We start from the raw sequence: 57301 nt of genomic DNA, 5'->3' as shown, positions 1-57301 counted from the left end.
GGCGCGACGCCGAAGAAGCCGTATTCCGGGTTGACGGCGTACAGACGGCCGTCCTCACCGAAGCGCATCCACGCGATGTCGTCACCGAGGGTCTCGGCGCGCCATCCGGGGATGGTGGGCTGGATCATCGCAAGGTTCGTCTTGCCGCAGGCGCTCGGGAACGCGGCCGCGATGTAGTACGGCTTGTCCTCCGGGGAGATCAGCTTGAGGATCAGCATGTGCTCGGCGAGCCAGCCCTCGTCGTGGGCCATCGCCGACGCGATGCGCAGCGAGTAGCACTTCTTGCCGAGGAGGGCGTTTCCGCCGTAGCCCGAACCGTAGCTCCAGATCTCGCGGTCCTCGGGGAAGTGAGTGATGTACTTGGTGTCGTTGCACGGCCACGGGACGTCGGCCTGCCCCTCCGCGAGCGGTGCGCCGACCGAGTGCAGCGCCTTCACGAACGGCTTGTCCTTGCCCAGCTTCTCCATCGCGGCCGTGCCCATGCGCGTCATGATGCGCATGGAGACGACGACGTACTCGGAGTCGGTGATCTCGACACCCAGCTTCGGGTCGTCGGCCCCGAGCGGACCCATGCAGAACGGCACCACGTACATGGTGCGTCCGCGCATACTGCCGCGGTAGAGGTCGGTCATGAGCGACCGCATCTCCGTCGGATCCATCCAGTTGTTGGTGGGCCCGGCGTCGATCTCCTCACGCGAGCAGATGTAGGTGCGGGACTCGACGCGTGCGACGTCCGACGGGTCCGAGTTGCCGACGAACGAGTTCGGCTTCTTCTCGTCGTTGAGTCGCGTGAACGTGCCGGCCGCGACGAGCTGCTCGGTCAGTCGATCCCATTCTGCGTCCGAGCCGTCGGCGAAGACGACGCGGTCGGGCTGAGTGAGTTCGGCAACCTCTCGAACCCAGGCGAGCAGCTCACTGTGCTCCGTGGGGGGCGTGCCGTCAGTTCCGTTCAGACCGGGAATGGTCGCTGAGGTCATCAAACTCTCCTGGGGTGAGCCGGAACCGGACCATCTGCCGTCCGCTGAGAGAACCTCGCAGCGTGTGCCAGACGGTCCGATTTCCCCTCTCGGCGGGGTCCAGCCAGGCCGTCCATGCCACATGGAAGACGCGGGCGCCGGGTGTCCTATCCCTAGAGGTTAACGCCGCGGGTCCCATCTAGGGGAATCGGGTGCGGTTGGAATGGTCACAGAAACGATTCAGTAGCCCTGCCAGGCACCTTTCCCGCGTCTGGAGTGCGGATTTCGGGGGTGGTCAGCCGTTACCGAGAGTCCCACCATCGGTCTGCTCCCAGTGCACGACACCGTCGCCGTCGCGGCGAAACTCCCACGACGCGTAGTCGCCGTCCTCGTGGATCAACGTCAGATGGTCTGCGTCGCCGTCCGAGTCGAGGTCGGAGGCGATGACGACGGCATCGCCCGCGTCGAACGTCTGGGTGTCGAGGACGCCGTCGCCGTCGATGTCGTGGGTGGGATCGGTGAGCGCGACCGCCCCGGAATCGTGGCCGAACGTGTTCGGATCGAGGTCCGGCACGTCCGGGACCAGAAAACTCTCAATCGTCGCCACCGCGGTCTCCCTTCGTATTTCGGACCAGTTTCCCGCCCAAAACAAGACATATCAAGATAATTCAACACAATCCCACATGAAAGCGGGCGAACACCGGTCGGGCACCTATGTATTCAGACGTTCACCGCGGCGATTCGGTTCCCCGGCAGGCCTGCGGACCTCCTGCAGTCCCCGGTCGACCGCCGCGAGGTCGCGTTCACAGGACGACAACTGCCCGGTCCGTCGCGCGGCCAGCCGGCGGAGTTCCCCGTCTATCTGCGCGACCCGCTCGTCCGCCTCCCGGGCGGCGACCCTGCTCTCGGCGATGATCGCCTCACTCACCCGGGTCTCCGCCGCCAGCAACCGGGCGAGGACGAACTGCTCCCACTGCGACCGCACGTGCACCAGCGCCTCGGTCGCCCACTGCCGCACGTGGGCACGCTCGGCGACGTGCGCGCGCGACCGCGTCAGCCACCACGCCGCGACCGCGCCCAGCGCGAGGGTCAGCGGAATGCTCGCGATGTCGAGGGCGGGCACCATCGACAGCGGCGACACCACCAGCCTGCCCAGACCGAGCCCGGCGGACGCACCGATCAGAATCGTCATCCGGTCTTCCAGCCCGCGGTGCCGCGGTTCGGGCCCCTCCGGCACCACCGGTTCCGGCGGCGGACCGGCGGCCTCGGGATCGGAGGCGGCGACGCCCGCTCGCGACCGCAGGTCGTCGAGGCGCGCGGTCACCGCGGCGTCGACCGCACTGCTTCTCTCGCCCACGATCTCGGCCAGCCGGTCGGGATAGCCCGCAAGGGTCCCGCGGCCCGCGCGGTCGATCTCGGACCGCGCCGACGCTCCGGCCGCCCGAACCTGGGACGCCACCTCGTGCAGCAACTCGACCTTCGCGAGCTGGACCTGACCGCGGAGCTGGGCGACCCGTTCCGTGCGCCCGCCGTCCCGCAGGGTCAGCGCACGCACCCGCTCGGCGCGCAGTTCCGCGCCGGGCTCGGTCTCCCGCACGGACCGGGCAGTGGCCACGATCATGCGACGCGTCTTCTCGAGCACTGACTCGGTGGCGGGGCTGTTGTCGCGGGCCTCGTCCCGTGCGGCACGCAGGAGTGCCGCCAGCAGCGCCTCCACCCCGGACCCGCCGGCCGCAACCGGGTGGATCTCCGCGTCGGTGAAGCGCGCCGCGTGCCGGGCGAGCAGGGTCCGGTTACGTTCGCGCACGCCCGCCCAGTCCCGGTGGACATCGGTCTTGGTGAGCGCGAAGACCACGGGGCACGCCGGTCGTGCGACGACGTCGAGCACGGACAGCTCCTCCCGCCCGAGCGGCGCTGCCGCGTCGAGCACCATCAGGACGACCCCGGCGTCGAGCGAATCATCCACGAATGCGAGCGCGGACGCGTCGAGCGCACGGAGCCTGCGCACGAGAGTGGCCTTGCCCGCGCGCCGCGGCCCCGCCACGAAGACACCTCGCTGCGCGGATCCCCCGGACTTCAGGCGGGCGACGGCGTCCGGGTTCCATCGCGTCACGACATCGACGGTCTCGGCGGGCAGATCGGACAACTGCGGTCTCGTCACGTTCCGGGGCTGCCGCTCAGCTGCCGTCCGACGCGAACGTAGTGGCGCCGGATGTCGACGACCGCCCGGCGCCTGCGGGCCGTCGGTTGCCGGGCGAGTTGCGCCCGCCACCAGTCCGCGCACCGGCCGGCGTCCGCGGCGGTGCGCGGCTGTTCCGGTTCGTCCGCGATGCAGTCGGCGAGGTGGAGCCGGGCTGCGGCGGCGCCGAGAGCGACCGCGTCGTCGCAGGCGAGGTACCGCTCCAGCACGTCGCGGGACGCAACACTGCGCGCGGCCTGCGACCGCAGCGTGTTCATCAGGATCTCGCCGCGGTGCGCCCGGGATCGTGCGACCCGGTCGGCGACCGCGGCCGACACTGCGCCGATCCCGGACTGCGAGGACGTCCCCGCGGTCGCGAGCGTGCCGATCAACGGCAAAGCAGGGAGGCCGCCCTCGTCCGAGCATTCGGCGGCCCGCGCGGTCGCCGTCGCCCAGGCGTCGGCGGGCACTCGCGACGCGCCCAACGTGTCCGCCTTGTTGAGGACGAACAGGGCCCGCGCCGGGTCCAGATTCCGCACCGCGTCCCGGTCGGCGTCGCGCACCGCTTCGACGAGGACATAGACCACGACGTCGCCGTCCAGCACCGGGTCGGGCGCACCCGGCACGTCGACGGCGTCCGCTTCCTCCACGACCGTGCCGTCGATGCCACCGGCGGTCAGCGCGGCGGCCACAGTCGACCTGCCCACACCCGCCCGACCGGCCGTCTGAATCCGGATCGGCGCCCCGAACGCCGCGACGGCGGCACGCACCCGGTCGCCGGCGGCCTCGTCCAGTGCCGCCACTTCTGCGGCGAGATCCGTCAGTTTTCCGCCCCCGGCATCTGCAGTGCCCATGACGCAGTCACCCCCCTTCGTCCCGCGCCGATTCTGTCAGACTCACCCCGAATCGGCGTGGGCAACCGTGCAGGCTGGGCACCGGATTACCGAAAAAGTCTCAAGGTGAACTTCAGACCCGTATGCCAGAAACGCCCCTCATGCGTGACAATGGTCCGGTGAACCACGCTGATCAGGATGCACCCGCCGTCCCCGAGGAGGGGCAGACGAAGGACTCGAAGGGGTCCCGTCTCCACCCGAGGGTGACAAGTTTCCGCTCGCGCAGGGGCGCTCTGACCGCTCCCCAGCAGGAGACGTGGGACCGGCAATGGCCCGTGATCGGCGCGGACGTCTCGGACACCCGACTGGACGCGCCGTCGTGGTTCGGCCGCGACGCGCCCCTGATCCTCGAGATCGGCTCGGGCACGGGTACCGCCACCGCGGCGATGGCGAAGGCCGAACCGCACGTGAACCTCATGGCCGTCGAGGTCTACCGGCCCGGGCTCGCACAGTTGCTCCAACAGATCGAACGGGACGAGATCCCGAACATCCGGGTCCTGCGCGGCGACGCCATGGATGTCCTGGAGAACATGATCGAACCGGAATCGCTCACCGGAGTCCGTGTCTTCTTCCCGGACCCGTGGCCGAAGGCCCGCCATCACAAGCGCCGCCTGCTGCAGGCCCCCACTTTCGCCCTCATCGCGAGCAGGCTGAAGGCCGGCGGTGTGTTGCATGTCGCAACAGATCACGCCGAGTACGCCGAGGCCATCGCCGAGGCAGGCAACGCGGAACCCCTCCTGACCTCCCTCGACTGGGAGTCACCCATGACGCACGAGCGTCCGGTGACGAAGTTCGAGGACAAGGCCCACCAGGTCGGCAGTGCGATCACCGAGTTGATTTGGGGGAAGATCAGGTCATGAGCGTCAGCGAGCAATACACCGACACAGCCGGTACCGCCCCGGCAGGCACCGCGGTGTCGTCAGCATCTCCCGCGGTGGGTGCACGTGACGGGCGCCACCAGAAGCGGGTCCTTCTCGTCTGGGACGCACCCAACCTCGACATGGGTCTCGGCGCCATCCTCGGCGGCAGGCCCACGGCCGCCTACCGGCCACGATTCGACGCACTCGGCCGCTGGCTGCTCTCCCGTACCGCGGAACTGTCCGCGTCCGGCACCGACACACTCGAACCCGAGGCGACGGTCTTCACCAACATCGCGGCTGGCAGCGCCGATGTCGTGAGACCGTGGGTCGAAGCCTTGCGTAATGTGGGTTTCGCGGTGTTCGCCAAGCCGAAGATCGATGAGGACAGCGACGTCGACTCCGACATGCTGGACCACATCGCGCTTCGTCACGGCGAGGGGCTGGCCGGTGTCATGGTCGCCTCCGCCGACGGTCAAGCATTTCGCGAACCGTTGGAGGACATCGCCGCGACCGGCATTCCGGTCCAGATACTCGGGTTCCGCGAGCACGCCAGCTGGGCGGTCGCGTCCGACCTTCTGGACTTCGTCGATCTCGAGGACATCCCCGGCGTGTTCCGGGAGCCACTGCCTCGGGTCAGCCTCGACACACTGCCCGACGAGGGTGCCTGGTTGCAGCCGTTCCGACCGCTTTCCGCCCTGCTCGTCGGGCGGAAGAGTGCTGCCGAGTAGGAGTTGATCTGTGTTCGCGAGCTGGGGAAGCGTCGTCTACCGGGCCCGATTCACCGTCATCGGCATCATGGTTGCCTTGTTGCTCGGTTCGGCCGCGTACGGCCTGGGCCTCGAGAAGCATCTCAGCCAGAGCGGCTGGGACGATCCGGGCTCGGAGTCGGTCGCCGCAGCCAAGCTGGCTGACGGCACCTTCGGTCGCGACACCAACAGCGACGTCGTCGCGCTCTATACGGCCCCCGAGGGCAAGACGATCGAGGACCCCGAGTTCCAGGCGAAGGTCGTCGCGAACCTCGAGCGGCTGGCGGCGGAACACCCGGACAAGATCCTCAAGATCAACGGCGGCTACTTCAAGGTCGGAACCGCACCGCAGCTGGCGTCCGCCGCGGACGCCGACAAGCAGCATGCGATCGAGAGCGTCGCGATCGTCGGCGACAACGACACCGAGGTCACGGCCAATTTCCGCGACGTCAAGGACGAGTTCTACATCGACGGCGTCGACGTGCAACTCGCCGGTCTCCAGCCCGTGTCGGGTGCGCTCAACGACACGATGGCCACGGACATCCGGCGAATGGAACTCCTCGCGATCCCGGCCGTGGGTGTGCTGCTGTTCTTCGTGTTCGGTGGCGTCATCGCGGCGGCACTGCCACTGATCATCGGCGGCCTGACCGTGGTCGGCGCCAACGGCATCGTCCGGCTGATCACCAACTTCACCGAGGTCAACTCGTTCGTCGCGCCCGTGGTCTCCCTCGTGGGTCTGGGCCTGGCCATCGACTACGGGTTGTTCATCGTCAGCCGGTTCCGAGAAGAGATGGCGGAGGGGTACGACACCCGCGCCGCCGTCCGCAGAACGGTGATGACCTCGGGCCGCACCGTGGTCTTCTCGGCGACGATGATCGTCGCCAGCCTCGGCGGACTACTGCTGTTCCCGCAGGGCTTCCTGAAATCCGTCGCCTACGGCGCCATCGCGACCGTCGGACTCGCGGCGCTGACGTCGATCACGATCCTGCCCGCGATCCTCGGCATCCTCGGCAAGCGCGTCGACGCCCTCAGCCTCGACCGTTTCCGTCAGACCAAGAACACCGAGGAGATCGAGGCGAGTATCTGGGGCCGGCTCACCCGCTGGGTGATGCGCAACCCGCTCAAGGTCACCATTCCCATCGTCGTCGGCCTGCTCCTTCTGATCGTGCCGCTGACGGGCATCAAGTTCGGTGGCATCAACGAGACCTACCTGCCCCCGGACAGCACGACCCGCGCCGCGCAGGAACAGTTCGACGAGATCTTCCCGAATCTGCGCACCGAACCGGTCAAGCTCGTGGTGTCCGACGCCGACAACAAGGCGCTCGGCCAGATCATCAAGGAAGCGAGTGGCGCGCCGGGTCTGATCGAGCGGTTCACCCCGGAGGGCGCGGCCAAGGACGGTGTGGTCGTCCTCAAGGCGGGTCTCGTCGACCGCAACGAGTCCAAACCGACCATCGACTATCTGCGTGCCATGGACAGCCCGGACGGCGTCCAAGTGCTGGTGGGCGGCACCCCGGCGATCGAGCAGGACAGTATCTCGGCGCTGCTCGACCACCTGCCCACGATGGTGATCTCCGTCCTCTTCCTGACGACGCTGCTGATGTTCCTGACGTTCGGCTCGCTGGTGCTGCCGATCAAGGCGGCGTTGATGAGCGCGCTGGGCCTCGGGTCCACGCTCGGCATCCTGACGTGGATCTTCATCGACGGTCACGGTTCGGAGTGGCTGAACTTCACCCCCGGCCCGATCATGTCGCCGGTGCTGGTGCTGATCATCGCGATCGTCTACGGCCTGTCCACCGACTACGAGGTGTTCCTGCTCTCCCGGATGGTCGAGGCGCGAGCGCAGGGGGCCAGTACGACGGAGTCGATCCGCATCGGCACCGCGCACACGGGCCGCATCATCACCGCGGCCGCGCTCATCCTCATCGTCGTCACCGGCGCGTTCGGGTTCTCCGAACTCGTGATGATGAAGTACATCTCCTACGGCATGATCGCCGCGCTCATCATCGACGCGACCCTCATCCGCATGTTCCTCGTCCCCGCCACGATGAAGCTGCTCGGCGACGACTGCTGGTGGGCGCCGGCGTGGATGAAGCGGATCCAGGAGAAGACCGGTCTCGGCGAGCCCATCCTCGACAACGAGTTGATGCCCACCGACGTCCCGGAGCTCACCCCGATCGGTGCCGTCCCGCCGCAGCGCAAGCTCGCGGCCCCGCCCGCACCCCGGAAACCGGAACCGCTCACCGAGCCGATCCCGCTGGTCACCGCGCGGGCGCTGGCCGCGAAGATGTCCGAGGACGACGAGAAGGCACGCCGGGCGCAGGACGAGGCCCGGCGGTCGGCGACAGGCCGCCCCGCCCGGCCGCCGGTGGAGATCGAGGAGCCGGCCGCGGAACCGCAGACCACCGCGCTGCCGCAGCCCGCTCCCCCGCGTCCGGCACCGACGCAGTCCCGTCCCACGCCGGCGCCGCGCCCTGCACCGCAGTCGCGTCCCGCTCCCCGGCCCCGCCAGGCGGCGGCCCCGGCCCCGGGTCCGGCCACCGAGTCGCGTCCCATCGAGAGCTGGCTCGCGGACCTGCGGTCCACGTCGGCCGCCGAACCGCGGCCGATCTCCTCGCCCGCCGAACCGCGACCGAGCGCGTCGGCACCGTCATTGCCGACCCGCTCGCCGCGCTCGGTGCCGGCACCGTACGAGCAGGAGACCCCCCAGTCGTCTCCTGCCCGCCCGGTGCCGCCGATCCCGTCGCGGCGTCGCGCCGCCGAGCCTGCGGAACCCGTCAACGGCGGCAGGCGCACCAACGGCACGCCTGCCAACGGGAGCCCGGCCAACGGTGCTCCGGCAAACGGTGCCCCCACCAACGGCTCGCGCCGCCGCGCCGAGGAGCCGCCCGTCGATCCGGACGACGCCTCGAGCGGCAGGCACCGCGCGGACGACACCAACGCCGTCAGCGTCAGCGAACTCATCGCTCGGCAGAACCGGCGTTGACGGAGCCGTTCAGCGTTTCCCGTCCGGCCTCCCGCTCCGCGAATTCACGCGCGTAGCGGGTGCCGGCGAGGAGCAGCAGCAGGCCCACCACCAGGAACGCGAGGACGCGGAACAGTCCGTCGAGGGTGGCCAGGTCGAACAGGAACAGTTTGGCCAGCGCCGCGGCGGTCAGTCCCAGTCCGACGCCGAGCGCGGTGTGGGCGTAGTCGCGTCGCGCCAGTCCGAATACCAGGGCCGCCGTCGCCGCCGCCATCCACGCGATGGTCGCGGCGCAGTGTCCGGCGATGAAGCCTGCGGACGTCCCGGTGAGCGCCGTCCCCGCGGATACCGTCGCGGTGGTGACGGCGTACAGGATCACCAGTCCGGCGAGCACCCACCACGGCTGGGCGTCGGCGGTGCTCAGCAGTTTCAGTGTGTGCGCGTACCAGACGAACAGGAAGACGGTTCCCGCCAGCACGAGTGACGACAGCACCGAGGTCACACCGAGCGCGTCGAGCGCGCTGTACTCGTCGACGAGGACGAACGGCGGCGCGGTGATCACGAAGGCAATTCCGCCGACGACGGTGAAGACGGCACCGACGGCGTACGCGATCCGCGACTCCGCCTGCCCGCCGACGGTGAGGAACAGTGCCGCGACCCCGAGCAGGACGAGCGGTGCGAGGTCTTCGCTCGACCCGATGAGGCAGGCTTCGAGCAGTGCGAGGGTACCCACGCCGGCCAGCGCAATCCGGGCGTGGTTCGGCAACGACCGGGCCACCGCGAACGCGGCGAACATCGCGGCGGCCAGTGCCAGTGCGATCAGCGTGGACCCGAGCCGGTCGAAGAGGTGGCCGATCACCAGCGTCGGGACGGCCGTCGTGACGATCAGCGCGCTCGCGGTGACGTCGCGGGAGTTGCTGCGCAGCAGGATGATCGACGACACGAGACCGACCAAGGCAACCAGTGCGGCGGAGGCCGGCAGCCAGAACCGCTCCGGCCGGTCGTCGAGTCCGGTGTTCGCGATCGCGATCAGCAGTGCGATCACCACCGGGCACGTCCTCGCGATCGCCAGGTACAGCCAGTCGCGACCGAGTTGCGCCGGGAAGCTCGCGACCTGGATCACGAACAGGAACCCGATGAGAGTGAGCGTGATGCCGTCGGTGAGCACGGGAGCGAGCACGGCGGCGCCGGTCACCACGAGCAGCGCGAGAGGTTGCGAACCCCATCTGACCGCCAGTGCGACACCGGCTCCCGCGATCCCGAGTGCCACGACCATCGCGAGCACCGGCAGCAGCCAGTGATAGACGACCGCCACGGCCACGACGTCCAGGTAGGCGCCGGCGATACCCGTTGCCGCGAGCGCGATCCCGCCGACCCGGCCGCCGGGACGTCCGAAGACGCGGGCACCGGCGACGACGAGACCGGCCGAGAACAGCGCACCCGCCACCACCCGCAGTTCCGGGCCGAAGAACCCGGCCTGCGCGGCCAGCACGAGCAGCATCACCACACCGATCAGGGTGACGGCGACGCCCGCGACGGCGAGCACGCGGCTGATCATCCCGTCGCGCTGCCACCAGGGTTCGCGAACCACCCGGGGCTGCGGCGCAGGAGCGGGCCGGTACGGGACGGCCGGTGCGGGCGGCGGCGCCGGGGCAGTCTGCGCCACCGGCGGCCGGTACATCGGCTGCGGCACCGGCTGGGGCTGGGGTGCAGGCTGCGGTTGGGGCTGGGGCCGCGGGACGCTCGCGAGTTGCGCCTGCAGGACGGCGAGGTTCTCACCCACGTGACGCATCTGCTGACCGAGCGCCGAGAAGTCGCCGGACAGCTGCGCGACGAGCCGGGGGTCGACTGAAGGAATACCAGGTGTGGACATGGATCAATCGTCCTGCGGCGACGGCGCCCACACATGAGTAGGCCTACTCGAGAGACCTGCGTCGTGCTACCCGAACATGCGGCGAATCGACGTGCCGAAAGGGTGCTTGGCGGTCACGCTCCCGAACCGGACCTTGCCGCGGACGACGACGTGCAGCGGGCCGATGGGAGGTCCGGTCCGCACCTTGTTGGTCGCGGAACCGCCGACCGTTTCGACGCCGTTGAGGTCGACGGTCGCCTCCTCCGGCACGACCAGCGAGATCGTGCTCGCGTAGTCGTCGATCGTCACGTGCACCACCTGCGTGGACATGACGGCGCGTGTGAAGTCGAGCGTCACCGTCGACAGCCGGGTGTTCACCTCGAGGGCGGGGGGAACGTTCCACGAGCCGGTGCGGCTGACCGACGACATCCGGCCCCGGACGACATCACCGGGCGGCGGTGCCGGTGACCGGTGCACGGTCGGCGGAACCGGACGGGACACGTACGGCTGCGGCGTGAACTCGGAGATCAGCTGGATCCCCGGCAGATCCACCAGGACGACGTTCAGCTCGGCGCGCGTCTTCGCGGCGAGTGCCGTGTCCATCCGTTCGGTGAACTCGCCGAGCGAGAGCATCCCCTGACCCACCGCCCGCTGCAGCAGTTCGCCGACGTGTTCCCGTTCCGCATCCGATACGCGTAGGTCCCGTGCCTCCATACCGACCAGGCTAGCGCCCGTGAGTACTTATTAACGTCCGGCGGTTAACAAGTACTCACGGCTACTCGAGGCCCTGCTCGATGGCGTACCTGGTCAGCTCGACGCGGTTGGCCAACTGCAGCTTGCGGAGGGTGGCCTGGACGTGGTTCTCGACGGTGCGGTGACTCAGCGACAGCTTGGTCGCGATCTGCTTGGCGCTGAGCCCTTTCGCGACGAAACGCAGCACCTCCGTCTCCCGTTCCGTCAGCTTGGGGAAGGCGGGGCCCTGCTCGTCTGCGGGCGCGCTCGACATTCGGCGGTACTCCCCCAGCACGAGTCCGGCAAGCCCCGGCGTGAACACCGCTTGCCCGGCCGCGGTGGCCCGCACCGCGTCCAGCAGTTCCTCGACGGACGCGCTCTTCACGAGGTACCCGGACGCGCCGGCCTTGACGGCGTCGAGGACGTCGTCGCGCTCGGACGAGGCCGACAGCACCAGCACCCGGCTGTCCGGCGACACGTCCAGGACGGCGGCGGTTGCCGCGGCCCCGTTGCCGTCCGGCAGTTGCATGTCCATGAGCACGACAGCGGGACGCGTCGCCGCCGCCCGCCGTCCCGCGGCCGCGACGCCGTCCGCCGTGGCGACCACACTGAACCCGGCGCCGTCGAGGTCGCGGGCCACGGCGTCCCGCCACATCGGGTGGTCGTCGACGACCATCACGGTGATCTGCTCGCCGGTCTCCGGGTCACCCATGCGTTTCGTCTCCCTTCGGCACGCGGATCTCCCATTCGGTGCCCTGGCCGGGTTCGGTGTCGAGTTCGGCGGTGCCGCCGAGCGCGCCGACGCGGCCCAGAATGGATTTCGATACTCCCATGCGCCCCTCGGCCTCCGCTTCGGCCAGCCGTCCCGGGGCGATGCCGCTGCCGTCGTCGCGGACGCTGACGATCACCTCGGCGCCCAGATCCTCCAGCAACACGTACGCCCTGGCGCCGGTCCCCGCGTGCAACGCGACGTTGGACAGTGCCGTGTCGACGATCGCGACGAGTTCGGTCGCCCGGCCGCGCTCGATCGTCACCGGATCCGCCGGGGTCGACACGGACACCGTGGTGCTCGCCCGCGTGCCCAGCAGCAGTCGCACGTCGATCGCGCTCCCACCCAGATCCGACGCGACACCCGCGCCCTGCTCGGAGATGAGCATGCGCAGCGCCACCTCCTGTTCTCCGGCGAGCTCCGCGAGTTCGGCTGCGGGCCCGCCGATCTCGTTGCCCCTGCGACGCACGAGCGCGAGCACCTGCAGGACGCCGTCGTGCACCTCGCGGGCGAGTCGTTCCCGTTCCTCGGTGGCGGCAGCCAACCGCACGGCCTGCTCCAGCTGGGCCTGCGCGCGCCTCGCGGTGGTGGTGGCGAGCCCGAGCGCCAACCCCACCGACACCAGGACGGGGGCCGTCGCGTCCTTCCACAGGTCGAGGTTGATCTGATCGCGCACCACTGCGCTCACGGTCGCCATGAGCACCCCGGACGCCATGCCGAGCCACGGCCCGCCGAAGACGGCGGCGGAGATCACCGCGTTGGTGACCCACAGCGTCGTCGGCAGCGTCTGATGGTGGTTGTACCACTCCGGATCGGAGACGAGCCGCGTCGACGCCATCAACGCGATGACGATCAGCTGGTCGGCGATCACGACCTGGTAGCGCGGGACCTTTCCGTGGGACAGCAGGACCGCCGACAGCCCTGACCACACCGCCATCAGGGCGACGAGGAACCAGCTCAGCCGCTGATGGGTGTAGTACTGCACGGACACGATCTGGTAGCTGATCGCGTACACCAGTGTGACGAGGCGGAACGCCTGCGCCGCACGCCACAGCGGGGCGTCCGGGTGGGTGTCGAGTTCGGTCGCGGCTCGCGGCCGGTAGTGCAGGCGGCTGCGGTGTTCACTCTCGTCGGTCATGGGTCTGCGCCGGGTTCTCCGAGTGCGGGTCGTCGTGGTGAGGCGGTGTGTCGGCTTGGGCCGGATAGAGCGGGACCGACGGATCGTCGACCTCGAGCGCGTCGTAGGTGGCCTCCGGGTCCTCGGACAGCAGTGACCGCACCGCCGTGTTCAGCAGCGCCACGATCGGCACCGCCAGCAGGCCGCCGACGATCCCGGCGAGGACGATGCCGGTGGTGATTGCCAGCACCACCGCGAGCGGGTGCAACCGGACCGCGCGGCCGAGCAGCAGCGGCTGCAGCACGTGGGCCTCCAGTTGCATCACCCCGATGATGATGCCGAGGACGATCAGCGCGGTGAGGAATCCCTTGGTGACCAGTGCCACAAGCACCGCGAGGAACCCCGTGAGGAACGCACCGACGATCGGGATGAACGCGCCGATGAATACGAGCGACGCCAGCGGCAGCGCGAGCGGAACCCCGAGGATCGCGAGTCCCGCGCCGATCCCGATGGCGTCCGCGGCGGCCACTGCGACCGTGGCCCGGACGTACCCGATCAGCGAGCCGAACCCCTCACTTCCCGCGAGCCGGACCCGCCGCCGTGACGCGGACGGGACGAGGCGGGTGACGAACTCCCAGATCTGGGAGCCGCCGTAGAGGAAGAAGATGAGGGTGAACAGCGTCAGCAGGGCGCCGGTGAAGATCTCGCCGACGACCGTGGCGGTGGTCAGTGCACCACTCGTCAGCTGTTGCCGGTTCTCCTGGATCGACTTGACCACCGAATCGCCGGCCTGCCGGATCTGGTCCTCGCTGAAGTGGAACGGGCCGTCCGTCAGGTACCCCTGGATCTGTGTGATGCTCGCCTCGAATTGTTCGGTGAGGCCCGGGAGACCCTCGATGAACTGCTCGACGACGAACGTCATGATCCCGGCGACGATGCCGATCGAACCGATGAGAACGACGAGGACGGCGGCCGACCGCGGCACCCCCTTGCCCTGCAGCCAGTCGACGAGGGGCACCAGCAGCGCCGACGCCAGGAGCGCCAGGCCCACCGGGATGAGGACGGTGTCGAGCCTGGTCACGATGTATCCGAGGGTCAGCAGACCGGCGAAGATGACCAGTAGCCGCCACGTCCACTCGGCCGCCACCCGCACCACCGGGTGCACCGACGCCGAGGGGTGACCCCCGCCCTGTGTTACCGCGGCAGTGTCCGAGCGTTGCTCGTTCGCGTTCACCTGCGGAGCGTATCGGGGTTCGGGCGGCGCCGGGTGCTTCGCGCGGGAAACACGTGCGCAGGGCACGCATATGCGCCGTTTAGGGGACGTGTCCTACGCCACCCGGTACACCCCCCGCTAAATTGAACGGCGTGCGGAAATCCTATAGAGCGATCGCGGCGACGGTCCGCAGCAGATGGCCGCTCTATATGATCTCGATGCTCCTCGCCAATTTCATCGGCGCCATCCTCGTGTTCGCCTTCGTGCGGTACGGGGTGCCGATCCCCGAATCGGCAGCCATCATGGCCGACCGGGTCCGCAACGTCGCGATCTTCGGCGGCTATCTCGCGTTCGCCGCCGTGGTGAGTCTGACGGCCGCCGCGATGATGCTGCGATCGGTGGTCCGCTGGCAGTTGCGGGGTGGTCCGCCGACGCGCAGCGAGCAGATGTCGGCGCTGCACGCGCCGCTGCGGCAGGCGATCGTGCACCTGGTGCTGTGGATCCTCGGCGGCATCATCTTCGTCCTGCTCACCATCACCGAGATGCCGGAACTGGCGGTCGCGGTGATCGTCACCGTCTGCATGGCCGCGACCACCACGTTCGGTTTCACGTACATGCTCGGCGAACGCATCTTGCGCCCGGTGGCCGCCCGCGCACTCAGCGAGGGCGAGTTCGACCGGACCATGGCCCCCGGCGTCGGCACCCGGATGGCGATGACGTGGGGCCTCGGAACGCTGATGCCCGTCATCGGCATCATCCTGCTGTGCGTGACGCAGATAACCACCGACCTCGTGTTCTCCCCCGACGCGCTCGCGTGGGCGATCATGCTGCTGTCGATCATCGCGATCGCGCAGGCGTTCGCGCTGTCGATGCTGACGGCCAGCCAGATCTCCGACCCGATCAAGCAGCTGCGGCGGGCCATCGAACGCGTCCAGCGCGGCGCCACCGACGTCCGCGTCGAGGTGTTCGACGGCAGCGAGGTCGGGCGACTGCAGGTCGGGTTCAACCGCATGATGCGCGAGTCGGACGAGCGGCGGCTGCTGCGTGAACTGTTCGGCCAGCACGTCGGTGAGGACGTGGCGCGGCGGGCACTGCAGTTCGGCACCGAACTCGGCGGCGAGACGAGGTTCGTCGCCGTACTGTTCGTCGATATGGTCGGCTCCACCGGCGCCGCCGCGGAGCGTCCCCCCGGCGAGGTCGTGAACCTGCTCAACGAGTTCTTCCGCGTCGTCGTCGACGTGATCGACCGGCACCACGGCTTCGTCAACAAGTTCATGGGCGACGCGGCGCTCGCGATCTTCGGCGCCCCACTCGACCGCCCCGACGCACCGACGGCAGCACTGGCCGCCGCCCGCGAGCTGCGGTTCGCGCTGAACGAGATCACCGGCCTCGACGTCGGCATCGGCGTCTCCGCGGGCCTCGCCGTCGCCGGCAACATCGGCGCCGCCGAACGCTTCGAGTACACGGTGATCGGAGACCCCGTCAACGAGGCGTCGCGGCTCACCGAACTCGCCAAGCTGCACCCCAGCCGCGTGCTGGCGTCGACGAGTGCCCTGTATTTCGCGGACGACGACGAACAGGCGCACTGGGAACTCGGCGAACAGGTCCAGCTGCGGGGCCGTCGCCGCAACACCCATCTGGCTTGGCCGGAGGACTATCCGGAGTAATCCGCTACCCGTTGGTTACGCTGGCCAGGTGGCACAGCCTCGATCCGACCCGCCCACTGCCGAGCATCCTCGGCAGCGAAGCCGATACTGGTGGATCAAATGGCTACTCGGCGCCGGCCTCCTCGCCTTGCTGACCGTCGAGGGAATCTACCTGTGGCCCACACTCAGCGACTCGTGGAAAGCGCTCACCGAGATCCACTGGGGGTGGGTCGCGGCGTGCATCGCAGCCCAAGCGGTGTCCCTGAGCGGGTACGGAGCGGTCCAGCAGCGACTCTTGCAGGCGGGCGGCGTCGTCGTCACCCAGCTGAAGTCGGTGTCCGTGATCTACGCGAGCACCGCGATGGCCGTGAGCCTGCCCGCCGGTCAGGTGTTCTCCACCGCCTTCACCTACAAGCAGACCCGCAAGTGGGGCGCCACACCCATCGTGGCGTCCTGGCAGCTGGCGATCTCGGGCGTGATCGCCGCGGGCAGCCTCGCGCTTCTCGGCGCCGCGGGCGCATTCGCGGTGGGCACCAAGGTGAGTCCGGTCACCCTCGCGCTATCGCTGGTGGCCGCGTTCGGCCTGTTCTACGCACTGCGATACATCTCACGTAACCCCGACTCCATCGAGTCGATCGGGCTGTGGGTGCTCGCCCGGTACAACAAGTTCCGCAAGAATCCCCCCCAAGCCGGCGCCGAGCGGTGGCGGGAGATCCTGAGTCAGCTCGATTCGGTCGAGCTGAGGCGCAAGGATTCGATCATCACGTTCGGATGGTCGGCGGTGCACCGGCTCGCCGACGTCGCATGCCTCGGTTTCGCGTGCTGGGCGGTGGGCGCGGAACCGTCGTTCGCGGGCCTGCTGATCGCGTTCGCCGCGGCCAAGGCAGTGGCCAGCATTCCCCTCGCACCGGGCGGTCTGGGGTTCGTCGACGGCACCCTGATCGCCACCCTGACCGCGGCGGGGGCCACTGCGTCGCAGGCCCTCGCGGCCGTGTTCGTCTACCGCGTCGTGAGCTACATCCTCGTCGCACTGGTCGGCTGGGTGGTGTTCTTCATCCTGTTCCGGCACAACCAGCACGAGGACCTGGAGATGGACCTCGAATTCGAACGCCGGGAGCAGTCGACCCCGACCACCAACCGGACGCAGCACTCCACGGACGCCGAGCCCGACTCCCAGCCGTGAGTACTTCTTAACCGCCGGACGTTAATAAGTACTCACGGGTGGCGGAGCCGCTCGAGGTGCTCGGCGCTGATCCGGGCGGCCTTCTCTGCGTCGCCGTCGGCGATCGCCTCCACCAGCAGTCGGTGGGCGTCCGCGTCGGGCTGACTGCTCGCGGTCATCTCCCGCACGTCCATCAGGTCGAGCATGGCGTCCCGCAGTCGCGGGACGAACGTCTCGAACAGTTCGGTCAGCACCGGGTTGTGCGCGGCCACCACGACCGCACGGTGCAGCGCGATGTCCGCGTCGACGAACGCGGCGGCGCCGGCACCGGACGCCGCGGACCGTGCGTCGAGTGCCCTTCGGAGCGCCTGCAGATCGGCCTCGTCGCGCCGGGTCGCCGCAAGCCTGGCCGCCTCGATCTCGACGGTGTTGCGCACCTCGACGACGTGCAGGATCTCCTCGGTCCGCAGCACCCGATCCCAGTCCTGGCGCGGCGACGACCTGCGGAGGAAGACTCCGGCCCCCTGCCGCGATTCGAGCATGCCGAGCCCCGCGAGCATCCGGACGGCCTCGCGCACCGTCGACCGTCCGACACCCAATTCGGCGGCCAGGGTGGTCTCGCCGGGAAGCTTGGCGCCGATCTCCCATTCCCCGCTGTCGATGCGCGAGCGCAGCAGGTCCGCCGCCTGGTCCGTCAGCAGGTGGCGTCGTATCGACGAGGTCACGCCCAGCTCCTCAGGTTGTCTGATGAGTGATTTTCTCCTAGTCTAGCGCCGTGGCGTTCCGTGGACTTCTCCTCCACTGCCGCGGCGGGGCCTGAAGGCCGGCACCCTGCCGCGGGGTTCCGTCGCGTCGGTCGTCTCGTTCACCCGAATCCGAGGAGAAGACCGCCATGACCGGCACCGTCCCCACGTGGAACACCCAGCAACCCTCCCCGATGCCCTCCGACCGCTACCGCGCGATCTGGGACCGCGTTCCCGTCCCCGACCTCGACCGCACGTGGCCCGCGCGACGCACCACCACCGCACCACTGTGGGTGCCCGTCGACCTGCGCGACGGCAACCAGGCCCTCGCCGAACCGATGGATCCGGAGCGCAAGCGCAGGTTCTTCGAACTGCTGATCTCGATGGGCTACAAGGAGATCGAGGTAGGCTACCCGTCCGCGAGCCAGACCGATTTCGACTTCGTCCGCGACCTCGTGCGCCTGGACCTGGTGCCCGACGACGTGACGATCGTCGTCTTCACCGCCGCCCGCGACGATCTGATCGCCCGGACGTACGAGTCGGTCGAGGGACTGCCGAACGTCGTGGTGCACATGTACACCGCGACGGCGCCGACGTGGCGTTCCGTCGTCCTCGGCAAGGATCGGAAGGCGCTGCACCGGTTGATCTTCGATGCCGCGCAGGAGGTGGCACGCGGCGCCGGCGACCGTCCCGGCCTGCGCTTCGAGTTCTCACCCGAGGTGTTCAACCTGACCGAGCCGGACTTCGTGCTCGACGTCTGCAACAGCCTGACCCGGCTGTGGGACGCGAGCCCCGACCGCCCCGTAATCCACAATCTGCCTGCCACGGTGGAGGTCTCGACGCCGAACGTGTACGCCGACCAGATCGAGTACATGCACCGCCATCTGGAGGACAGGGATGCGGTCATCCTGTCGGTGCACCCGCACAACGACCGCGGCACCGGCGTCGCGTGCGCCGAACTGGCGGTGCTGGCGGGCGCGCAACGCGTCGAGGGCTGCCTGTTCGGCAACGGTGAGCGCACCGGAAACGTCGATCTGGTGACCCTGGCCCTGAATCTGCATGCGCAGGGCGTAGACCCGATGATCGACCTCTCGGACATCGATGCGGTTCGGCGAACCGTGGAGTACTGCAACAGGATTGCCGTGCACGAGCGGCATCCCTACGCCGGCGACCTCGTGTACACGGCGTTCTCCGGCACCCATCAGGATGCGATCAAGAAGGGGTTCGCGGAGCACCGGGCGTCCGCGGAGGCCGCCGGGCTGGATCCCAGGCGCGCGCCGTGGGCGGTGCCGTACCTGCCGATCGACCCCGCCGACGTGGGACGCGACTATCAGGCCGTCATCCGCATCAACAGCCAGTCCGGCAAGGGCGGCATCGCGCACCTGCTGCAGAGCGAATACGGCATCGCCCTGCCTCGGCGGCTCCAGATCGACTTCGCCGCCAAGGTGCAGGAGGCGGCGGACTCGTCGGGTCGCGAGATCACCGCCGAGCAATTATGGACGCTGCTCTGCGCCGAATACGGCTACCGGGGCGGCCTCGGCCGGTGGTCCGTCGAGCACGGCCCGGACGGCGACCGGCTGTTCGTCGTGTTCGACGTCGACGGCGTCGAAGTGTCGGGTGAGGCGGTGGCCACCGGCCCCGTCGAGGCGATGACCCGCGTCCTCACGTCGAAGGGGCTGGACGTGGACGTCCTGTCCTTCACTCAGCACTCGCAGCGGTCGGGCAGTGACAGCGCGGCGATCACGTTGGCGGAGTGCCGCGTCGGCGACCGGACTGTGTGGGGCATGGGCGCACACCAGTCGGTGACGGCCTCGGCGATCCGGGCGGTGTATGCGGCGGCTACGCCGCCCGTGAGTACTTATTAACGTCCCGCGCTGGCTGTCAGCATGGTCGTGAGACACCTGGCAGTCAGCGTGGGGAGCGGAGTTCCCTGTGACCGACATCGACAGCTTTCCGATCGGGCGTGGTCCGACGGGTAGGCGTTCGTTTCCGATCGCGTTCCGGATCGAGGTGCTGCGCCGGTGGGACGAGTGCACCGAGCACGGCGCCAAGACGCGCCTGCTGCGTGAGTTGAACCTGAGCAAGAACCACGTCACTGCGTGGCTTCGCGCGCGGGAGAGCGGACAATACACGCAGGCGATGGTCGCCGCGGCAGAGAAGTCGAGGAATTGGATGGACAGTCGGGATCGGGCCGAGCTGGCGCGGCTGCGCCGGGAGAACACACGGCTCAAGGCCCAGGTGGAACAGGCGGAGACCGCCCAGGAGATCCTGGGAAAAGCGTTCGAGCTCTTGCAGGGGATCACCAAGCGCTCGAACGAGGACCCATCTGCGATCCCACCGGCGTTGATGAGCGCGAACGAGTACGCGCAGTGGCTCGAGCGAGAGAAGCTGTCCTGATCGACACCGTCGGGGTGTTGGTCCGGGACGCGGCGATGCCGGTCACCGCGGCGTGCGCCCTGCTCGGTGTGCCGCGGTCGAGTTACTACCGGCGCACCCGCGGTTACCGGCACTACGTTCCGGTCACCGAGCCGGTCCCGCACGTTCAGCGGCGGCAGCCCGCCGCGTTGTCCGACGACGAGCGCGCCCGGATCGTCGAGTTGATCCTGGCCGAGGAGAACACGGATCTGTCTGTGGTGCAGGTGTATTGGCGTTCTTTCGACGCCGGGTTCGTCGCGTGTTCGGAGTCGACGTTCTACCGGGTGGCGCGTGCGCAGAACTTGACCGGGGACCGTCGCCGCACCCGGCGGGCCACGGCCGCGGCCCGCCGGGCACCGGTCGCCCGGGCCGGTCGGGCCGGGCAGTTGTGGTCGTGGGACATCACGATGTTGCACGGTCCCCGCAAGCAGGACAGGTATCTGCTGTACCTGGTGATGGACGTGTTCTCGCGGTTCCCGGTGGCCTGGCGGATCGAGTACGCCGAGGTTCCCGAGTTGGCGGTGCAGATGTTCGCCGAGGCGTTCGAGGCGTTCGGGGTGCCCGAGGTGGTGCATGCCGACAATGGTCCGTCGATGCGCTCACATGCCCTGATCGCCGCCCTCGACGAGGCGGGCGCGTGCCGGACCTACTCACGACCGAGGGTCAGCGATGACAACCCGTTCTCCGAGTCGCTGTTCAAGACCATCAAGTACGACTTGTCGTGCCCGCTTCGGTTCGACGACATCGACCACGCGCGGCGATGGACCGAGACGTTCATGACCCGCTACGCGCTCGAACACCGGCACAGTGCCCTGGGCCGGCACACCCCCGCATCGGTGTTCCTCGGCCTCGACACCGAGGAACACCGCCGCCGACAGCACCGGCTGGACCAGATCTGGGCCGAACACCCCGAACGGTTCCGCGGCCGACCCCTGGCACCACACCCGCCACAACCGACAGGCATCAACATCAACCAGAACCTGTCTCAGACAGGTTGACAACTACCGCCCGCGGTTAACAAGTACTCACGGGTGGCGGAGCCGCAAAGCCTCCGCCACCACGTCCGGTCTGTCCTCGGGCATCAACGTGTAACTGTCCTCGACCTCCCGCAGTCGGGCGTTCGGGTACAACTCGGCCAGCCGCCGACCGTGGTCGCGGGGCATCACCTTGTCCTCGACCGCCCACAGCACGAGGACCGGCCGGTCGAAGTTCCGGTTCGCTTCCGCCCATTCCAGCAGCGTCGACTTGGGCGGCAGCGACGTCGTGTACTTGCGCAGGTCCCGGCGTATCCGGCGATCGGTGGTCGCGGGGCGGAACCAGCCGTCCATCACCGCTTTCGGTACGGGACGCTTGCTCATCCAGCCCCACGCCGCGGGAGCGCGGCGCATGGCCCGGAATCGCAGCGCCTGCATGGTCAGGGCGAGGCCACCGGGAACCGCCGCCGCGAGGCCGATCGCACGACCGGGAATCCCCGGCGGATAGTTGTCGAACGCCTCGCACGGGGTGAGGACGAGGGCCCCCACGCGGCTGGTGTCGCCGAGCGCGATCAGCACCTGCGCGCCGCCCCAGTCGTTCTGCACGAGCGTGACGTCGGTCAGGTCGAGCCGCTCGAGGAACTCACCGATGAGCAGTCCGAGGGCGCGTAACGAGAGGTCGGCGTCGGCGCGCATCGGAATGCGGTGCGCGCCGAGTGGGAGCGTGGGGAGAACGCAGCGGAAATCCGGGACGAGTCGCTCCACCACGTGCCGCCACGCGGTGCCGTCGATCGTCAGGCCGGAGATGAACACGAGGACGGGGCCGTCGCCTCCGGTGTCGTCGTACTCGACGATGCCTGCGGAGAGTTCGATCTGCTTCATGGCGCTCACTCCACTTGATAGATCGTTCTACTGAGAATCAGGTTACGATGGGGTGCGCACCGAGCGCAACGGTCGGAGGCAGAAAAGTGAACGACACCAAGGCCCGGATCCTCGGCACCAGCAGCGACCTGTTCCGCCGCAACGGCTACACCGGGACCGGACTCAAGCAGGTCGCGACGGAGGCCCGTGCCCCGTTCGGGTCGATCTACCACTTCTTCCCGGGCGGAAAGCAGCAGCTCGGCGAGGAGGTCATCCGGACGTCGGGCGAGGAGTACGCGCGGCTGGTGTTCTCCATCCTCGACGCGCATCCCGACATCCTCGAGGGGATCGAGGTCGGGTTCCGGCTGGCGGGCGAGACCCTGGTGGCCACCGATTACGCGGACGCCTGCCCCATTGCCACGGTCGCACTCGAGGTCGCGAGCACCAACGAGGTGCTCCGCGTCGCCACGGCGGATGTGTTCACGAGTTGGATCGACTCCGGCAGCGCGCTGCTGCGGTCCCGCGGGTTCGGCGAGGCCGATGCGAGGCGCCTGATCCTTGGATTCGTCACCAGCCTGGAGGGCGCGTTCGTGCTCGCCCGCGCGCTCCGCAGCACCGAACCGCTCGACGCGGCCGGGGCCACCGTGCTCGCCGCCGCGCGCGCCTGCCTCCCCCCACGTGAGTGAGAAAGCGTCCCCGGACACGCTTCGCCACTCACCTGCCGGATGTGATGGAGGACATATGCCGAAGGTGGAAGAAATCCCCGTCGGCACTAGTTGAATCAGCAAGAACTTGAACATTCAATTACTTGCGTCGACGATCCGAGGAGTTTTCATGACCACCGCCACCGCCACCCTCCCCAACCTCACCGCCGGAACCTGGGCCATCGACACCGTCCACTCCACCGTCGGCTTCTCCGTCCGCCACCTCGTGGTCAGCAAGGTCCGCGGCACGTTCAACGACTTCGCCGGCGCGATCACCGTCGCCGAGGACGGCACCACCGCCGTCACCGCCGAAATCCAGGTCGCCTCCATCGACACCAAGAACACCGACCGCGACGCCCACATCAAGTCCGCCGACTTCTTCGACGCCGAGCAGTACCCCACCGCCACCTTCACCTCCACCGCCGTCCGCACCAAGGGCGACGACTACGTGATCGAGGGCGACTTCACCCTCCACGGCGTCACCCGGCAGGTCGAGCTCGCCCTCGAGTTCAACGGCGTCAACCCCGGCATGGGCAACGGACCGGTCGCCGGCTTCGAAGCCACCACCGTCCTCAACCGCAAGGACTTCGGCATCACCATCGACATGCCCCTCGAAGGCGGCGGCGCCGTCGTCGGCGACAAGATCACCATCACCCTCGAGATCGAGGCCGGCCTTCAGGCCTGACCCACCCGCACCACCGGAACACCCGCGCCCCGTCGTCCACCCGGACGACGGGGCGCAGTCGTCGTGAAACCGATCGGGCGGAACGCCGCGTCGACACCACCTCTAGGCTGGCGGTGTGAAGAAGTACCTCCCCGCTCTCGCCCTGGACGTCGTCCTCGTCATCGTGTTCTGCGCCATCGGCCGCCGCAGTCACGACGAAGCCAACGCCCTGACGGGCCTGGCGACCACGGCCTGGCCGTTCCTGTCCGGCCTGGCGGTCGGCTGGCTCGCGACCGTCGCGCTCTACCGCGACAAGTTCGACGCGTTCCTCATCGTCCCGACGGGCATCGTGGTGTGGTTGTCGACGCTCGTGGTGGGCATGCTGTTGCGCGTCGTGAGCGGCCAGGGAACGGCGTTCAGTTTCATCATCGTGGCGGGCACGGTTCTCGCGGTGTTCCTCCTCGGCTGGCGTGCCGTCGCGAAGATCGTGACGAAGACCCGCGCCACCACCTGATACCGGCGAATCCGCCCCGACGGCACACGAACTTCCGCTCGAGGTGAGACAGTTTTCCCATGAGTGACACCATCGATCCGGCCCGGGACGAGCGGCGGTCCGACCGCGGTTTCTTCGGCCAGCCGTTCGCCCTCGCGAACCTGTTCGGCGTCGAGATGTGGGAGCGATTCTCCTTCTACGGGATGCAGGGCATCCTGATCTATTACCTCTACTATTCGGCCTCCGAAGGTGGCCTCGGAATCGCCGAATCGTCCGCTACCAGTATCGTCGGTGCCTACGGCGGCACGGTGTATCTGTCCACCATTCTCGGCGCGTGGATCGCCGACCGGCTCCTCGGCTCCGAGCGAACCCTGTTCTACAGCGCCATCCTCGTCATGCTCGGCCACATCGCCCTGGCGGTGTTCCCGGGCCTGTGGGGTGTGGGCATCGGCCTGGTCTGTGTCGCGTTCGGCAGCGGTGGGCTCAAGGCCAACGCCACGTCTCTGGTCGGCGATCTGTACGACGAGCACGACGAACGCCGCGACGCCGGATTCTCCATCTTCTACATGGGCATCAACATCGGCGCGCTCGTCGGCCCACTGCTGACGGGCTGGGCCCAGGACGCCATCGGCTTCCATGCCGGCTTCGCGCTCGCCGCCATCGGTATGGCGCTCGGACTGATCCAGTACACACTCGGCCGCAAGCGCCTCCGGGGCATCGGGGCGGAACCGCCCAATCCCCTTCCCCGCGCCCAGCGGCCCAAGTGGATCGCGATCGGCGCCGCCGCGATCGTGGTGATTGCGGCCCTGTCCCTGACCGGGGTGATCACCGCGGCCAACATGTCGGACATCGTGGTCGGCCTCACCATCGTCGCGGCGATCGGCTACTTCGCGATCATGTTGTCGAGCCGCCGCATCACGGCCGTCGAGCGCAGTCGCGTCTACGCGTTCATCCCGATGTTCATCGCCAGCGCCGTATTCTGGTCGCTCTTCCAGCAGCAGTTCACCACCGTCGCCGTGTACTCGGACAAGCGACTCGACCGCAACCTGTTCGGCTGGGACTTCCCGCCGTCGTGGGTGCAGTCCATCAACCCGGTCTTCATCATCATCTTCGCGGGTGTGTTCGCCGCCGCATGGACGAAACTCGGCCCCCGTCAGCCGTCGTCGCCGATCAAGTTCGCGGCCGGCACGATCATCATGGGTCTCGCGTTCCTGGCGTTCATCCCGATGTCGGGTGGCGGCGCGAACAGCGCACCGCTGCTGGGTCTCGCAGGCATCCTCCTGCTGTTCACGTTCGCGGAACTGCTGCTGTCGCCGGTCGGTCTCTCACTGTCGACCAAGCTGGCGCCCGAGGCGTTCCACACCCAGATGGTGGCGTTGTTCTTCCTGTCCGTCGCACTGGGCACCGCGATGGCGGGCACGCTGGCCAAGTACTACGACGAGAACAACGAGGTCCCGTACTTCACCGCAGTCGGGCTCGGTTCGATCGCCGTGGGTGTGCTCCTCGCGATCGGGGCACCGTGGATCAAACGTCTGATGAAGGGCGTGCACTAAAACCGTCTGCGTTGAGAAACCGTCTGGGCCGAGAAACCGTCTCAGCGCACCCACAACCACACGGCCAAGCCGAATCCCGCCATCGAGATGACGACTCGGAGGATGGACGGCGGTATCCGCCTGACCACGGGCGGGCCGCACCATCCACCGGCCAGGGCACCGATCGCCATCGCGGCGGCGGCGCCCCAGTGGACGGGGCCGAAGGCCGCGAACCCGATCGCGGCGACCAGGTTGGCGACGCCGAGGAGAAAGCTCTTCAGGATGGTCGCGCGCCAGATCTTCTCCGACGTGAGGATCAGGGCGATGGCGAGGAAGATGACGCCGGCGCCCGCACCGAAGTACCCGCCGTAGATGGCAACGACGAACAGTGACACCGAGTAGGTGCGGGGCATGTCCCGCCCGCCCGCCAGCGCACGCAGGCGGGGTTGCAGCAGCAGCGCCAACGCGGCGAACGCGACCATGAACGGGACGATCGCCTCGAACGACCCCGCGGGCGCCAGCAGCAGGATTCCCGCGCCGACCAGGCCGCCGGCCGCCGAGTACAGCGCCCAGCGCCACAGCTTGGGACCGGTGTCGGCGACCTCCCGCGTCGAGTTGGACAGCGCGCCGACGCCGACCGCCACCATCGCGACCGTGTTGGTCACGTTGGCGGTCACGGGCGGTAGACCGACGGCGAGGAGTGCGGGATACGACACGATGGACGCCAGGCCGGTGACGAACCCGACCAGTCCGGCGAAGAACCCCGCTACGACGAGAAGACCGATATCAAGCAGGGACACAAGGTAGAAACTTACCCTTGCTCACTTACTCCCTCAGCGCGGACGGTCCGCCCGTCAGCGCGGACAGTCCCCGCCCTGTCAGTTCGCCGGCTTCGCCATCTCACGGAAGAGCATGTCGGTCATCTTCACCGCGCGGTCGCCACCGTCGGCGTCGGCGACGAAGACCGCAAAGGCCAGATCGCCGCGTGAGCCGTAGAACCAGCGGTCGTCGCCGCTCGCACCGTTCATGCCCATGAGGTCCGGGTAGCCGTTGAGGAACGACGCCCCGCCCCGCACGACGTTGTCGCGCATCATGCCCCGCAACTGGTCGTTGATGTTCGCCGGAAGCGGCTGAGCGGCCACGTCGGTGGTGCCCGGCTGCCCCTGGACGATCATCGGTGCCGGCGCGCTGCCCCGTGCGATCGACGCGGCCAGCATGGCCATCCCGAACGGCGTCACGGCGGGCAGGTCGCTGTCCTTGCGGTTCATCACCTGATTCATGCCCGACTGGTCGGCGGTGAAGACGGCGGTCTGATGGTCGAGGCCCGGGATCTTGTAGTTCATGCCGAGCCCGAGCTGATTGCCCGCCTTCTCGATGTCCTCGATCGACAGCGAGGACGGGTCGACGCCCTTCTGCAGTCCGGCGGCCCTCTTCACCAGGTCGAGGTTCGATCCGGCGTTGTAGAGACCCTGGAACGCGATCGGCCCCTGCTCCATCGCCTGGTTGTTCTGCGCGGCGGCCAGAACGGCGCCGGAGGACGGCTGGATCGCGACGATCGCCGCGGGCGTGCCGACGCTGACGACGGCTTCCTCGGCTGCCAGCTGCAGGTGGGAGTCCACCGTCGCCACGATGTCCGGTCCGGGCGGGCCCTGGAAACCGGCCTGCGGGATGAGCGTGCCGTCGGGGTCGACGAGGTGGACGGCCCAGCCGGCCGTCTCGTCCCGGTTGGCCTGCCACACCTTGCGCAGCGGATCCAGCAGCGGCGTCGTGATGCGCCGATCCGACGTGATGAGCTTCGGCGTCTTGATGGTGACGACGCCGGGGATCGCGAGGTCCTCCTCGAGGAATTGCCAGTCCTGGTCGCGCAACAGCACGGCGGTGACCTGCTGGCCGGGCTTCTCTGCCATCTCCGCCATCATCGAGTCGGCCGTCACGAGGGGAGCCACCGGCTCGAGGACCTCCGCCAGACGCCGGGTGGTGGCGACGGGATCGGGCATCGTCGCGGGATCGAGGGTGACCGAGTTGATGGTCTGCTCGTTCATGAGCAACCCGCCGACAGCGTCGAAGACCCGCGGCGGTGCGGCGTCCGTCCGGTCGTAGCGGACGACGCGCCCGTTGCCCAGGTCGGGAGCCAGGATCGACGGATCCCAGGAGATGCGCCAGCCGACGGACAGGTTCCGCACGCCGCCCTGAACCTGATAGGTCCAATCCTTGCCCTCACCGAAATGCCAAGCGGCACCGACGGTGAAGAAGCCGGAATCCGAGCCGAGATCCATGAACTGGGTCACGTCGAACTTGGCGTCCTCGGGATGGAGGCCGTCGAACATCTGCTGAATCGCCGTCTCCGCGGCGTTGGGATAGGAGGTTTGCGCTGCAGCGGCAGCGGCATCGCCCTCGTTGAGTGCGTTGACGAAATCGTCGACGACCGACTGCGCGGTCGCCTCCTCTTTCGACAGCACGCACGACGCCAGAATTACCGCCAGAACGACAGCCGACGTCAGGGCGATCACGTATCTGTTACGGCGGCCAAGCGATCGTCCATTCCCCATGTCCACCATCTTGCTTTCAGTCACATGCGTAACAAGCACCATTTGCCTACGAAGGAGTTACGGTTGAGCCACAACTTATCCCCGAACAGCAACGCGTGAACGGGTTTATCGAAGAAAACGCCCCGCAGCCTGCACAGCAGGGGCCGAACTGTCACCTGTTGCAATAAAGACGGCAAATGCTAGGTCGTCCTTGATTCCGACGAACCAGCCGTGAGCGGGACCACTTCCGGACTCGGCCGTGCCCGTTTTGCCGAGAAGTCCCGGAATGTCCTGCAGCGCAGTAGCGGTACCTCCCGTCACAGTTTCGCGCATCATCGTCCGGAGGTCGGCCGTGACGTTCGCAGGCACGGCGGGCGCCGTCTTGTCGGCGGCGCCGGGCTGTCCCTGCACGATCATCGGCGCCGGCGTGGAACCGTCCGCGATCGATGCGGCCACCATAGCCATCCCGAACGGCGACGCAGTCACCTGCCCCTGCCCGATACCGGACTCGACCCGGGCGGCGGGACTGTCGGCGATCGGCACGTTGCCGGTGACGGTGGTCAGTCCGGGCGTGACGTAGTCGACGCCGAGCCCGAACTGCAGCGCAGCCTTCTGCAGGGCGTCGGGCGGCAACCCGACCGCGAGCCGTCCCATGGTGGTGTTGCACGACCGCGCGAACGCGGTGTGCAGCGGGACCGCGCCGAGGTCGAATTCGTCGTCGTTGGGGATCTGCCTGCCCTCGATGTTCTCGGTGCCGGGGCAGGGCAGGACGGTGTCGGGGGTGGCGGCGCCGGCCTGCAGCGCGGCGGACGTCGTCACCGTCTTGAACGTCGATCCCGGCGGGTAGAGGCCGGTGAGCGCGATCGGGCCGAGCGCGTCGGCCGGGGCGTTCTGCGCGACCGCGAGCACCTCACCCGTGGAGGGTCGCAGGGCGACGATCGCGGCCTGCTGCGGGACGTCGGCGAGCGCCCGTTCGGCGGCCATCTGCATCGGGAGGTCGAGGGTCGTCGCGATGTCGGGGGCGTCGGGGCCCTGCTCTCCGGCGACGCTCTTCGCCGAACCGTCCTGACCGACCAGTTGCACCGCCCAGCCCGCGGACGCGTCCTGACCCTGTTGCCACAGGTCGCCGAGCCCCGCCAGGGTGGGCGAGGCCAGCGCCTTGTCCGTGCTGAGCAGCCTGGTCTGCGGGGCGAGCGTGACTCCGGCGAGTTGCCGCAGCTGCGGTTCGATCGGCGCCAGGTCCTCGGCCCGCAGCGAGATGGCGGTGACCGGCTTGCCCTGGGCGCCGGCCAGGTCCTGCTGGAGCGAGGCCGCGGTGATGGTCGGCGCGATGGGCGACAGCAGCGACGCGACCGCAGCGGTGTCGGCGCCCTGGTCGAGGTTGACCAGCGTGACGACCTGCTGTTCGAGGATCGGGGCGCCACCCGCGGCGAGGACCTTCGGCGGAGTGCCCGTCGTGGTGGTGTACCGGACGGTGGTGTCGTCGGTGAGTCCGGGTGCGAGCACGGCCGGGTCCCAGACGATCTTCCAGTCGTCGCCGTCCTTGGTGGCGTTGCCGGTGGTGCTGTACTTCCATTCCTGCCCCGGGGCGAACGGCCACGACACGTCCATCGTGAACGTTCCGCCGTCGTCGCCCGACTCCTGCACGTCGGTGCGGGTGTACGTGCCGTCCTTGTTTCCGAGCCCGTCGTACATGGCCGTGATCGCGGCGGTGGCGGCGGCCGGATCGGTGGTGAGTGCGGCGGCGGCCTGCACGTCGTCGCTGTTCAGGGCGTCGGCGAACTGCTGCGACACGGTGTCGGGCTGGTCCGGCCCGAAGAGTCCGCAGGCGGAGAGCACCGTCGCGAGGACGGCGATTCCGGCGGTCGCCTTCCGGGTGGGGGTGGGACGGATGGGGCTGTGACGAACGGTTGAGGTGCGCACGGACTCGATCATGCCTGACGTGGTGGCGCGCTTCGAATAATCGGTGTAATCATGTAATCAGTGCTGCATCACAGTGATGGTGGCACCCGGCTCCCAGGAGGACGCCATGAAGAACGCACAAGGTCCGGGCCCCCGCCGCTTCGGCCGCCCCGGTGGATGGCAGCAGGCGGACGTCCCCGACGCGAGCGACGCGGCCGAGTGGTTCGCCGGCCGCCTCCCCGACGACTGGTTCACCGGCCCCGCGACCATCGAGGTCGACCGGGAGGAGATCGTGGTGGTCGGCGAGTTGCCGCCCGTCGAGTCCGCCGAATCCGGTTCCGAGGCCGCGATCGAGGGGCGCATCTCGCGCTTCCGCGAAACGACCCGGGGCGATCGGATGCGCATCGCGGACGAGGCCGAGCGGCGCTACGGGCGCAAGGTCGCGTGGGGCGTCAGCCTCGACGACCACAAGACGCTGTTCACCCACCTCGCCGTTCCGGTGATGACCCGGCTCCGCCAACCCGAACGCAAGGTTCTCGACACGCTCGTCGACGCCGGTGTGGCGCGGTCGCGGTCGGACGCGCTGATGTGGACGGTGCGCCTGGCAGGCCAGCACAGCGAACAGTGGCTGGCCGAACTGCGCGAGGCCATGGCGAAGGTGGACGAACTCCGGGCCGACGGCCCCCAGATTTAATTCGATTGCGCGGGCATCGGCGGCGTCCTATCGTGAACGTCACCGATGCGCACCGGGCGCGTCAGACAGAGGGGAACGGTCCATTGCTCCTGACGAGGTAGTCACGCGAGTCTTCATCCGCACACACCTCGGGAGTACTCCATGGCCCAGTCACATCTGTCCCTGTCCGACCTCACGTTCACCTGGCCCGACGGCGAGCCTGTCTTCGACGGCCTCGACGCCGTCTTCGGCCCCGGACGCACCGGCCTGGTGGGCCTCAACGGTTCCGGCAAATCCACGCTGCTCCGGCTGATCGCCGGGCGCCTGTGTCCCGACCGCGGGTCGGTGACGGCGCAGGGCGAGGTGGCGTACCTGCCGCAGGACATCACACTCGACCCCACGCTGAAGATCGACCGGATCCTCGGCATCGACGATCTTCGGGCGGCGTTGCACCGCATCGAGTCCGGCGACGGCACCCCCGAGGATTTCGATGCCGCGACCGGCCGCTGGGACATCGAGGAGCGGGCCGTGTCGACCCTGCACCGGCTCGGTCTCGAGCGGGTGCTCGGCAGCACGTCCGACCTCGACCGCACCGTCGGCACCCTGTCCGGTGGTGAGACCGTGCTGCTCGGGCTCACCGCGCAACTGCTGAGGGAACCGGAGGTGCTACTACTCGACGAGCCCACCAACAACCTCGACGGCGCGTCCCGCAGCAAGCTCTACGAGGTGGTGCAACAGTTTCCGGGCACGTTGCTGGTAGTCAGCCACGACCGTGCCCTGCTCGATCTCATGACGTCCATTGCGGAACTGCGCGGCGGCGAGATCCGCATGTTCGGCGGGAACTTCAGCGCGTACCAGGAGATCGTGGAGGCGGAGCAGGAGGCCGCGCGGGCCGCGGTGCGCGACGCCCGCAGCGACATGCAGAAGCAGAAGCGGGAACTCGTCGAGGCCCGCATCAAGATCGACCGCCGTAAGCGGTACGGGCAGAAGATGTTCGAGAACAAGCGTGAACCGAAGATCGTGATGGGACTGCGGAAGCGGCAAGCACAGGAGTCGGCGGGAAAGCTGCGGAACAATCACATCGCGAAGGTCGACGACGCGCGGGATTCGTTGACGGAAGCGGAGAGCGCCCTGCGGGACGACCGCGAGGTGCGCATCGACCTGCCCGCGACGGAGGTGTACTCGGGTCAGGAAGTGGTCTCCGTCCGGGACCTAGGCCTGCGCAGCGGACAGCAGGTGACGCTGGACGTGGTCGGTCCCGAGCGGATCGCCCTCGTCGGACGTAACGGCGTCGGAAAGACGACCCTGCTCGACGCCGTCGTGGCAGCAGGACCGCGGGTGCCGTTCAAGGCCCTGCCGCAGCGACTCGACGTGTTCGACGAGTCGCTGACGGTCGCCGAGAACGTGGCCGCGGCGGCGCCGCACGCGTCGCAGGAACAGATCCGCGCCCAGCTGGCCCGGTTCCTGTTCCGGGGCAACGATTCCGATGTTCTCGCGTCCGCGTTGTCGGGCGGGGAACGGCTGCGCGCCGCCCTCGCGACCATCCTGCTGGCCGAACCCGCCCCGCGACTGCTGCTGATGGACGAGCCGACGAACAACCTCGACCTGCCGAGCCTCGCGCACCTCACGCAGGCGCTGCGCAGTTACCGCGGCGCGCTGATCGTGGTCAGCCACGACCGGCAGTTCCTCCACGACATCGGTGTCACCCGGTGGCTGGAACTGACCGGGGAGGCGCTTCGCGCTTGTGCGCCTTTCGGGTAGTCCCGGCTACCAGAAAGGCGCACGGGCGAGAGCTATTCGGCGACGCCGATGTCCTCGTGCCAGAGTGCGGGCCTGCTCTCGATGAATTCGGCCATCAGGTCGATGCAGTGCTGATCGCGCAGAACGGTCACGTCGACGCCGTTCTCGCGGAGCCATTCGTGACCGCCGGTGAACGTGACGCTCTCCCCCACGACGATCGCGCCGATGTTGAACTGCCGGACCAGTCCGCTGCAGTACCAGCACGGCGACAGGGTGGTCACCATAATCGTCGAGCGGTAGTCACGCTGGCGCCCGGCGGCACGGAACGCGTCGGTCTCCCCGTGGACGGACGGGTCGCCGTGCTGGACCCGCCGGTTGCGGCCGCGGCCCAGCAGGGTTCCGTCGCCGGCGAACAGCGCGGCCCCGATCGGGATTCCGCCCTCCCGTTTGCCGAGTTCCGCCTCGGCGATCGCGACGGCCAGCAGTTCCTCGGGATCGAGCGCGGGATTCGGGGGAATCGGCATGCCACCAGTATCGCCCCCGACCTGTGCGCCCGAGTGCACTCCGCGAGTCGGCCGCGACGCGCGTGCTGCAGACTGGGCGGGTGCAGCACGCTACCAATCCCGTCGACGGCGTCCGGATCGCGTACCAGACCGTCGGCGACGGGGAACCGCTCGTCCTCGTCCACGGCACGGCCCTCTCCCACGCGATCTGGCGCGGATTCGGTTACGTCGCCGCGCTGCGTGATCGGTACCGGCTGATCCTGGTCGATCTGCGGGGCCACGGGCGCAGCGACAAGCCGCACGACGAGGACGCGTACGCGATGGATCTGCTCAGCGGCGACGTCCTGGCGGTCCTCGACCACCTGGAGCTGCCCAGCGCGCACGTGCTGGGGTATTCGCTCGGCGGCCGGGTCGCGCTGGCGTTGGCGGTCGGCGCGCCCGAACGCCTGGAGAGCCTGATCGTCGGCGGTGGCAGCAGCCTCCCGCAGGCAGGCGCGTTCGACCGGCTGTTCTTCCCGGGCTGCATCGACGTCCTCGAGCGGGACGGTATGGAGGCGTTCCTGGGGCAGTGGAATGCCCGGCGCGGGTGGCCGATCGACGCCGGGACGCGGGCTGCGTTCATGGCGAACGACGCGAAGGCGCTCGCCGCGTACATGCGGCGTTCCGGTGTGGAGCCGGGGGTCGACGACGACGTCCTGCGCCGGATCGCCGTCCCCACTCTGCTGTTCGTCGGCTCGAACGATGCTGAGCGGATCGGCGACACCCGGCGGGTGGCGGCGCTGATTCCCGGTGCGTCGCTGACGATCCTGCCCGGTTTCGACCATTCGACGGCGGTGGCCGCGAGCACCGAGGTGCTCGCGGCCGTCGAGCCGTTTCTCGCTGCGGTGTGACCGCTACACCCATTCGACCAGTTGGATGATCACCCCGTTCGGGTCGCTCATCTGGAAGTAGCGTTCGCCCCACGGCTCGGTTTCGATGGGCGTCACGATCGGGACGCCCTCCGCCTGCAGTCGCTCGTATTCGCCGTCGATGCCGTCGACGACGAGTGCGATCAGCAGCCCCTGGCCGGCGTCACCGGCGATCCGCGCGGGTTTGAACGTCTCCAATCCGGTCTTCAGGAAGACCAGATTGAAGCCGACGTCCGCACGCTTCAGCGACACGAAGCCCTCGGCGGCCATCTCCTCGACGAAGCCCAGGTGGGATTTGGCGAACTCGGCCGACGCGACGGGGTCGGCGACGTTCAGCGACAGTGCGCTCGCGGTGACCTTCACGGTGGTGTCCTTTCGTTGACGACACCCCACTAACGTACGCCGTACGACATTTGTTCCCGGGGTCCGGACCTCACATCGCCAGCAGGCCCTTCGCGATGTGCGTCACCTGGATCTCGTTGCTGCCGGCGTAGATCATCAGCGACTTCGCGTCGCGCGCGAGTTGCTCGACCCGGTACTCCGCCATGTAGCCGTTGCCGCCGAACAGCTGCACCGCCTCCATCGCCACCTCGGTGGCGGCCCGCGAGGAGTAGAGCTTCATCGCCGACGCCTCCGCGAGGCTCACCCGATCCCCCGCCGCCGTGCGCTCGATGGCGTTGAAGACCATGTTCTGCACGTTGATGCGCGCGATCTCCATCTCGGCCAGCTTGAGCTGGACGAGCTGGAACTGGGCGATCTCCTTGCCCCACAGCGTGCGGGACTTGGCGTAGTCGACGCAGAGCCGGTGGCACTCGTTGATGATGCCGAGTGACAGCGACGCGATACCGATCCGTTCGGCCGCGAAGTTCTCCTTCGCGCTGGACTTGCCGTCCGACTTGCCGCCGTCCTCCGTCTCGCCGAGCAGTCGGTCGCGGGTGACGCGCACGTTGTCGAAGAACAGTTCCCCGGTGGGCGAGGAGTTCATGCCCATCTTCTTGAACGGCGCACCCTGCGTGAGCCCGTCCATGCCCGCGTCCAGGACGAACGCGAGGACCTTCCGGTCGCGGCGATCGACGGACGAGTCCCCCTCGTCGAGTTTCGCGTAGACGACGATGACGTCGGCGTAGGGACCGTTGGTGATGAACGTCTTCTGCCCGTTGAGGATGTAGTCGTCGCCGTCGCGGCGCACGTAGGACTTCATGCCACCGAACGCGTCCGAGCCGGAGTCGGGCTCGGTGATCGCCCACGCCCCGACCTTCTCGAACGTGACCAGACCGGGCAGCCAGCGCTCCTTCTGCGCCAGCGTCCCGCGACTGCGGATGGTCCCCGCCGCCAGCCCGAGACTCACCCCGAGCGAGGCGACGAGCCCGAGGCTGACGCCCGCCAGTTCGGCGTTCATGATGACGCCCATGCTGCCCGCGCCGCCGAGGCCGCCGGATTTCTCCTCCTTCGCGCCGGATGCCGCGTCGCCGCTGCGTTCGCGGTCCAGGGACTTCGTGAGCGCCTCCCGGGCCATCTCGTCCAGGCCGAAGGTGGCGAAGAGCTTGCGGATGATGTCGAACGGAGGCAGCTCACCGGTCTCCAGCTTGTCGACGTGCGGTCGAATCTCCTTGTCGATGAAGCCGCGGATCGCGTCGCGGAACATCAGGTCGGTATCTGACCACTCATACATGCCGGGCACTCCAGTCGCCGAGAGACAAAGGGTTGCCGCAAATATAGAACACGTTCCTATTCTTGGACAGGTGTGCCTGACGGAATCATGCCGAGCCACCTTCCGTTTCACCGATCCCGAGCCACGTCGACCGCAACCGGTCGAGGGTGCCGTCCGCGGCCAGGGCGCGCTGCGCCGACTCGATGCGGTCGCGCAGCGCGTGATCCCCGGTGCGGACGGCGACGGCGATCTCCTCCCGGGAGATGCCCCGTTCGACCACCTCGACGTGCGGGCGGTCCCGGACCAGCCAGGTGAGGACCGGCGCGAGTTTCATGACGGCGTCGCATCCGCCCGAGGACAGGTCGTCGAGGGCCTGCCCGATCCGGTCGTAGGCGTACACCCGGATCGCGCCCGCGCGGCCCTCCGCGACCAGTCGCTCCACGATCGGCTGACTGGTGTTGCCGTGCTGGACACCGACGGTCAGGCCGCGCAGGTCGTCGACCCCGCACACGCCCGGATGCCGGGACGTGTCGACGGCGAGGGACTGACCCGACACGAGGTACGGGGCGCAGAAATCGGCGCGCTCCCGCCGATCCGGCGTCACGGTGGTTCCCGAGGCGATGCAGTCGAATTCGCCGTCCGCCAGTGCGTCGAAGATTCCGTTGAAGTCGGTGCCGCGGTACGGGACGAGCGACCAGTCGAGGCCGAGTTCCCGCGCGAGCGCCCGCGTGAACTCGACGTCGAAACCCGCAGGCGCCGCACCGTCGCGGAACTCGAACGGCGGGTCGGGCAGGGCCGAACCGACCCGCAGTACCTTCGCTGCCGCCGTCATGTCGCCCCTCTCCGCCGTGGCGAATGCCTACGAGCCGATCAGCCCCAACCGCTGTGCCAGCCAGGGCAATTCCTTCTCCAGCCCGGCGGACCACACGGCGAAGCTGTGCCCGCCCGGCACTTCCACGTACTGCACGTCCATGCCGGCGTTCTTCGCGGCCTGATAGACCTTCTGCGCCCCCGGCTTGTAGGCGTCGTCGTCGCTGCCGATCACGAAGACCCCGGCCGTGTCCGGGTATTTGTTCGACGCCATCAGGTCGAGCGGATTGACCTTCTTGAACGCCGCCTCGTCACCGCCGAATCCATCGTCGATGGTGCGCTGGTGGTCGCCGAGGGTGGGCGCTTCCTGACCCGAGATGTCGAGGAACGTCGGATACACGTCGGGATAGTTGGTGGCCATCTGCAGCGAGCAGGTGCCGCCGTAGGACAGGCCGCCGATCGCCCACGCCTTCGGGTCCGGGTTCACCTGCAGGTTCGACTTCACCCAGGCCGGAACGTCCTTCGCCAGATACGTGGCCACGTTGCCCAGCTTCGAATCGGTGCACAGGGGGTTCGCGATCTGCGAACCGGTGCCGTCCGCCACCACCACGATCGGGGCCAGCCCGTCGTGTTTCGCGGCGAACTCGTTCATCGTCGTGGCGAGCTTGCCGCCGGCGAACCAGTCCTCCGGCGAGCCGGGCTGACCGGCCAGCATCACGAGCACGGGCAGCAGCGGGCGCGGATTGGCGAAGTAGGCGGGCGGCAGGTAGATCTCGGCGTCGCGGGCACCGAACCCCGACGCCGTCCCGGGAACGGACGCCGTCAGCACCCGCCCCTCGGACGGCATCCCGGGCGGGGCTGTCCACGACGCGTCGAGCGGTGTTCCCGTCACCACGTTCTCGGTGGCGCTGCCGAGGTCGTTCATCTGGACCCGGTCGAACGGTTCCGCCCCGAATGCCGTGCCCACCGTGGGGTAGGCGTCGAACACCAGGTTGACCTGCGTCGCCGACGCGAGGAGGACGGCGACGACCGCGAGCACCGACACGACGGCGGCCTTCACCGTCCGGCCGGCGCGGATCCGCGGCACGAGCAGGATGATCGCCAGGAGCCCCAGACCGATCCACACGTAAATGGAGATCTCGATGGGGTCGGGGAACGGCCGGAGAACCTTCTCGACCATCACGTACAGGACGACGGTGACGACCACCGACACGGCCAGGCAGATCGGAATCGCCTTCCTGCGGTACCACGGTGCGCGGGCGGCGAGCAGCCACACGACACCGAGCGCACCGATCACCGTGAGGATCCAGGGCAGAGGCCCGGTGATCACGCTGAGGTCGCTGAGCCAGTCCACCTCACGAAGCCTAGAGCGCGAACCCGCACTGCGTCGGCGAGTCGGAGCGACCGTTAAAATTGTGGGCGTGACATTCATCAAGGTGTGCGGTCTGCGTGACGAGGCCTCCGTCGATCTGGCCGTGCGCCTCGGCGTGGACGCCGTGGGTTTCGTGTTCGCCGACAGCGTCCGCCGGATCTCGCCCGACGACGCCGCACCGCTGGTCCGCCGGGTCACCGGCCACACCGTCGCGGTGGGCGTGTTCAAGGGGAGTTCCGTGCCGGAGGTGATCGAGGTCGCCCGCGCGGCAGGTCTCGGCACCGTCCAGGTGCACGACCTGACCTCCGCCGACGACGTCACCCGGTTGCGGGAGGCGGGGCTCGGCGTGATCCGTGCCGTCGTCGCCGGTGACACGTCGGGCGATTTCGGAGCAGACCGCATCCTCGTCGACGGGGCCACCGCCGGGGCCGGCGTGCCCTGGGACTGGGCGAACCAGAGCAGACCCGACGGCGAATGGATCCTCGCCGGCGGGCTTCATCCGGACAACGTGCGGACAGCCGTCGACGCGACCGGCGCGTGGGGTGTCGACGTGTCGAGCGGCGTCGAATCGTCCCGCGGGGTGAAGGATGCGGCGCTGATCGAGCAGTTCGTCGCGGCCGTGCGGTCCGGCGACTGAGTCAGTTGATTCAGCGCGGCATCCCGGCCACGGAATCCTCCACGTCCCACGACGCGAGCACCGTCCGGATACCGACGACCAGCGCGAGCGGCTGATCGATCATCACGTGGTGTCCGGCGTCGGGGATCTCGACGACCACCGCGGTCGGCCCGAACCGGCTGCGCATGCTGTCCATCATCTCGTCGGTGACGATTCCGTTCTCGGCGCGGAAGTAGGCGAGGCGGCAGCGCGGGTCGGATGCGCCCAGATGGCCGCTGCCCTCGCGGGAGAAGAACGAGGAATCGAACTTCCACGACCACCCGCCGTCCACCTCCTGCATCGAGGTCTCCGCGACGTGGCGCAGGACGGCGGGCACCGCGGTGTCCTGCGGCGGGACGAACCGGAACCGCTCCAGCGCCACCTCCCGGGACGGGTAGACCTTCTTCGGACCGAAGGCCCGCTGCTTCCGCGCTTCTTCCTCTTCCGGTGTGCGCGCGAGGACGGGCGAATCGATCAACTGGACACCGGCCAGGTCCTCGCCGAACAGTTGCGCGGCCACGTACGACACCATGCCGCCCATGCTGTGCCCGACCAGCACCGGTGCCCCCGAGATGCCTGCCGGTTTGGCCACGGCGAGTGCTTCCTCCGCCCACCGTTCCAGTCCGTATTCCGGGCGGCGGTCGCTGTCACCGTGCCCGGTCAGGTCGAGCGCGACGACGCGGCGGCCCGTGGCCAGCATGGGTGCCACATTGTCCCACCACCGGCTGTGGGCGGCGCCGCCGTGGACGAGCACGAGTCCGGGAGTGCCCGTCGGACCCCACGCACGGTAGTGAACCTCCGCGCCGGCGACGTCCACGCGGCCGATGTCGACCGGGGCCGCCACTGCCGTCGTGAACCATTGGGGCGCGTCCGACTGCTCGTTGCTCATTCACCGAACATACCGATCACGGGCGGACGCTCTCGGCCGCCCTATAGAAGGTCCAGCATGGCCGCGACCGCGCGTTCGACCACCGGGAACCTGTCCGGGGCCAGATCGTGCCGGGCGCCCTCGAGTTCGACGAGCGTCGTCGGTGCGGGGATCAGTGCGAGTGCCGACCGCATTTCGTCGGGAGTCGCGAACGGGTCCTTCGACCCGTGCACAACGACGGCCGGGGTGTGCAGGCCGGGCAGGTGTTCGGTGCGGAGCTTCTCCGGCTTGGCCGGTGGATGCAGCGGGTACGACAGCAAGAGCAGGGCGTCGACGAGACCCGGACGCTCCGAGGCCAGCATGGACGCCTGACGCCCGCCGTACGAGTGCCCACCTGCCCACACCGGCACCGGGACCAACTCCCGCATCACGGACACCGCGGCCGCGATGCCCTCCCGGTCCTCCGCCGCCTTCGACGGGTGCGGCGGGCCCGACGCGCGGCGCAGCCGGAACGGGAGGTCGAACCGCAGGACCACCACTCCCCGCTCCACGAACCCCTCGGTTACGGCACGCAACAGCTTTGTGTCGCAGTCACTTCCCGCTCCGTGCGTCAGGACCAGCCCGGCCGACGCGTCTCCCGCGGGGCGGTGGAGATGTCCACGCACGCCGTCGCGTTCCAGCAACTCGCTCATGCGGTTCACGGTAGTGGAAAGCCGGGCCGTGCCGGCATTCCACTACAGGGCCGTTCCGTGCCCAAAATTCCGCATTGATTGCGATTGGCTCACGGTCTGTTTGCCGTGTTTGCGGGCTGGGTACTTCAACAACACGACTGCTGGGAGTAGCCAATGGACACCATGACCATCATCTGGATCATCGTCGCGATCGTCGTCGTACTCGCCGTGGCCGCGATGCTCATCGCGGCATCGCGCAAGCGGAACGAGCGCCGCCACCAGGAGGCCGACAGCATCCGCGCGAAGGCGCAGGAGCAGACGTCCGTCGTCGAGAAGCGCGAGGCGCTGGCGGAGGAGACTGCGGCGAATGCACGGAAGGCCCAGGCAGAGGCGGAGGCGAAGGCCGCCGAGGCCAAGAGGTTGCAGGTCGATGCGCAGACCCACCAGAACACGGCGACCACGTCCCGTGACGACCTGAAGCAGGAATGGAAGAGGGCGGACGAGCTCGATCCCCAGGTCAAGACGACGGGTGCCGCGTCGAACGACGCCCGCACGACCGATCCCCGGGCGGCGGACGCTCGGACCACGGACGTCGGACCGGCCAACGCCCGGACCGACGGCACGAGTTCCACGAATACCCATGGAGCACACGCGAAGCCGACCGACACCTCGTCGACGTAGCGTTCGAATTCGATAGGCACACCGGCCCGGGCCGGTGCCCACACGGGAGGTCGGAAATGCGTATCGGACGGCTCCTGTCGTTGATCGTGATCATCTGGCTGATCATCGGCGCCATCGCCGTGTTCCAGCGCGGCTATTTCAAGGACGCGCAGGCCGATTGTGCCAGCGCCGGAACGATAGCCGTCACCGTGATCGCCGGACCGCTCAACTATGCGGGCGTGAACCCGAAGATCGATTGTGAAGTGCCGCAACCGAGTCAATAGCTCCTAGCAGTCAACGGAAAGAGGGAAGACCGTGATCGTTCTCGGAATCATCCTGCTCGTCATCGGCCTCGTCGCGGGGATCTCGATTCTCACGACGATCGGAATCATCCTGCTCGTCATCGGCCTCGTACTCCTGCTGCTGGGCACGACGGGCCGCGCGGTCGGCGGCCGGAAGTACTGGTATTGACGTCGGCGACCGTGCCCGATCATTGACATTATCAATGATTGATAGATAGGTTCCTTTCGGGTATGCAGGCGTGCTACGCACGGCTGCCGACGAAAGGAACCTATCAATGTCTCCGGTTGCACTGGCACGGAACATCTTCGACGCCGATCACGACGCGTTCCGGGACACGGTGCGCCGGTTCGCCGAACGCGACGTCGCGCCATTCCTTCGCGAATGGGCCGATGCGGGGCAGGTCGACCGGGACGTCTACCGTCAGGCCGGCAAGCTCGGACTCCTCGGGATCAACGTCGAGGAGCGATTCGCCGGCGGCGGAACCGACGACTTCCGTTTCAACGCCATCGTCATCGAAGAACTGTGCCGCGTCGGGGCGCCCGCCGTGGTGATGGGCCTGGCCGGCATCAACGACCTCGTCACGCCCTACCTCGCCTCGCTGGCGAACGAGGAGCAGAAGCACCGATTCCTGACACCCCTGTGCACCGGCGAGAAGATCGGCGCGATCGCCATGACCGAGCCGGGCGCCGGGAGCGACCTGGCCGCGATCTCCACGACCGCCGTCGTCGACGGCGACGACCTCGTCCTGAACGGCACCAAGATTTTCATCAGCAACGGCATGCTCGCCGACTTCGTGATCGTCGTGGCCAAGACGGATCCGGCCGCAGGGAAGAAGGGCATGAGCTTACTGGTGGTCGAGGCCGGAATGGGCGGATTCACCCGCAACGGGCCGTTGCACAAGGTCGGGCTGAGCGCGCAGGACACCGCCGAGCTCGTGTTCGACGGCGTCCGCGTCCCCCGCGAGAACGTCCTCGGCGAACCGAACGAGGGCTTCGGCTACCTGCGCCACAATCTGCCCCAGGAGCGCCTCAGCGTGGCCGTCACGTCCATGGCGTCGATGCGACGGACGTTCGACCAGGCCCTGACGTACAGCTGCGACCGCACGGCATTCGGCCGGCGGGTGGCCGACTTCCAGGTCAACCGTTTCTACCTCGCGGAACTCGCCACCGAGATCGAGATCGCGCAGTGCTTCACCGACCGCTGCATCCTCGACGCCGCGCACGGCACGCTCGACGAGGTGACCGCGGCGATGGCCAAATGGTGGATCACCGAGCTCCAGCAGCGGGTCGTCCAGCGGGCGGTCCAGCTGCACGGCGGCTACGGATACATGCGCGAGTACGACGTCGCGCAGGACTATCTCGACTGCCGCGGCGGCCCGATCTACGCCGGCACCACGGAGATCATGAAGGAGATCATCGGGCGTCGGCTTACGCGGCCCTGACGGGTCCCGTTGCTCGCGAGGGTGATTCACGCGACGGGTGCCCCGGGCGTCCGCCCGCGATCGCGATCCCGAAAGCGTTGGCGATCTCTTCCATTGACATCTTCAATGATTAATGTTTAATTGTGATCCGCGCTACACGCGCGCCCCGCTCTGTTGTCCCACGCTCGGCCAAGGAGTATCGATGACGGTCACCGCCACCGCCGGCACCATGTCGGCCACCCGACGCAAGAAGGAAGTTCGCAGGGTGATCCTGTCGAGCTACCTGGGCAGCACCATCGAGTTCTACGACTTCCTGCTCTACGCCACCGCGGCGTCCCTCGTCTTCGGTCCGGTGTTCTTCGCCGGCCTGGACCCCCTCGCCGCGACCATCGCGTCGATGGGGACGTTCGCCGCCGGCTATGTCGCACGCCCGCTGGGCGGAATCGTCTTCGGCCACTTCGGCGACACGGTCGGCCGGAAGGCGATGCTGCTGATCTCCATGACCGTCATGGGCATCGCCTCGTTCGCGATCGGGCTCATTCCCCCGCCGGAGATGATCGGGTCCTGGGCGGCGGTGCTCCTCGTCCTCCTCCGCGTCTGCCAGGGACTCGCCGTCGGCGGCGAATGGGGTGGCGCAGCGCTGATGTCGCTCGAACACGCCGAATCCGGCAAGCGCGGGTTCGCCGCGGCCTTCACCAACGCGGGCGCGCCGACCGGTGCCCTGCTCGGCACCCTCGCCCTGGCGGCCGTGTCACTGCTGCCCGATGAGCAGTTCCTGACGTGGGGCTGGCGCATCCCGTTCCTGATCTCGGCGCTCATGCTGGCCCTCGGCCTGTTCGTCCGGTCCAAAGTGTCGGAGAGCCCGCTGTTCACGGCGGCGCTGAAGGAATCGGCCGAGAAGGAGACCACCCCGCCCATCGTCACCATCCTGAAGCGGCCCCGCGCGGTCGTCGTGGCGTCGATGAGCTGCATCGCGAGCTTCGGAATGCAGACCGCGTTCACCACTTTCGCCATCACCTACGCCGTGTCGAGCGGCGCCCAGCGATCCGACGCGCTGCTGGCGTTCTCCCTCTGCCAGTTCTGTGCGATCTTCCTGGTCCTCGGATCGGCGCGACTGTCCGACCGGATCGGCCGCAGGCCGGTCATGCTCGCGGGTCTCGCTGCGATGATCCTCAGCGTCTACCCGCTGTTCCTGCTGCTCGGCACGGGACAGTTCCTGTTCATCGCACTCGCCTTCGTCGGGTACACCATCTGCCACTCGGCCACCTACGGGCCGATGGCCGCATTCATCTCCGAGCAGTTCGGCACCCGCGCCCGCTACACCGGCGCGTCGCTCGGATACCAGCTGGCCACGCTCGTCGGCGCGGGATTCACCCCCGTCATCCTGGCGTCGCTGTTCGCGTCGTCCGGCAAGTCGATCGTCCCGGTCGGGCTGTTCGTCATCGCACTGTGCGTGGTCAGCGCCGTCTTCCTTCTCGCGACGAAGGAAAGCAAGGACAACGACCTGAGCGCCGACACCCCGTCGGCCTGACCCGAGCCCGAGAGTAGTTTCGAAGAGAACGAGGAGTCACCATGGACAACGAAGGCATCGGCTCGTGGCTCGAGCGCCGCATCACCATGACGCCGAAGAACGAGGCACTCGTCTTCGACGGACGAGCCGTCACCTACGAGGAGATGGCCCTGCGGACCCGCCGGCTCGCCCACGGCCTGCGCGCCCTCGGCGTCGAGAAGGGTGACTGCGTAGGCTTCTTCGGGTTCAACGACCCCGCGGCGCTCGAGGTGATGTTCGCCGCCGGGCTGCTCGGCGCCACGTACCTCCCGCTCAACGCCCGCCTCACCGCCGAAGAAGCGCGCTACGTCCTCGGCGATTCACGCTGCACCACAGTGATCTTCGGCGATCAGCAGGCGGACGTCGCACAGGAACTCTCGCGGTCGGAGTCCCCGGTCACCACCTGGATCGGGCTGACCGACTCGTGGTCCGCCCACACCTACGGGGGCGTGCGGACCGGGCAGCCCGACACCCCCATCGACGAGCAGGTGGGTCTCGACGACCTGTCGGTGCTCATGTACTCGTCGGGCACCACCGGCGCACCGAAGGGCGTCATGCTCAGCCACGGAAACATGCTGTGGAACGCCATGAACCAGCTTCTCGCCCAGGACATGACGTCGAAGGAACGCACACTGTCGGTGGCGCCGCTGTTCCACATCGGCGGCATCGGCGGGGCCGTCACACCGACGCTGCTGTCCGGGGGCACCGTCGTGCTGCTGCGCAAGTTCGACGCCGGCGCCGTCCTCGACACGATCGAGAAGGAACGCATCACCACGTTCTTCGCGGTCCCCACGATGATCCAGGAACTCTGGCACCACCCCCGGTTCGCGGGCGCCGACCTGTCCAGCCTGCGGGCCATCTGCGTCGCCGGGGCTCCCCTGCCCGAAGCGCTGATCTCGCCGTGGCAGGAACGCGGCGTCGCGATCGCGCAGGCCTACGGCCTGACGGAAACCGCGCCGTCGGTGACCATGCTGTCGGGGGACGACGTCCGCGCGAAGGTCGGATCGGCAGGCAAGCGGACGTTCTTCACCGACGTCGACGTCGTCCGCCCGGACGGGTCGAGCGCCGAACCCAACGAGATCGGTGAGATCGTCGCGAAGGGACCGAACGTGATGCTCGGCTACCTGAATCAGCCCGAGGCGACGGGTCGCACCATCGTGAACGGCTGGCTGCACACCGGCGACGCCGGCTACTTCGACGACGACGGCTTCCTCTTCATCTGCGACCGCTACAAGGACATGTACATCTCGGGCGGAGAGAACGTCTACCCCGCCGAGGTCGAGGCGGCGCTGCTGAAGCTGGACGGCGTGCGGGAGGCGGCGGTGATCGGCGTCCCGCACGAGAAGTGGGGCGAGACCGGCATGGCCTTCGTCGTCGCCACCGACGGCACCGCCCTCGACGAGGACACGGTGCGCACCCGGCTGCGAGAGAAGCTCGCGGGGTTCAAGATTCCCACGTTCATCCGGATGGCGGAGGGACTCCCCCGCACCGCGACCGGCAAGATCCGCAAACCGGACCTGCGAACCTCCGCCCGTGAGTACTTGTTAACGTCCCGCGGTTGACAAGTACTCACGGGCCGTGGGAGGTGCTGTCCGCGTGGACGCGGATGTACCCGGACGACGGCTACGCCGTATTCTGCCTGTCCGCAACGGGCGGGAGTGTGCAGTGCGCCAAGGGGCTCGTCCTGGGCGCGCATCATTCCTACGCCGACGCCCCGCCGCTCGACGTCCTGATCCACCCGGGCGGCCAGGGTACGCGACCGCAACTGCTGGACGACGCCCATCTCGGCTGGGTCCGCAGGCAGCGCGCCGAGGTCCCGCTGATGGCCAGCGTGTGCACGGGTGCCCTGGTCTACGCGAAAACCGGCCTGCTGAACGGCAGGCCGGCGACGACGCACTGGGCGTCACTGGAATTGCTGGCGGAGATCGATCCGAGCATCGTCGTGCGACCGGACGACCGCTTCGTCGACGACGGCGACGTGATCACCTCGGCAGGCGTGTCCGCGGGCATCGATGGCTTCGCCCCGTGAGTACTTGTTAACCGCCGGCGGTTAACAAGTACTCACGGGTGCGTCAGCGCACGACCGGCAGCGACACCCGGCTGGGGTACCGTGCCCCGGTGTGCACGCTCTGGTGGGCGACCACGAATTCGTCTGATGCGTAGGCGGATTCACCGGTGTTGAGGTTGCGGTCCCAGCGGGGGTGGTTGCTGGACGTCACCTGGACGCGGATGCGCTCACCGGGCTGGAACGTGACGGCCGTGGACCACAGGTCGATCGCGTACTCGTACACCTCCCCGGGCTCGAGCAGGCTCGGCTCGGCGGATGTGTACGCCCCCGGGGTCCGGTAGGAGTCGCGGTACCGGGCGCGCACCATGCCGTCGGTGAGCGTGATCGACGTGCCGTCCGCCGTGACCCGGCACAGCCTGACGACGAAGTCGGTGTCGACGGCACTGGACGACGCGAACAGTGTCGCGCACACCCGGCCGATCACCGTCAACGGCTCGGTGAGGACCTCGCCGGTGAACACGAGGACGTCGTCGCGGGATTCGACCCGGCTCTGTTCCAGTGCGCCGGGTGCGCACGTTCCCGGCATCATCGTCGCCCCACCGACCGTCGGCACCGGATCCGCCGGGTCGTAATCGTAGTCGACGCGTCCTTCCGTCTGTTCCGCTTCCGCGGCGAGGCTTCCGCCGAGGGCGAGGAACAGGTCCGCGGTGCGGGTGGGCTCCGGGAAGCGGTCGTACGTCCGCCACCGGTTTTCCCCCATCACGAAGATCCGGACCCGCGGCAGGTCGGGTTCCTCGTCGCCGAGCACCGCCGCGTACCACTGCGCGTGCACGGACGACAGGTCCTGACCCGAGTCGAGCACCGCCTGGTTGGCGGGACTGCCGAACACCACCGACCCGCCGAGCCCGGAGAAGTTGGTGTGACTCCACGGACCCACGATCAGGTACGGCGCGGGGGCCGCACCGGAATCACTGTGGGCGAGTTGGCCGAAGTACTGGTCGAGGGTGCTGTTGACGAAGATGTCGTACCACCCGCCGATGTGCAGCGTGGGGAGGTCGACGGACCGGTCGCTCGCGCTGTCCCACAGGTCGCGGCTGGGGTGGTCGATCGAGAATCCGAGCGATTCGACGATCGGCGACGCGAAGAACGCGGGGGCGTCGGCCGCCAGGTCGCGCAGGGGCAGGGCGTCGAAGAACGCGTCCTCGGACATCGCCCGATCGATCCGCGCCCACGACTCCCATTCACGTTCTGCGCGTGCCGGATCCGTGCGGGACAGTTTCGCGATCTCGGCCGGTCCGACCGACAGGTGCCCCCACCCGAGCCGGGCGCCGAATTCGACCGCACCTCCGCGCACGAGCCCGCCGGACCGCGCGTTGCCGCCAGCCGAGATTCCCGGGGCGATGCCGCGCAGGGCAGGCGGCTTCTCCTGGGCTGCGCGCCACTGGGTTTCGGCGAAGTAGGACCGTCCCCACATGCCGACGGCTCCGGTCGAGTACGGCAGTTCGGCGGCCCACTGCACGGTGTCGTAGCCGTCCGGGCCTTCGTTCTCGGACGGCACGAACTCGCCGTCGGAGCCGAACCGGCCGCGGACGTCCTGCATGATCACCACGAATCCGCCTGCCGCGACCGTGGTGGGGTTGAGGTAGCCGGAGTTGACGGACAGGTCGCGGCCGTACGGGGTGCGGGTGAGCAGCACCGGGAAGCGGCCGCGTGCATTCGGGCGGTAGACGGTCGAGCGGAGGACGACGCCGTCCCGCATCGTCGCCTCGACGTCGTTCTCGATCAGTACATCGTGTTTCACAGGTTTGGTCGCTTTCGACGGGAGGTGGGTCATTTGCCGAGGTCGGTGGTGCTGGTCCGGTAGGTTTCGCGGACCGTGAGGGTGGTGAGGGCGCTGACCAGGCAGCAGCCCGCGGTGAACACGGCCACCGGTATCCAGCCGTTCGATCCGGGCCGGACGAGGGTCGCGGCGATGGTGGGGGCGAATCCGGTGGCCACCAGGGCCAGCTGCCCGGAGATCGCCATGCCCGAGTACCGGATGCGCGTCTCGAACATCTCGGCGTACAGCGCGGGGCCGATGGCGTTGACGAGCGAGTAGCCGACCACCATCACGATGCACGCGGTGATCAGGATCAGGGCCGTCGAACGCTGGCTGATCGCCCAGAAGAACCCGGAGACGGAGACCGCGCAGACGAGGTTGCCGGTGATGAAGACCGGTTTGCGGCCGATCCGGTCGGCGAGAATCCCGGCGGCGGGTTGCGCGACGAGGGCGAGCGCGGCGGTGAGGACGGTGGCGCCCACCATGACGGTCCGGGGCACACCGGCTTCGTGGGTGCCCCACGACAGGGCGAAGGCGCTGAAGATGGTGGACACCACCGCGAACAGTCCGCAGCCCACGACCCGCAGCACGCTCGGCCAGTGGTCGCGGAAGATCACCTTCGCCGGCATCTCCTTCGGCCCGTCGGCGACCACGGCCTCCTCGAACACGTCGCTCTCGGGCAGCATCCGGCGGATCACGAGACCGGCGAGTGCGACGAACATGCTGAGCAGGAACGGGATACGCCATCCCCAGCCCAGGAAGGCGTCCTCGGGCAGCGCGGAGAACACGAGGACCACCAGCGACGCCAGCAGCATGCCGGCGGCCGCACCGGTGTTCACCCAGCTCGCCGCGAGCGCACGACGGCCTGCGGGTGCGTGTTCGAGGGCCAGGGACGCCGCTCCCGCCGACTCGCCGGCCGCCGACGCGCCCTGGACGGCCCGGAGCAGCACCAGCAGGATCGGCGCCGCGACGCCGATCGCCCCGTAGGTCGGCAAGCAGCCGATGAGGGACGTGGCCACGCCCATCATCACGAGCGTCACCACCAGCATCCGCTTGCGTCCGAGCGTGTCCCCGAAGTGCCCGAAGACGAGAGCCGCGAGTGGCCGGACGACGTACCCGATCCCGATGGTCGCCATCGACACGATGGTTCCCCAGAACGAACCGAGATCCGGGAAGAACAGGGTGTTGAACGCGAGCGCGGAGAAGGAGGCGTAGATGAAGAAGTCGTAGTACTCGAGGGTGCTGCCCACGAAGGAGGCCAGGGCGGCCCGGCGCGCGTGGGACGACCGGGCGCTCGTGTCGGCACGTAGGGCGCGGCCGTCGAATGTGGAAGTCATGTGGTTCCTACCTGAAAGTGAAGGGCTTCCGGGAGTTCGGAGAGGCCTCGAGGTGGGTGCGACATCGGGGACCGGGAGTTGTCCAGGTCACATCCGTTGCCGCCGAGGGAGACTCTGCCAAAGAAACCGATCACCGTCCAAGAGCAGTATCGGCAGTGATTGATAACCGATCTTTATTACTCGGTGCCCGGCGTCGGCAGTACCTCGGCGGCGAGGTCGAGAACCGTCTGCACGACGGGCGACACGGGACGGTCCGACCAGGCCAGCGCCGCCCGGACTTCGAATCGCCCGGCGTCGAGGGGGATCAGCACCACCCGATTGGGATACGTCTGCACGTCGCCGGGCACGAGCGCCACACCGACCCCTGCCGCGACGAGGGCGGTCAGGACGATGCCGTCGGTGGTCTCCTGCACGATGTTCGGCGTGAACCCGGCATCCCGGCACGCGGCGAGCAGATCCCGGCGGAGCGTGGATCCGGTGGCGGCGGGATTCGCGACGAACGGTTCCTCCTGCAGTTCCGCGAGGTCGATCGACTTCCGTTCGGCGAGTGGGTGATCGCTCGGGAGCAGCGCGCTGAGGTATTCCACCGAGATCTGCCGCGTGAGCACGTGGGGGTGCGAGACCGCGTCGGAGACGATCCCGAGGTCCAGTTGCCCCTCCCAGATCTCGTCGAGGATCTGGCCACTCACCGTCGCCCCCTCGAGGACGAGGTCGATCAGGGGGTACCGGCGGCGCACCGACCTTGCCAGAGAGGACAATTCGGTCTGTCCGTAGGCTCCGCTGAAGCCGACCCGGACGCGTCCCTCGACCTCCGGATCCGCGATCACCGCGGCATCGACGGCGCGGTCGATCCCGGCGAGGGCGTCCTTGCACGGCTGGAGGAAGCGCTCCCCCGCCGCGGTGAGCCGGACCGATCGCGTGGTGCGGTCGAACAGTTTCACACCGAGACGCTTCTCGAGTTGCTGCACCTGCTGGCTCACCGCCGGTTGCGCGATGTGCAGCACCTCGGCGGCCCGGCCGTAGTTGAGTTCCTCGGCGACCGCGACGAACGACTTCATCCAGCGGATTTCCACGGCCGGTCAGTCCACCACGAACACCGTGAGACGCACCTCGCCGGGCAGGCGTTCGCCGGTGCCGACGAGGATCCGCGAGCGCAGCCACGACCATCGGCCCTCGGCGGCGGTGAGCCGCGGTGTGCAGCGGAAGTAGATGCGATCGGCAGGCACGGGCTCGCCCGCGACCAGCCGGGCGATGTCTTCCGGGGTGCCCGAGCGGAGCCCGAAGTTGGTGACGTAGATCCGGTCGCCGTCGTCGGTCTCGATCGCGTACTTGGCCTCGAGTTCGGTGATCGTGGACGAGCTGAGCACCTGGAAGTCCGCTCCGGCCGGCAGCACGGTGCCGCGGAGTTCGGGACCCTCGACGCGCCCCCCGACGATGGGGATGATGCGGCGGGTGCCTTCGGGTGTGGATCCGATCTCCACCGGATCGGCGACCTGCACGACGAACGTGGCGAGGAACGACAGGCTGGGCGGGGCCGGGGCGAGCAGGTCGGTCATCGTGCCCTACTCGGGACGTGCGGGAAAGGCGATGCTCTGCAACGTGTCCCGCATCTGATTCACGACCGATTCGGGGATGCCCTCGAAATAGCGTCCGTGGGCGGCGTCGACGCGGGCCTTGGCGTCGTCGCGGAGCCGCCTGCCCTCGTCGGTCGCGGCGATCAGTTTGTTGCGGCGATCGGAGGGGTCGAGGGTGCGCACGACGAGTCCGCGTTCCTCGAGTTCGTCGACGAGTCCCACGATCTGGCTGGGGTCGAGGCCCATGGTGGCGGCCACTCCGCGCTGGTTGACGCCCTCGGCCTGTTCGCACGCGAGGACCAGCACCGAGTAGGACCGCACCCGCAGTCCGGTGGGAACGAGGGCCTTGTTCACCGAGCCCAGCACCATTCCGCCGACGCGGGAGAGCAGGAACCCGATGTCGTCCGATAACGCCTGCGCCTCTGTCATGCGACGACCCCCTTCCGATGAGTGTCGCTAGAGTAGCAGATCTTAATGATTGACTTTCTCAATCATCAATGATTACGTGTGATTCAGCGAACACGACCTTAGGAGAATCACGACATGGACCTCACCGACAAAGTCGCCGTCGTCACCGGCAGCGGACAGGGCCTCGGGCTCGCCTACGCCAAGGACCTGGCACGCCACGGCGCCGCGGTCGTGATCAACGACGTCAACCAGGCCACCGCCGACGCCGCCGTCGCCGAGATCACCGCCGCGGGCGGCCGCGCCGTCGCCGTCGTCGCCCCGGTCGGCAGCACCGAGACCGCTCGAGCCCTCGTCACGGGCGCGGTCGACGCCTTCGGCCGCCTCGACGTCATGGTCACCAACGCCGGCATCCTCCGCGACAAGGTGCTGTGGAAGATGACCGACGACGACTTCGACGCCGTCGTCGGCGTGCACCTGCGCGGCACGTTCACCTGCGTCCGTGAAGCGGTCCTGCGGTTCCGCGAACAGGGCGACGGTGGTCGCATCATCTGCATCGGCTCCCCCGCCGGCCAGCGCGGCAACTTCGGGCAGACCAACTACTCCGGCGCCAAGTCCGGCATCGTCGGCATGGTCCGCACGTGGGCGCTCGAACTGCAGCGCGCCGGCATCACCGCCAACGCCGTCTGCCCGGTCGCCGCGACCGCGATGACCGAGACCGTCCCGTTCCTCGCCCCCTACATCGAGGGCATGAAGAACGGCGAACCGCTGCCCGACATCATCCGTCGCGAGGTGGGGATGGGCACCCCCGACGACGCTGCGGGCATCATCTCGTTCCTCGCCTCCGACGCCGCGGCCGACATCACCGGACAGGCGTTCGCCGTCGGCGGCGACCGGCTCGCACTGTGGTCGCACCCCGAACTGACCGCGGTCGAGTACCACGACGGCGGCTGGTCGGCCGACGACATCGCCGCCCAGTGGACGGCCGCGTTCGGCGACTCCGTCCAGTCCGTCGGCGAGGAATTCCCCGAGGAGTTGATGGCCAAGTGAGCAGGTACGAGTACGGCATCGACTTCGACACGATCGACGCCATCGATATCCACACCCACGTCGAGATCGACGGCTGCGGACACCGGTCCCTCGACGACGAACTGATGGCCGCGTCCGAGAAATACTTCAAGTCCGGCGAGGAACGCACCCCGTCCATCGATGCGATCGCCGACCACTACCGGGCCCGCAACATGGCCGCGGTCGTGTTCACCGTCGACGCCGCCTCCGCCAGCGGACACGCCGCCAACTCTGTCGAAGAGATCGCCGAAGGCGCCGCCCGCCACAACGACGTCCTCATCCCGTTCGGCTCCGTCGACCCCTGGCAGGGCAAGGCCGCCGTCCGCCGCGTCCACCGCCTCGTCGACGACTTCGGCGTCAAGGGCTTCAAATTCCACCCCAGCATGCAGGGATTCGAACCGAACGACCGCCGGTTCTACCCGCTCTACGACGCCATCACCGAGGCCGGGGTCCCCGCCCTGTTCCACACCGGCCAGACCGGCATCGGCGCCGGCCTGCCCGGCGGACACGGCATCAAACTGCGCTACTCCGACCCGATGCTCCTCGACGACGTCGCCGCCGACTTCCCCGACCTCACCGTGATCATGGCCCACCCCGCCGTCCCGTGGGTCGACGCACAGATCTCCATCGCCACCCACAAGGCCAACGTCTACATCGACCTGTCCGGATGGTCGCCGAAGTACTTCCCGCCGCAGCTGGTCAAGGCCGCCAACAGCATGCTCCGCGGCAAGGTGCTCTTCGGATCCGACTTCCCCGTCATCCAGGTCGACCGCTGGATCACAGACTTCGAGAACCTCGACATCAAACCGGAGGTCGCACCGCTGATCTTCAAGCAGAACGCCCTGCGTGTTCTCGGTATCAAAGACTAGGAGCCCTGACATGAGCACCACCGCAGCCACCACCACCCGGGTCGCCACCCTCGCCGACCTCGCCGCGCTCGAGGGCACGTCGCTCGGCACCAGCTCGTGGATCGACATCCCGCAGCAGCGGATCGACACGTTCGCCGACGCCACCGGCGACCATCAGTGGATCCACGTCGACCCCGAACGCGCCCGGGCCGAGAGCCCGTTCGGCGGACCCATCGCCCACGGGTACCTCACGTTGTCGCTGATCATCCCCATGTGGGACGAGATCCTGACCGTCGACAGCGTGACGATGGCCGTCAACTACGGGCTGAACAAGGTCCGGTTCACCAACCCGGTGCCCGCCGAGGGACGTGTCCGGCTCAGCGCGACGCTGCAGTCCGTCGAGGAACTGCCCAAGGGCGGCGTCCAGGTGACGGTCGCGGGGCAGATCGAACTGGAGGGCAGCGAGCGACCCGCGGTAGTCGTCGAGGCCGTGTACCGCTTCTTCGAAACCCACCCGTGAGTACTTGTTAACGTCGGGCGGTTGATAAGTACTCACGGGCGGCGGAGCCGCACGACCTACTCGGGCGCCTGGTCGTCGGGCTCGACCTGCTCCTCCTGCTTGCGCTCGGACGCGTTGCCCGCGATTCCCTTCGCCTCGCGTTCGGCCGCCAGCCGGTCTTCCATGTCGTCGACGAGGTCTGCGATCCGCTGGTGTTCGGGGAGCTGATCGTGTCGATCCGGATTCGCCTTCATCACGCTCCTTCCGCCGGGTGCGACGTGCCGCAATCCTGCGACTCCTGGACGCACAATTCGAACTGTACGCCGCGGGCCCGGCGGAAGCGGGCATTCGTCACGGTACGAACTGGACGGCCGTCTTTCACACATTTCGGATCGTCGCCGAAACCCGTTGCCGAACAGCGTTTTACGAGGCAGCGATCCTCCAATGCCGCACTGCGCAACCTCATTTCGGGATCGACGCGGGCACCTCCACCGCGACGAGTAGGCGATGAATTCGATGCACAATCGACACCGTCTTGCGAGAACCCGCAGCCGGCACCTCGTACTCTGGACCGGTACCACCCGAAGGAGGACCGATATGCCAGCAGTCACCACACCGCACGTCTACGTTCATCGCGCCGGCGATCGGCTGAAAACCAAGATTTCCTGGTTGGATTCGAAGCACTCGTTCTCCTTCGGCCAGCACTACGACCCCGACAACACGCACCACGGACTGCTGCTCGTCAACAACGACGACACGGTGCTCCCCGGTCAGGGATTCGACACCCATCCGCACAAGGACATGGAGATCGTCACCTGGGTGCTGCGCGGCTCGCTCGTCCACCAGGACTCGATCGGCCACTCCGGCATCATCTATCCCGGCCTTGCGCAACGCATGAGCGCAGGCAAGGGCATCATGCATTCCGAGAAGAACGACAGTTGGCGCCTCGCCGGTGAGCAGCACCACGAGCCGGTGCATTTCGTCCAGATGTGGGTGGTACCCGACGAACCCGGACTCGCCCCGAGTTACGAACAACTCGAGATCGAGGACGAGATCCTCGAGGGCGGGCTGGTGCCCGTTGCGTCCGGAATGCCGGAATACAAGGACAATTCGGCGATCCGGATCAACAACAAGCACGCGGCGCTGCATGTCGCGCGAATCTTCCCCGGCGCACCGGTGACCCTTCCCGAAGCGCCGTTCCTCCACGTGTTCGTCGCCCGGGGCACCGCGGAGATGGAGGGTGTCGGCACCCTGTACGAGGGCGACGCCGTGCGGCTGAGTGCCTCCGGTGGCCAGCAGATCTCCTCCCACTCCGGCGCCGAGGTGCTCGTATGGGAGATGCACGCCCGCCTCGGCGGCTGAGTTCCCAGCAAGTTCACAGCCGGACGGAACGCCGCGCGCAGGTTCGTGCGCCACGATCGGGGGCACAGCCCGATCATGGAGAGGTATCCACAGTGAACAAGGACGTCGAGAAGAGCCGACTGCGCATCAGCCGCCGCCGCGCATTTGCGGTCGGGGGAACGGTGAGTCTGGGTGGGCTGATCGCCGCCTGCACCGGGAACGGGAGCAGCGGCACGGCGGCATCGGCCACGTCGACCGCGGCCGCTTCGAGCGCGACGCCGACGAGCGCCGACGCGGTGACGGCCCTGCTCGACCAGGCTCCGCAGTGCGTGATGGCCGTCGAGGAGACGCAGGGGCCGTACTGGTTCGACGTCGACTCCATCCGCAGCGACATCCGCGAAGACCGGCCGGGGACGAACCTGCAGCTCGCACTGCGGGTGCAGGACCTGACGAACTGTTCCGCGGACGGTTCCGCCGCGATCGTGAGCAATGCCGTCGTGGAGATCTGGCACTGCGACGCGGGCGGCGTGTACTCCGGCTTCGAGTCGGGTTCGAAGGCCGCGGACCTCAGCGGCAACAGCGCGCCCGGTGGCGGCGGCCAGCCGCCGCAAGGCGCACCCGGTGGTGGCGGACAGCCCCCGGCCGGTGGTCCCGGTGGACCCGGCGGACCCGGCGGCGACATGTCCGGCGGCTCGGGTGAGACGTCCGACGGCTCCTACAGCGTCGGCGACAGCGAGGCCACCACCACGGACGACGGCACGTACCTTCGCGGCGCCCAGACGACGGACGCGAACGGCATCGCCCAGTTCACGACCATCTTCCCCGGCTGGTACACCGGCCGGACCACGCACATCCATCTCAAGGTGCACATCGACAAGAAGACGGTGCTCACCACCCAGCTGTACTTCGACGAGGCCCTGCTCGACGAGGTGTACGCGACCGCGCCGTACTCCGACCACACCGGCCGGGAGAACAACGTGACCAACGCCACGGACGGCATCTACGACGACGCCGGCCTGCTGACCGTCGCCACGCAGTCGGACGGCTACCTCGCGGCGATCAACCTCGGCATCGACGTCTGACCGTTCCCCGGTCCTTTGTTTCGCCCTGAGCGCAGTGGTGGACCTGTCGGCGCGGAACGGTGTAAGGATGGAACGCATGACCACGGCTCAGCGCTCCGGCATCGACCTCACCCACCTCGACAGCGACACCCGCGCCCAGGACGACCTGTTCGTTCACGTGAACGGCAAGTGGATCGACGAATACGAGATTCCCGCGGACCGGGCGATCGACGGCGCGTTCCGCACGCTCTACGACAAGGCCGAGGTCGACGTCCAGAACATCATCGAGGAGGCGGCGGGCTCCGGCGCGACCCCGGGGACCGACGCGCAGCGCATCGGCGATCTGTACGGCAGCTTCATGGACGCAGACATCGTGGAGGCGGCGGGGCTCGCTCCGATCGCCGGGGAGCTCGCCGACGTGGCCTCGGCCGCCGACCGCTCCGTCCTCGCCGCCGTCATCGGGCGCCTGCAGCGCACGGGGGTCGGCGGGGCCGTCGGTCACTACGTCGACACGGACGCCAAGAACTCCGCGCGTTACCTGGTCCACTTCAGTCAGGCCGGCATCGGCCTGCCCGACGAGTCGTATTACCGCCAGGACAACCATGCGGAGATCCGCACCGCGTACGTGGCGCACATCGCGAAGATGTTCGCCCTCGCCGGTGTCGACTACGACGCGCAGCGCGTGTTCGACCTGGAAACGAAGATCGCGGCAGGCCATTGGGACGTCGTGAAGCGTCGCGACGCCGAGCTGAGCTACAACCTGCTCACCCTCGACCAGCTGCCCGCCGGGTTGGACTGGTCTTCGTGGATCGGCGCGCTCGGGGGCACGTCGGAGCAGTTCGCCGAGATCGTGGTCCGCCAGCCCGACTATCTCACCACCCTGACCGGGCTGTGGACGTCCGAGGATCTCGACGACTGGAAGGCGTGGGCGACGTGGAACGTCATCCGCTCCCGCGCCCCGTATCTCACGCAGGCGCTGGTCGAGGAGAATTTCGCGTTCTACGGCAAGACCCTGACCGGTGCCGAGGAGATTCGTGACCGCTGGAAGCGCGGGGTGTCCCTGGTCCAGGATCTGCTGGGCGAGGCCGTCGGCAAGCTGTACGTCGAGCGGCACTTCCCGGCGGACGCGAAGGCCCGCATGCAGGAACTCGTCGCGAACCTGCAGGAGGCGTACCGGCGCAACATCTCCGACCTGGACTGGATGAGCCCGGAGACCCGGCAGGCCGCGCTGCGCAAGCTGGAGAAGTTCACGCCGAAGATCGGGTACCCCGACAAGTGGCGGGACTACTCGGCCGTCACCATCTCCCGCGACGATCTGGTTGGCAACTACCGCAGCGGCTACGCGGCGGAGTACGACCGCGACCTCGCGAAGCTCGGTGGCCCGGTCGACCGCGACGAATGGTTCATGACACCGCAGACGGTCAACGCCTACTACAACCCTGGCATGAACGAAATCGTCTTTCCCGCAGCCATTCTGCAGCCGCCGTTCTTCGACGCCGCGGCCGACGACGCCGCCAACTACGGTGGTATCGGTGCCGTCATCGGTCACGAGATCGGCCACGGCTTCGACGATCAGGGCGCCAAGTACGACGGCGACGGCAACATGATCGACTGGTGGACCGACGACGACCGGACCGAGTTCGGCAAGCGCA

56 protein-coding genes (2 of these 56 only partly in view) are annotated in these 57301 nt (G+C 68.3%); 29 read left to right on the top strand and 27 right to left on the bottom strand.

From position 1 onward, the window contains the following. The 4 genes from I1A62_RS36070 to I1A62_RS36055 all read right to left on the bottom strand — a co-directional run. Positions 1–977, bottom strand: the 5' portion of a protein-coding gene (locus tag I1A62_RS36070) for a phosphoenolpyruvate carboxykinase (GTP) (RefSeq protein ID WP_087555009.1). Its footprint begins 853 nt before the window's first position; the window shows 977 of its 1830 coding nt (coding positions 1–977); it begins with the start codon at positions 975–977; the stop codon falls past the left edge of the window. Between the two features lie 274 nt (positions 978–1251). Continuing rightward, on the bottom strand, positions 1252–1563 hold the full coding sequence (locus I1A62_RS36065; protein ID WP_219456992.1) for a DUF6802 family protein: 312 nt from the start codon (positions 1561–1563) through the stop codon (positions 1252–1254). 105 nt (positions 1564–1668) lie between these two features. Continuing rightward, entirely contained in the window at positions 1669–3117 is a 1449-nt protein-coding gene (locus I1A62_RS36060) for a hypothetical protein (protein ID WP_219456991.1), read from the bottom strand. Continuing rightward, positions 3114–3989, bottom strand: a complete 876-nt coding sequence (locus I1A62_RS36055; RefSeq protein ID WP_219456989.1) for a hypothetical protein — start codon at positions 3987–3989, stop codon at positions 3114–3116. The genes I1A62_RS36060 and I1A62_RS36055 overlap by 4 nt, the downstream gene beginning before the upstream one ends. 122 nt (positions 3990–4111) lie before the next feature. Here I1A62_RS36055 and trmB point away from each other — a divergent pair, with 122 nt between their 5' ends. Genes trmB through I1A62_RS36040 form a run of 3 tightly spaced genes read left to right on the top strand, consistent with a single transcriptional unit; the run spans position 4112 to position 8620 of the window. Then, positions 4112–4888, top strand: coding sequence for a tRNA (guanosine(46)-N7)-methyltransferase TrmB (gene trmB / locus I1A62_RS36050; protein WP_192581880.1), 777 nt, complete (start codon positions 4112–4114; stop codon positions 4886–4888). Continuing rightward, positions 4885–5616 carry an NYN domain-containing protein gene (locus I1A62_RS36045; protein WP_206006562.1) on the top strand — a complete coding sequence of 244 codons (732 nt, stop codon included), beginning with the start codon at positions 4885–4887 and terminating at the stop codon, positions 5614–5616. Before trmB ends, I1A62_RS36045 begins: the two co-directional genes overlap by 4 nt. 10 nt (positions 5617–5626) lie before the next feature. After that, positions 5627–8620 carry an MMPL family transporter gene (locus I1A62_RS36040; protein ID WP_218270797.1) on the top strand — a complete coding sequence of 998 codons (2994 nt, stop codon included), beginning with the start codon at positions 5627–5629 and terminating at the stop codon, positions 8618–8620. Here I1A62_RS36040 and I1A62_RS36035 read toward each other — a convergent pair. The 5 genes from I1A62_RS36035 to I1A62_RS36015 all read right to left on the bottom strand — a co-directional run bounded on the left by I1A62_RS36035 (position 8595) and on the right by I1A62_RS36015 (position 14303). Next, a complete protein-coding gene (locus I1A62_RS36035; protein ID WP_219456987.1) occupies positions 8595–10472 on the bottom strand; it encodes a DUF2339 domain-containing protein in 1878 nt (625 codons plus the stop codon). The genes I1A62_RS36040 and I1A62_RS36035 overlap by 26 nt on opposite strands. A gap of 66 nt (positions 10473–10538) precedes the next feature. Continuing rightward, a complete protein-coding gene (locus tag I1A62_RS36030) occupies positions 10539–11165 on the bottom strand; it encodes a DUF1707 domain-containing protein (RefSeq protein WP_219456986.1) in 627 nt (208 codons plus the stop codon). A gap of 61 nt (positions 11166–11226) precedes the next feature. Then, positions 11227–11895: a response regulator transcription factor gene (locus I1A62_RS36025; protein ID WP_219456984.1), complete on the bottom strand. Its 669-nt coding sequence runs from the start codon at positions 11893–11895 to the stop codon at positions 11227–11229. Next, positions 11888–13090 (bottom strand): MacS family sensor histidine kinase, encoded by a 1203-nt coding sequence (macS, locus tag I1A62_RS36020; RefSeq protein ID WP_124392558.1) that lies wholly within the window; start codon positions 13088–13090, stop codon positions 11888–11890. Before macS ends, I1A62_RS36025 begins: the two co-directional genes overlap by 8 nt. Continuing rightward, positions 13074–14303, bottom strand: coding sequence for an AI-2E family transporter (locus I1A62_RS36015; protein WP_124392559.1), 1230 nt, complete (start codon positions 14301–14303; stop codon positions 13074–13076). Before I1A62_RS36015 ends, macS begins: the two co-directional genes overlap by 17 nt. Positions 14304–14491: 188 nt before the next feature. On the opposite strand from I1A62_RS36015, the gene I1A62_RS36010 reads away from it, so the two are divergent. Both I1A62_RS36010 and I1A62_RS36005 read left to right on the top strand, forming a co-directional pair. Next, entirely contained in the window at positions 14492–15949 is a 1458-nt protein-coding gene (locus tag I1A62_RS36010; RefSeq protein ID WP_072947540.1) for an adenylate/guanylate cyclase domain-containing protein, read from the top strand. 28 nt (positions 15950–15977) lie between these two features. Continuing rightward, positions 15978–17111 carry a YbhN family protein gene (locus tag I1A62_RS36005; RefSeq protein WP_219456981.1) on the top strand — a complete coding sequence of 378 codons (1134 nt, stop codon included), beginning with the start codon at positions 15978–15980 and terminating at the stop codon, positions 17109–17111. Between the two features lie 32 nt (positions 17112–17143). Here I1A62_RS36005 and I1A62_RS36000 read toward each other — a convergent pair whose 3' ends face one another. Then, positions 17144–17815: a FadR/GntR family transcriptional regulator gene (locus tag I1A62_RS36000; protein WP_219456979.1), complete on the bottom strand. Its 672-nt coding sequence runs from the start codon at positions 17813–17815 to the stop codon at positions 17144–17146. 167 nt (positions 17816–17982) lie between these two features. On the opposite strand from I1A62_RS36000, the gene I1A62_RS35995 reads away from it, so the two are divergent. The 3 genes from I1A62_RS35995 to I1A62_RS35985 all read left to right on the top strand — a co-directional run bounded on the left by I1A62_RS35995 (position 17983) and on the right by I1A62_RS35985 (position 21246). Then, entirely contained in the window at positions 17983–19698 is a 1716-nt protein-coding gene (locus I1A62_RS35995) for a 2-isopropylmalate synthase (protein WP_219456977.1), read from the top strand. A 67-nt stretch (positions 19699–19765) separates the two neighbouring features. Beyond that, positions 19766–20230, top strand: coding sequence for a hypothetical protein (locus tag I1A62_RS35990; protein WP_307720204.1), 465 nt, complete (start codon positions 19766–19768; stop codon positions 20228–20230). Continuing rightward, complete coding sequence (locus I1A62_RS35985) at positions 20203–21246, top strand: IS3 family transposase (protein WP_257890617.1); 1044 nt, start codon at positions 20203–20205, stop codon at positions 21244–21246. The genes I1A62_RS35990 and I1A62_RS35985 overlap by 28 nt, the downstream gene beginning before the upstream one ends. A gap of 27 nt (positions 21247–21273) precedes the next feature. Here I1A62_RS35985 and I1A62_RS35980 read toward each other — a convergent pair whose 3' ends face one another. Continuing rightward, the gene (locus I1A62_RS35980; protein WP_219456975.1) at positions 21274–22104 is read right to left on the bottom strand and encodes an alpha/beta fold hydrolase; all 831 of its coding nucleotides are present in this window, start codon (positions 22102–22104) and stop codon (positions 21274–21276) included. A gap of 86 nt (positions 22105–22190) precedes the next feature. Here I1A62_RS35980 and I1A62_RS35975 point away from each other — a divergent pair, with 86 nt between their 5' ends. The 4 genes from I1A62_RS35975 to I1A62_RS35960 all read left to right on the top strand — a co-directional run bounded on the left by I1A62_RS35975 (position 22191) and on the right by I1A62_RS35960 (position 25497). Further along, the gene (locus I1A62_RS35975; protein ID WP_124392564.1) at positions 22191–22769 is read left to right on the top strand and encodes a TetR/AcrR family transcriptional regulator; all 579 of its coding nucleotides are present in this window, start codon (positions 22191–22193) and stop codon (positions 22767–22769) included. 148 nt (positions 22770–22917) lie between these two features. Then, a complete protein-coding gene (locus tag I1A62_RS35970) occupies positions 22918–23472 on the top strand; it encodes a YceI family protein (protein WP_219456973.1) in 555 nt (184 codons plus the stop codon). Between the two features lie 115 nt (positions 23473–23587). Then, a complete protein-coding gene (locus I1A62_RS35965) occupies positions 23588–23965 on the top strand; it encodes a DUF3054 domain-containing protein (protein WP_219456972.1) in 378 nt (125 codons plus the stop codon). A 59-nt stretch (positions 23966–24024) separates the two neighbouring features. Then, complete coding sequence (locus I1A62_RS35960) at positions 24025–25497, top strand: peptide MFS transporter (protein ID WP_072947545.1); 1473 nt, start codon at positions 24025–24027, stop codon at positions 25495–25497. A gap of 41 nt (positions 25498–25538) precedes the next feature. On the opposite strand, the gene I1A62_RS35955 is transcribed toward I1A62_RS35960, so the two are convergent. From I1A62_RS35955 to I1A62_RS35945, 3 genes are all read right to left on the bottom strand, one after another. Next, entirely contained in the window at positions 25539–26276 is a 738-nt protein-coding gene (locus tag I1A62_RS35955) for a sulfite exporter TauE/SafE family protein (RefSeq protein ID WP_087556780.1), read from the bottom strand. 78 nt (positions 26277–26354) lie between these two features. Further along, on the bottom strand, positions 26355–28034 hold the full coding sequence (locus I1A62_RS35950; protein ID WP_219461618.1) for an NTF2-like N-terminal transpeptidase domain-containing protein: 1680 nt from the start codon (positions 28032–28034) through the stop codon (positions 26355–26357). A gap of 96 nt (positions 28035–28130) precedes the next feature. Further along, positions 28131–29939: a penicillin-binding transpeptidase domain-containing protein gene (locus tag I1A62_RS35945; protein WP_124395231.1), complete on the bottom strand. Its 1809-nt coding sequence runs from the start codon at positions 29937–29939 to the stop codon at positions 28131–28133. A gap of 94 nt (positions 29940–30033) precedes the next feature. Between I1A62_RS35945 and I1A62_RS35940 the strand changes: the two genes are divergently transcribed. Both I1A62_RS35940 and I1A62_RS35935 read left to right on the top strand, forming a co-directional pair. Beyond that, positions 30034–30600, top strand: coding sequence for a hypothetical protein (locus tag I1A62_RS35940; RefSeq protein ID WP_124395232.1), 567 nt, complete (start codon positions 30034–30036; stop codon positions 30598–30600). Between the two features lie 141 nt (positions 30601–30741). Then, positions 30742–32340: an ABC-F family ATP-binding cassette domain-containing protein gene (locus I1A62_RS35935; protein ID WP_124395233.1), complete on the top strand. Its 1599-nt coding sequence runs from the start codon at positions 30742–30744 to the stop codon at positions 32338–32340. Between the two features lie 32 nt (positions 32341–32372). Here I1A62_RS35935 and I1A62_RS35930 read toward each other — a convergent pair whose 3' ends face one another. Further along, positions 32373–32843: a nucleoside deaminase gene (locus tag I1A62_RS35930; protein WP_124395234.1), complete on the bottom strand. Its 471-nt coding sequence runs from the start codon at positions 32841–32843 to the stop codon at positions 32373–32375. A 62-nt stretch (positions 32844–32905) separates the two neighbouring features. Between I1A62_RS35930 and I1A62_RS35925 the strand changes: the two genes are divergently transcribed. Further along, a complete protein-coding gene (locus tag I1A62_RS35925; RefSeq protein WP_124395266.1) occupies positions 32906–33712 on the top strand; it encodes an alpha/beta fold hydrolase in 807 nt (268 codons plus the stop codon). Positions 33713–33715: 3 nt separating this feature from the next. Here I1A62_RS35925 and I1A62_RS35920 read toward each other — a convergent pair whose 3' ends face one another. The 4 genes from I1A62_RS35920 to I1A62_RS35905 form a co-directional block, all read right to left on the bottom strand. Further along, on the bottom strand, positions 33716–34093 hold the full coding sequence (locus tag I1A62_RS35920; protein ID WP_072947554.1) for a VOC family protein: 378 nt from the start codon (positions 34091–34093) through the stop codon (positions 33716–33718). 70 nt (positions 34094–34163) lie between these two features. Beyond that, positions 34164–35402 carry an acyl-CoA dehydrogenase family protein gene (locus I1A62_RS35915; protein ID WP_219456970.1) on the bottom strand — a complete coding sequence of 413 codons (1239 nt, stop codon included), beginning with the start codon at positions 35400–35402 and terminating at the stop codon, positions 34164–34166. Between the two features lie 85 nt (positions 35403–35487). Continuing rightward, entirely contained in the window at positions 35488–36213 is a 726-nt protein-coding gene (locus I1A62_RS35910) for an ABC transporter substrate-binding protein (protein ID WP_124395236.1), read from the bottom strand. Positions 36214–36240: 27 nt separating this feature from the next. Then, on the bottom strand, positions 36241–37545 hold the full coding sequence (locus I1A62_RS35905) for an esterase family protein (RefSeq protein WP_219456967.1): 1305 nt from the start codon (positions 37543–37545) through the stop codon (positions 36241–36243). Positions 37546–37612: 67 nt separating this feature from the next. Between I1A62_RS35905 and I1A62_RS35900 the strand changes: the two genes are divergently transcribed. Next, the gene (locus tag I1A62_RS35900; protein WP_124395238.1) at positions 37613–38200 is read left to right on the top strand and encodes a phosphoribosylanthranilate isomerase; all 588 of its coding nucleotides are present in this window, start codon (positions 37613–37615) and stop codon (positions 38198–38200) included. A gap of 10 nt (positions 38201–38210) precedes the next feature. On the opposite strand, the gene I1A62_RS35895 is transcribed toward I1A62_RS35900, so the two are convergent. Both I1A62_RS35895 and I1A62_RS35890 read right to left on the bottom strand, forming a co-directional pair. Continuing rightward, entirely contained in the window at positions 38211–39107 is an 897-nt protein-coding gene (locus I1A62_RS35895) for an alpha/beta fold hydrolase (protein WP_219456965.1), read from the bottom strand. A gap of 41 nt (positions 39108–39148) precedes the next feature. Next, positions 39149–39787 (bottom strand): alpha/beta fold hydrolase, encoded by a 639-nt coding sequence (locus I1A62_RS35890; protein WP_219456964.1) that lies wholly within the window; start codon positions 39785–39787, stop codon positions 39149–39151. Positions 39788–39931: 144 nt separating this feature from the next. Here I1A62_RS35890 and I1A62_RS35885 point away from each other — a divergent pair, with 144 nt between their 5' ends. From I1A62_RS35885 to I1A62_RS35855, 7 genes are all read left to right on the top strand, one after another. After that, positions 39932–40438 (top strand): hypothetical protein, encoded by a 507-nt coding sequence (locus I1A62_RS35885; protein ID WP_124395241.1) that lies wholly within the window; start codon positions 39932–39934, stop codon positions 40436–40438. Between the two features lie 56 nt (positions 40439–40494). Next, complete coding sequence (locus I1A62_RS35880; protein WP_072947562.1) at positions 40495–40701, top strand: hypothetical protein; 207 nt, start codon at positions 40495–40497, stop codon at positions 40699–40701. Positions 40702–40732: 31 nt separating this feature from the next. Further along, complete coding sequence (locus tag I1A62_RS35875; protein WP_005263616.1) at positions 40733–40888, top strand: DUF6131 family protein; 156 nt, start codon at positions 40733–40735, stop codon at positions 40886–40888. Between the two features lie 106 nt (positions 40889–40994). Continuing rightward, on the top strand, positions 40995–42161 hold the full coding sequence (gene couH, locus I1A62_RS35870) for a dihydro-p-hydroxycinnamoy-CoA dehydrogenase (RefSeq protein WP_219456963.1): 1167 nt from the start codon (positions 40995–40997) through the stop codon (positions 42159–42161). Between the two features lie 181 nt (positions 42162–42342). Next, positions 42343–43671, top strand: a complete 1329-nt coding sequence (gene couT, locus I1A62_RS35865) for a p-hydroxycinnamate MFS transporter (RefSeq protein ID WP_124395243.1) — start codon at positions 42343–42345, stop codon at positions 43669–43671. Between the two features lie 41 nt (positions 43672–43712). Next, on the top strand, positions 43713–45251 hold the full coding sequence (gene couL / locus I1A62_RS35860) for a p-hydroxycinnamoyl-CoA synthetase (protein WP_219456961.1): 1539 nt from the start codon (positions 43713–43715) through the stop codon (positions 45249–45251). Then, positions 45248–45718: a DJ-1/PfpI family protein gene (locus I1A62_RS35855; RefSeq protein WP_225858417.1), complete on the top strand. Its 471-nt coding sequence runs from the start codon at positions 45248–45250 to the stop codon at positions 45716–45718. Before couL ends, I1A62_RS35855 begins: the two co-directional genes overlap by 4 nt. 43 nt (positions 45719–45761) lie before the next feature. On the opposite strand, the gene I1A62_RS35850 is transcribed toward I1A62_RS35855, so the two are convergent. From I1A62_RS35850 to couR, 5 genes are all read right to left on the bottom strand, one after another. Beyond that, the gene (locus I1A62_RS35850; RefSeq protein WP_219456960.1) at positions 45762–47531 is read right to left on the bottom strand and encodes a CocE/NonD family hydrolase; all 1770 of its coding nucleotides are present in this window, start codon (positions 47529–47531) and stop codon (positions 45762–45764) included. Then, positions 47528–48853: an MFS transporter gene (locus I1A62_RS35845; protein WP_219456958.1), complete on the bottom strand. Its 1326-nt coding sequence runs from the start codon at positions 48851–48853 to the stop codon at positions 47528–47530. Before I1A62_RS35845 ends, I1A62_RS35850 begins: the two co-directional genes overlap by 4 nt. Positions 48854–49029: 176 nt before the next feature. Continuing rightward, positions 49030–49926 carry a LysR family transcriptional regulator gene (locus tag I1A62_RS35840; RefSeq protein ID WP_219456957.1) on the bottom strand — a complete coding sequence of 299 codons (897 nt, stop codon included), beginning with the start codon at positions 49924–49926 and terminating at the stop codon, positions 49030–49032. A gap of 6 nt (positions 49927–49932) precedes the next feature. Next, complete coding sequence (locus I1A62_RS35835) at positions 49933–50409, bottom strand: DUF3237 domain-containing protein (protein ID WP_219456955.1); 477 nt, start codon at positions 50407–50409, stop codon at positions 49933–49935. Between the two features lie 6 nt (positions 50410–50415). After that, positions 50416–50856, bottom strand: coding sequence for a MarR family transcriptional repressor CouR (gene couR, locus I1A62_RS35830; protein WP_124395249.1), 441 nt, complete (start codon positions 50854–50856; stop codon positions 50416–50418). Positions 50857–50970: 114 nt separating this feature from the next. Here couR and couN point away from each other — a divergent pair, with 114 nt between their 5' ends. From couN to couM, 3 genes are read left to right on the top strand one after another with little or no spacing between them, the layout of a single operon-like run. Next, positions 50971–51882 (top strand): 4-hydroxyphenyl-beta-hydroxyacyl-CoA dehydrogenase, encoded by a 912-nt coding sequence (gene couN / locus I1A62_RS35825; protein WP_124395250.1) that lies wholly within the window; start codon positions 50971–50973, stop codon positions 51880–51882. Next, the gene (gene couO / locus I1A62_RS35820) at positions 51879–52769 is read left to right on the top strand and encodes a 4-hydroxyphenyl-beta-ketoacyl-CoA hydrolase (RefSeq protein WP_219456952.1); all 891 of its coding nucleotides are present in this window, start codon (positions 51879–51881) and stop codon (positions 52767–52769) included. Before couN ends, couO begins: the two co-directional genes overlap by 4 nt. A gap of 10 nt (positions 52770–52779) precedes the next feature. Further along, positions 52780–53268, top strand: coding sequence for a p-hydroxycinnamoyl-CoA hydratase (couM, locus tag I1A62_RS35815; protein ID WP_219456951.1), 489 nt, complete (start codon positions 52780–52782; stop codon positions 53266–53268). Between the two features lie 56 nt (positions 53269–53324). Here couM and I1A62_RS35810 read toward each other — a convergent pair whose 3' ends face one another. After that, positions 53325–53501, bottom strand: a complete 177-nt coding sequence (locus I1A62_RS35810) for a hypothetical protein (RefSeq protein WP_206006596.1) — start codon at positions 53499–53501, stop codon at positions 53325–53327. Between the two features lie 343 nt (positions 53502–53844). On the opposite strand from I1A62_RS35810, the gene I1A62_RS35805 reads away from it, so the two are divergent. From I1A62_RS35805 to I1A62_RS35795, 3 genes are all read left to right on the top strand, one after another. Further along, a complete protein-coding gene (locus I1A62_RS35805) occupies positions 53845–54609 on the top strand; it encodes a pirin-like bicupin family protein (protein WP_124395253.1) in 765 nt (254 codons plus the stop codon). A gap of 92 nt (positions 54610–54701) precedes the next feature. After that, entirely contained in the window at positions 54702–55670 is a 969-nt protein-coding gene (locus I1A62_RS35800; protein ID WP_124395254.1) for an intradiol ring-cleavage dioxygenase, read from the top strand. A 76-nt stretch (positions 55671–55746) separates the two neighbouring features. After that, positions 55747–57301: the 5' portion of a M13 family metallopeptidase gene (locus tag I1A62_RS35795; protein ID WP_124395255.1), read on the top strand. It continues 395 nt past the right edge of the window; only the first 1555 of its 1950 coding nucleotides appear in the window; it begins with the start codon at positions 55747–55749; the stop codon falls past the right edge of the window.

Source organism: Rhodococcus sp. USK10, assembly GCF_019378875.1.
GTDB classification, from domain to species: Bacteria; Actinomycetota; Actinomycetes; order Mycobacteriales; family Mycobacteriaceae; genus Rhodococcus_F; species Rhodococcus_F pseudokoreensis.
Note: the sequence above shows the minus strand (reverse complement) of the source record. Positions and strands in the feature narration are given on the sequence as shown.

Bases quoted from the DNA above. Each gene is read 5' to 3' on its own strand.
- I1A62_RS36025 (WP_219456984.1), bottom strand. From the start codon at position 11,895: ATGGGTGACCCGGAGACCGGCGAGCAGATCACCGTGATGGTCGTCGAC.
- I1A62_RS36035 (WP_219456987.1), bottom strand. From the start codon at position 10,472: ATGTCCACACCTGGTATTCCTTCAGTCGACCCCCGGCTCGTCGCGCAG.
- I1A62_RS35945 (WP_124395231.1), bottom strand. From the start codon at position 29,939: ATGATCGAGTCCGTGCGCACCTCAACCGTTCGTCACAGCCCCATCCGT.
- couH (WP_219456963.1), top strand. From the start codon at position 40,995: ATGTCTCCGGTTGCACTGGCACGGAACATCTTCGACGCCGATCACGAC.
- I1A62_RS35895 (WP_219456965.1), bottom strand. From the start codon at position 39,107: ATGAGCAACGAGCAGTCGGACGCGCCCCAATGGTTCACGACGGCAGTG.
- couM (WP_219456951.1), top strand. From the start codon at position 52,780: ATGAGCACCACCGCAGCCACCACCACCCGGGTCGCCACCCTCGCCGAC.
- I1A62_RS35950 (WP_219461618.1), bottom strand. From the start codon at position 28,034: ATGGTGGACATGGGGAATGGACGATCGCTTGGCCGCCGTAACAGATAC.
- I1A62_RS35940 (WP_124395232.1), top strand. From the start codon at position 30,034: ATGAAGAACGCACAAGGTCCGGGCCCCCGCCGCTTCGGCCGCCCCGGT.
- I1A62_RS35930 (WP_124395234.1), bottom strand. From the start codon at position 32,843: ATGCCGATTCCCCCGAATCCCGCGCTCGATCCCGAGGAACTGCTGGCC.
- I1A62_RS35995 (WP_219456977.1), top strand. From the start codon at position 17,983: ATGACCGGCACCGTCCCCACGTGGAACACCCAGCAACCCTCCCCGATG.
- I1A62_RS35970 (WP_219456973.1), top strand. From the start codon at position 22,918: ATGACCACCGCCACCGCCACCCTCCCCAACCTCACCGCCGGAACCTGG.
- I1A62_RS35845 (WP_219456958.1), bottom strand. From the start codon at position 48,853: ATGACTTCCACATTCGACGGCCGCGCCCTACGTGCCGACACGAGCGCC.
- I1A62_RS36010 (WP_072947540.1), top strand. From the start codon at position 14,492: ATGATCTCGATGCTCCTCGCCAATTTCATCGGCGCCATCCTCGTGTTC.
- I1A62_RS35880 (WP_072947562.1), top strand. From the start codon at position 40,495: ATGCGTATCGGACGGCTCCTGTCGTTGATCGTGATCATCTGGCTGATC.
- I1A62_RS35850 (WP_219456960.1), bottom strand. From the start codon at position 47,531: ATGACCCACCTCCCGTCGAAAGCGACCAAACCTGTGAAACACGATGTA.
- I1A62_RS35805 (WP_124395253.1), top strand. From the start codon at position 53,845: ATGCCAGCAGTCACCACACCGCACGTCTACGTTCATCGCGCCGGCGAT.
- couN (WP_124395250.1), top strand. From the start codon at position 50,971: ATGGACCTCACCGACAAAGTCGCCGTCGTCACCGGCAGCGGACAGGGC.
- I1A62_RS35910 (WP_124395236.1), bottom strand. From the start codon at position 36,213: ATGACGGCGGCAGCGAAGGTACTGCGGGTCGGTTCGGCCCTGCCCGAC.
- I1A62_RS36045 (WP_206006562.1), top strand. From the start codon at position 4,885: ATGAGCGTCAGCGAGCAATACACCGACACAGCCGGTACCGCCCCGGCA.
- couT (WP_124395243.1), top strand. From the start codon at position 42,343: ATGACGGTCACCGCCACCGCCGGCACCATGTCGGCCACCCGACGCAAG.
- I1A62_RS35960 (WP_072947545.1), top strand. From the start codon at position 24,025: ATGAGTGACACCATCGATCCGGCCCGGGACGAGCGGCGGTCCGACCGC.
- I1A62_RS35885 (WP_124395241.1), top strand. From the start codon at position 39,932: ATGGACACCATGACCATCATCTGGATCATCGTCGCGATCGTCGTCGTA.
- I1A62_RS35835 (WP_219456955.1), bottom strand. From the start codon at position 50,409: ATGACCGACCTGCTCGCCCCGGCCCCGCCCAGCCTGTCGTTCCTCGCC.
- trmB (WP_192581880.1), top strand. From the start codon at position 4,112: ATGCCAGAAACGCCCCTCATGCGTGACAATGGTCCGGTGAACCACGCT.
- I1A62_RS35915 (WP_219456970.1), bottom strand. From the start codon at position 35,402: ATGTATGAGTGGTCAGATACCGACCTGATGTTCCGCGACGCGATCCGC.
- macS (WP_124392558.1), bottom strand. From the start codon at position 13,090: ATGACCGACGAGAGTGAACACCGCAGCCGCCTGCACTACCGGCCGCGA.
- I1A62_RS36030 (WP_219456986.1), bottom strand. From the start codon at position 11,165: ATGGAGGCACGGGACCTACGCGTATCGGATGCGGAACGGGAACACGTC.
- couL (WP_219456961.1), top strand. From the start codon at position 43,713: ATGGACAACGAAGGCATCGGCTCGTGGCTCGAGCGCCGCATCACCATG.
- I1A62_RS35935 (WP_124395233.1), top strand. From the start codon at position 30,742: ATGGCCCAGTCACATCTGTCCCTGTCCGACCTCACGTTCACCTGGCCC.
- I1A62_RS35810 (WP_206006596.1), bottom strand. From the start codon at position 53,501: ATGAAGGCGAATCCGGATCGACACGATCAGCTCCCCGAACACCAGCGG.
- I1A62_RS36055 (WP_219456989.1), bottom strand. From the start codon at position 3,989: ATGGGCACTGCAGATGCCGGGGGCGGAAAACTGACGGATCTCGCCGCA.
- I1A62_RS35980 (WP_219456975.1), bottom strand. From the start codon at position 22,104: ATGAAGCAGATCGAACTCTCCGCAGGCATCGTCGAGTACGACGACACC.
- couR (WP_124395249.1), bottom strand. From the start codon at position 50,856: ATGACAGAGGCGCAGGCGTTATCGGACGACATCGGGTTCCTGCTCTCC.